The organism is Bacillus sp. XB1, assembly GCF_053557995.1.
In genome coordinates, this window is record NZ_JBNRIL010000005.1 from 173,015 (window position 1) to 215,068 (window position 42,054).

A 42,054-nucleotide genomic window follows, 5' to 3' on the forward strand; every position below is an offset into this window, starting at 1 on the left:
GTTCTTGTTTTACGCGAGTTGTAGTGTAATCGAAATCGAATAAGTTAGAGGATTGCAGCGTTTGCTGAATGGTATCAAGAGATGTGTACATATCGGTTTTTTCTTTATTAATGTGAGGAGAATCAGGGTACATTTCATCAAATAACAATTGGGGTGGAACTTGAAGACATTCTGCAAATTTTTGTAGATGTTTTTGTTTTGGCGGTTGTTTACCATTGATAATTCTTGAGACTGTTGCAGGATCAATATTTGTAAGTATTCCTAGTTGGCGCATAGATAAGGCGCGTTCTTTTAAAAGTTTTTTTATTAATTTGCCAAGCCGATCATTCGGGTTTTCATTAGCCATAGTGTAGGCACTCCTTTTTTAGTATTGAAAAAATATTGAGCATTTATTACAAGTATATGAAACAGACAGGCACAGTTGCTCAACATTTTCATAATATGCATTGAAAAGTGAGAAAAAGGGGTGACTATTTATGAGTACGGCAGGCTTATTTTCAATTTTTTTAATCGGGATCGCTTCTAATTTAGATAATGCAGGTGTTGGAATTGCATATGGCATTCGTAAAATTCGTATTTCGTGGTTTAACAATTTTATCATCGCATTCTTTGGATTTTTATTTACTTTACTAGCTGGATTTTTTGGAAACTGGATTGCGTTATTTATTTCAGAGTTTACAGCAAATCTGATTGGAGCAATCGTTTTAGGGGTAATCGGTGTGTTTATTTTGTGCCAGCCTTTCTTGGGTCAAAAAAATACTGCAGGTTCTAAAGATGATAATGTACTTATGGGCATTTTACGTGATCCGGAAAAAGCAGATTTTGATGGTTCTAAAACAATTAGTTTCTCAGAAGCAATTGTTTTAGGAGTTGCGTTGTCTATTAATAATATTGCAGGTGGATTTGATGCAGGGGTAACAAATTTAAATCTTTGGCTTACAGCGACTATTTCTGGGGTGTTTAGTTTTATTTGTATTAGTGGTTTTGCGTATGTAGGAAAACGATTTTTGGCAGAATACTTAGGGAAATGGGCGACAGTTATCGCAGGACTATTATTAATTCTTATTGGGATCGATCAGTTGTTGTAAGGAGAGTAGAAAACAAGGTTCGAGTATTTCCTTGGAAATACAGCAAGAGATTGCATATATCGACGTACTTTTCTCCATACTAATACGGATTTCTTTTAAGAAAGGGGGATTTGTATGGGACGCGGGAAAGCATTTGATCATAAGAAAAAAGGGCATGATCATCAACCACCTAAAGGTGCGTTCATTCATAAAGATGTAAATGAACATACTTTGGAAGAGGAAGAGCTACCAGTAAATATTGAGGCGTATAAAAATAGTTTAAAAAAACATTAAAAGCACCTACATAGGTGCTTTTTTACCGTATATCTTCAATTAATTGTTCGGATTCTTCATGCATACTGTACTCACTTAATACTTGAATGCAAAGCCACTTTAATTCCTCAATCGTATGCTCAAGTTCTTCAGGAAGCACATGATAAATGTCTTCAAGTCCCATCCCGAAATGAATAAGTTCAAGTACTTGATCATCGATGTTCCGATCCATTAATAATTCAAGTACTTCTAAATTGAATATGTATCGGTGAGCTTCGTCGAGTGAAACAACTTTTAACTTCAAGCTTTCTACAATACTCAATATAAAAAGAAGGATTGTTTTTTCAAGAACAGGTTGTTTTCCCATTTGAAATATTAGTTTCATCTTTCACACCTCCACATATAGCGCTAGGTTGTACTATATTATTCAGGAGGGGGGAACAAATATGCATGATATAGAGAAACTTTCAGCACTGTTTTTGTAAGAGGATTGATAACTGACAAAAGTGAGGTTTTGGCGAAATAAAAAATCCTGCTAGTATAGCAGGATAACTCGCGATTAAAAAATGCTCCAACCTTCTTGAGCAGAAAGAAGTTCAAGAATTTTAAAACCGGCAATACTATTTCCGTTTGCATCTAAAGCTGGTCCGAAAATACCGATTCCCATGTCTCCTTTTACGCAGCCAAAAATACCACCGGCTACACCACTTTTTGCAGGAATACCAACACGAATTGCAAATTCACCAGATTCGTTATACATACCACATGTGACCATAAATGTTTTGCAAATTTTTGTAATATGCTTAGGGATAATTTGTTTTTTCTTATATGGATCATATCCATCCATTGCAAAAATTAAGCCGATACGTGCTAAATCGATGCAGTTTACTTCAACTGCGCATTGACGAGTATATAAATCCATAAGTTCTTCAATATCACAATCGATAATTCCGTTTTGTTTCATATAATAACAAAGTGAACGGTTTAGGTAAGCTGTCTCTAGTTCTGAATCGGCAACTTTAGAGGAATAATTAATAGTAGGATTATCTGTTATTTCACGTACAAAATGAAGAATACGTTCCATTTTTTCCTCGTTATCTTTTCCTGCTAGCATGCTTGTAATAGCTAAAGCCCCTGCATTTATCATTGGATTAAGGGGTTTGGATGGACTTGTCGTTTCTAACTTAATAATAGAATTAAATGGGTCACCCGTTGGTTCCATTCCAACTTTAGAAAATACATATTCTTCACCACGGTCTAAAAGGGCAAGGGCAAGTGTAATTACTTTGGAAATACTTTGAAGAGTAAATAGTGTTTGTGAGTTGCCTGCATGGATATATTCTGTTTCTTTATGGAAAATGGCAATCCCTAAATCGTCTGGATTTGCATTTCCTAGTTCGGGGATATAAGTAGCAAGTTTTCCTTTTTTCGTATATGGTTTTACTTGTTCTAACAACTGTTGTAAGTTGTTTGTTTCAATGCACTGCATAGTACCAACGCTCCTATTTTGAATTAACTAAGTTTACTTTTCCCGATATGCTCGGAAATAAATAATAACATGAAAAAGTGGAATGATAAAACGAAAGTTCAATGTGCTATAATAGGTCTTTCGTTTCGGGTATTCTGTATTTTAAAAAGGAGAATTTTCCTTTTATATAACAGTTTGGAAATAGGAGATTTATCCATAAAAAGTTCAGAAATAAAAACTACACATCTATACAACTATATGTTATTATGGTTATGTAATAGAAAGCGTTTTCTAAAGCGTACTTATAATGATAACGATTTCATAAATTTGATTAGGGGGAATTAAAATGTTGCAGTTTTTACAACGTATTGGTAAAGCTTTAATGCTTCCGATCGCAGTACTACCAGCAGCAGGATTATTGCTTCGTTTAGGGCAACCAGATGTATTTGATATTCCTGTTATGGCACAGGCCGGCGCAGCAGTTTTTGATAACTTAGCACTTATTTTTGCAATTGGTATTGCAATCGGTCTTTCAGTGGATGGTAGTGGTGCAGCAGGTCTTGCAGGTGCAATTGGTTATCTTGTTATGAAAAATAGTATTGATGCACTTAGCAAAGGGTATTCAACTGCTGAATTACAAGGTAAATTAAGTAAAGTCCAAGATTTAATAGGTAATAGCGCAAATGTAGATCCATCTAAGCTTGCGGATACAATGACACAAGTATCTAAGGCTGCTGAATTATCGACTAAAGTAGATATGAAAGTCTTAGGTGGTATTATTGTTGGTGTTATAGCAGGACTTCTTTATAATAAATTCCATAAGATTAAACTTCCAGAATGGTTAGGTTTCTTTGCTGGAAAACGTTTCGTTCCAATTGTTACATCAGTCGTGATGCTGATATTAGGAATTCTATTTGCACAAATTTGGCCAACAATTCAAAATGGTATTGATGCATTAGCTCATGGAATTGTTAATTTAGGTGCAATTGGTTCAGGATTATTTGGTTTATTAAACCGTTTATTAATCCCAATTGGTTTACACCACGTAATGAACACATACTTCTGGTTTGTATTTGGGGACTTTACAAATGCAGCAGGTAATGTTGTTAATGGTGATATTGCTCGTTTCCTTGCAGGTGACAAAACAGCAGGTATGTTTATGACTGGTTTCTTCCCAGTTATGATGTTCGGTTTACCAGCAGCATGTTTCGCAATGATTGCAGCTGCTAAACCAGAAAAGCGTAAAGCAGTTACTGGTATGTTAGCTGGTCTAGCATTAACTTCATTCTTAACTGGTATTACAGAGCCTATTGAATTCTCATTCATGTTCTTATCACCAGTATTATATGGTATTCATGCTGTATTAACAGGTCTTTCTTTATTCATTACAACATCGCTTGGCATTCATGATGGTTTCTCATTTAGTGCCGGTGCAATCGATTACGCTTTAAACTTCGGTATTGCAACAAAACCAGTCTTACTAGCAGGTATTGGTTTAATTTACGCAGCAATTTATTTCATAGTATTCTACTTCTTAATTAAGAAGTTCGATTTAAAAACTCCTGGTCGTGAAGATGACGATGAGTTAGTTGAAGATGGTGATGCACCAGTTGCAGGTTCAATTGGTGAAACTTACGTAGCAGCTTTAGGCGGAAAAGAAAACTTAACAGTTATTGATAACTGTGCAACACGTCTACGCTTACAAGTAAAAGATGCTGGTCAAGTAAATGAAGCAGCATTAAAACGTGCTGGTGCAAAAGGTGTTATGAAATTAAGTAATACAAGTGTACAAGTTATCGTAGGTACAAATGTTGAATCTGTTGCCGATGATATGAAAAAACACGTATAAATAATGAGATAAGAGGATGTCCAAAAAGATTGATAACATCAATTTTTTAGAGGATATCCTCTTTTTTTGTTAATAATTTAACGGGAATCTTACTTTTGTAAATTTTCTTTTTCTTTTTTGTACATATAGGTTGGTAATATGTGCAGTGCGTGATAAAGTAGGGATGATATAGAATGGATTATCCATAATCTACTAAAATAAATCTTTAATAGAGGAATTAAATTATTGGTGAGTAAGGGGAAAAAAGCAATTATGGATCAGGAAAAAAATAATGCGAATGGGAAAGTACGTCGGCCGATTGTATACATAAAAAGAACAATCATTCTCGTCTTACTATTATCACTTGTATATTTCATGTATACAAAAATTGTTGCGCATAATAAGAAAGAAGAAACTTTAAAAGCGGCAGCAGAAATGAAGAAACAAGAAGAGCTAAAAAAGAAAGTAGAAGAAAAAAAGAAGCAAGAAGAACAAAAACAAAAAGAGCAGGAAGAACAAGTGAAACAAGCGCAAGTTGCGGAACAGCCTGCTGAAGGACCACCTCAAGAAATTAATGAAAACGCTCAATTGGACCAGTATTTAAAAAACGCAGGCTTTAGTGGGACGGCTGTTATTGTGAAGAATGGAAAAGTTCTTTTGAATAAAGGATACGGTATGGCAAATAAAGAGCAGCAAGTACCGAATAATTCAGAGACGACTTTTTATATTGGTTCTATTTCAAAGGCGTTTGTAGCAACTGCTATTATGCAGTTGAAAGATCAAAATAAATTACAAGTAGAAGATACTGTTGCAAAGTATATTCCAAATTTTCCTCAAGGTAATAGTATTCAGCTAAAACATCTATTAACACATACATCAGGGATTCCCGAATATGAGCAGGGAAAAGAAGATATTTCTCATGAAGAACTGATAAAGCGGATAGGAAATCAAAAGCGTATTGGTGGTCCAGGAGAGAAATGGAAGTATTCTGACTCGAACTACTCTATACTTGCATACATTGCCGAGAAGGTAAGTGGACAGTCGCTCGAAGAATATATTAAGCAACATATTTTTGCTATTGCGGGTATGAAACATTCTGGTTTTGGCACAGCGTTAGAACAAACAAGATTCCCATCAACGGGTTATAAAATAGTAAATAATAATATGACAACACCTAATATTCCGAGCATGTCACAACTATATGGTTGTGGTGATATATACACAAGTGCGCATGATTTATATTTATTTAACGAAGCACTATTCTCTGGTAAATTAATTTCAAAAGAGAGTTACGATCAAATGTTTACGGGTGGAAAAAAGGATTACGGGTTTGGATGGTACGTAGACCCAGGAAGCTATTCGAATCACGGTGTAATGCCAGGATGGAATTGCTTAAACGGATTTAGTAAAAATGGTAGTGTATATGTTGTTTTATTATCTAACATTCAAAATAACATTAAATCATTTGGTAAAGTGAATAACGATATTTATTCGATATTGCGGAATATTGAAGTGTAAGAAACTATCCTTTTGGATAGTTTTTTTTATGCCTTGAACCAAATATTTCTTTTAGAAAATGTATGTCTTACCTATCACAAAAATATCTATTTTGTATACATTAAGATGTATGGATGTGAAATTTTATAATCTAAAAATAATAGGAGGAGAAGTGTATGTGTCTGTTCAGAAAATATTGGAATAAATTATCGAGATTGTTTAATAGGCAATTAGATTATTTTTTAGATAATAAGTTATTACCTGCTGTGGAAAGACTTTTATTTTCACAAAACTTCGCGAGATTTATCCAAAGAAACTCTAAGCAAGCTACTGAAGAAGTTATTGAATCAAGTAGATTTCAATCTATTATTTGTAACATTTTAAAAGAATGTACTACATCACCTTTTAAAGAAATTGCAGAGCAGTATTTAGGTAAAAACGTAGAAATTACTGTGACAGTGGGACAGTTAACAGGCGTTATTGTAGCAGTTGGTGATGACTTCTTAACATTGCAAGAAGGAATAGGAACAGAAGTTTTATTACCATTTACAAGTATTATATCAATTAAAGAAGCGTAAGAAAGGAGCGTTATATATGTTATTTACTGATGAATTACGTAACCATGTTGGGGAACTAGTGCAAGTTGTGACAGCTGTAGAAATCATTGCAGGCGTTCTTTTATCTGTGACGGATGGGGCAGTAATTGTTCGTACTTCTCCTTCTTATGGACCACCAGAAGATGTAGTTGTGCGTATTCCTATTATTGCTTATGTTCGCTTGGAAGGGTAAGAGTGATACAAGTATGAGAGTGTCAGTTGTTATTCCAGTGCATAATGAAGCAAGTACTTTATCAAAAGTTTTAGTAGAAGTAAGAAAGCTCGAACCATATGAAATTATCATAGTAGATAATGGATCGACAGATGGTACGAAAGAAATAGCGCTACAGCATAATTGCCGTGTAATTTATTATAGATATTCCCTTGGTAATGATGTGGGACGGGCAATTGGTGCTAGAGAAGCAAAAGGTGAAATTGTTTTATTTTTAGATGGTGATATCGTCATGAAAAGTGAAGAATTATACAATTTTATTAAAGGAATACAGCAAGGACATGAGATTGTTTTAAATAATTTAACATGGTCCGTTTATTTGAAGATGAGACCGCATTATACGACGGTTGGAAAATATATGTTAAATCGTTATTTGAACAAGAAGGAGTTTGTTGTAGGATCTTTAATTGCAATACCACATGCGATAAGTCGTAAAGTGATTGAAAAACTGGGGTGGTGGAATTTAGCAGATCCAGCATTATTTCAAGCGATGGCGATGTCTAGAGGAGTAGATATTTCTGATATGGCTTCAGTTGATGTCATTTACACAAATAAAGTTCGTCCTGTCCATACGGGCACATCACCTGGCTCGCCTTATCCGAAAGCGACTAGTCGTATTATGGGTGATCATTTGCGTGCTTTACAATACGTAATCGAAACATACGGTAATCGCGGTGGTTTTTCAGAGGACAATAGAGATAGAGCGTTTGTAGGAAAGTATAAACCAGTTTTATTACAAAAGAAAAAAGCGAAATATAGTGCCATTATCCCGGTATCAGAAGAAAAAATAACTATAAGGTCTGTTATACAAGAAGTGAAAGAAGCAGGTGTAGATGAAATTATAGTTGTCGCGAATGGAGCAGATGTTGAGACTGTTAAACAGGCAAAGCTAGAGAATGTTATTGTAGTTGAATTTACGAAGGCGCTTGGACATAATGTAGCACGAGCAATAGGGGCCATGCATGCTACGGCAGATATTTGTTTATTCGTTGATGGTGATTTTGTTATTCCAGCAAAAAAACTCACTCCATTTTTACATGCTGTTGAAGATGGAAATGACGTGGTGTTAAATGATTTACAATGCTTATTAGATATGTTTCATCCAGCAGATCCAATTAGTATGGGAAAATACTTTTTGAATTTGGTAGCGAAAAGACCAGATTTATGGAATAACTCACTAACTGCTGTACCACATGCCATTCATAAGAAGGTAATAGAGAAAATAGGATATGACTCCCTTATCATTCCGCCATTAGCACAAGTGAAAGCTATTTTAGAAGGATTCTCTATTACAACAGTAGAGTTAGTAGATGTTATAAAAACAAATCAAGTACGTCCAGAGCAACACGAATTTGTAAATGGGCGTATTTCAGCGTTTGATCGTATTTTCGGTGATCAACTTGAGGCGGTTACGTATTTATTACAACGTACGGACGAACGTGGTGGCTTTACTGATGGAGATAGAGATAGAGATATCATTCAACAATTGAGAAGGGAAGAAGAGAATACAAATGAATAGTAGTAAAGTAGCTATTATTGGGTTAGGGTATGTTGGCCTTCCTTTAGCGGTACATTTTGCAGAAAGAGGGCATACAGTACTTGGATTAGATAAAGATATTAGAAAAATAGACTCAATTATAAAAGGAGAAAGTTATATTCCAGATGTTTCTTCTAAAGAGTTACAAAGTTTATTGACGAAAAAAAAATTAACAGTAAACACACCGGATCAAGGCATTGCTGATTTTCAAAGTAGTGATTATGTTATTGTCACTGTCCCGACTCCAATTAATGAACAAAGAGAACCAGACTTAAGTGCCCTCATTTCAGCTTCGCATTATATACAACAAAACCTTCAAAAAGGACAAACCTTCATTTTTGAAAGTTCCACATATCCAGGCACACTTGAAGAAGTCATCCTACCTATTATTTCTCAAAATAGTAACAAGGTAGGGGAAGATTTCTATATCGGATATTCGCCTGAGAGAATTGATCCAGCAAATAGTCAATATTCAGTTCAAGCTATTCCAAAAGTTATTAGTGGACAAACAGAAAAGTGTAGACAAAAGGTACAGGATTTATATAGTACCATTTTTGACGAAGTTGTACCTGTTAGCTCTCCGAAAGTAGCAGAGATGTGTAAGCTATTTGAAAATATTCAGCGCTTAGTTAACATTTCTTTAGTAAATGAACTAAACACACTATGTGAAAGTTTAGGCATTGATTTTTATGAGGCCATTGAAGCGGCATCTACAAAACCATTTGGGTTTACTCCATATTGGCCAGGGCCAGGGATAGGGGGACACTGTATTCCAGTAGACCCTTTATATTTTCAATGGAGAATAAAAAAGAATGGGGCAATTAGTCAATTAATTGAGGCAGCACATATAATTAATGAAGAAATGCCAGAGAAAATGGTCCGGAAAGTAAAAAGTGTGGTGCAATCACCTGCAACGGTGTTAATTGTAGGGATTGCGTATAAAAAAGATGTAAATGATTTGAGAGAATCACCAGCGTTACCGATTATTCAATTATTAAGAAATCAAGGATACGAGATAGAATATCATGATCCTTATATTTCTTTCGCGGAAATTGGAGATAAGGTGTATCAATCTGTTTCTTTAGATAAAGAAAAAGTTAAAAATGCGGATTGTATTTTAATTTTAACGGATCATTCTAATATTGATTGGAAGCTTTTTAAAGGAATGGACCGAGTAATAGATACACGCGGGATTGTAAAGAAGGTGAGTAAATGAGTAAGAAATGTTTAATTACAGGTGGGGCTGGATTTATCGGGTCGCATTTAGCTGAAGAGTTGATGAGAAGAGGTTATGAGGTCACTGTTGTGGATAACTTTTATAAAGGTAAAAATAAGTACCATGAAGAGTTAATGAAAAAAATCCGTGTTATTCCAATAAGTGTTTTAGATAAAAATTCTATTTATGAATTAGTAGATCAGCATGATGTCGTGTTTCATTTAGCAGCAATTTTAGGTGTGAAAACAACAATGGAAAAAAGTATAGAGCTCATAGAAACGAATTTTGATGGGACGAGAAATATTTTACAAGCAGCGTTAAAAGGAAAGAAGAAAGTAGTTTTTGCTTCTACTTCAGAAGTATATGGTAAGGCCAAGCCGCCTTTCTCTGAAGAGGGAGATCGATTATACGGGGCAACTTCTAAAATTCGTTGGAGTTATGCAGTTTGTAAAACGTTGGAAGAGACATTATGTTTAGGATACGCATTAGAAGGTTTACCGGTAACGATTGTTCGATATTTTAATATTTATGGTCCAAGAGCGAAAGATGGTCCGTATGCAGGGGTAATCCCGCGATTTATTAGTGCGGCTTTGCAAGGAGAAGACATTCTCGTATATGGAGATGGAAAGCAGACACGTTGCTTTACGTATGTAAGTGATGCGGTAGAGGCAACGATTCGGGCAATGGATGAGAAGGTAAATGGTGAGATTATTAATATAGGTTCTGAGAATGAAAAGAGCATAAAAGAAGTAGCAGAAGTAATTAAAAAATTAACGAATTCTTCTTCGAAGATTGTACAAGTGCCTTTTGAAGAAGTATATCCTTATGGTTTTGAAGAAATTCCAAATAGAAGACCAGACGTAACAAAATTAAAAGAGCTTGTTCAATTTCAGGCGAAAGTAACGTGGGAAAACGGATTGAAGGAAACAATTAAGTGGTTTCGTGAACAAAACAATGGCTAAGTCATTATCTGTTATTATTCCTGCATGTAATGAGGTCGATACGATTTCAGACGTTATTCAATCGGTAAGACCATTAAATCCAGTAGAAATTATTGTAGTAGCAAACGGTTGTAATGATGGAACAGAAGATGTTGCAGATCGTTTAGGGTGTAAAGTAATCAAACATACAGAGCTACTAGGGAACGATGTTGGACGTGCAGTCGGCGCAAAACATGCGATAGGTGATGTATTACTATTTATAGATGGTGATTTTGCTATTCAAACTTCAAAATTAAAATTATTCCTTAATCCGATTTTATACGATCAGGCGGATGTAGTTTTAAATAATTTGGATGCATTATTTTTAAAAAGGCAAAAACCTACTTCTATTACAGTATGGCGCCAAATATTAAATGCAATGTTAGAGCGTGAAGAATTAAAAATTAATTCTTTATTAGATGTACCTCATGCGCTGACGAAAGAAGTCGTTCAAAGCATCGGATATGAATGTTTTGTTAATCCTATTGTGGCTCATTTACGCCTACTTCAAAGTAAATGGAGAATTAGTCGTCATTGCGCCATTGACGTTATTACGCCAAATAAATTTCGTCCATTCCAACATGCTGCATATGGAACAAATCTTTCCCAATCTGAAAAAAGAATGATAGGTGATCATATAGAAGCAGTAGCGGCACGGATATTAAGCAGTGATGAGCGCGGAGGATATTATGATGGAAATAGGAAAAGGGATAGTGTGTATCATACTTTAAGTTTTGAAGAGTTTTATCAAGGATGGGGCGTCACATCTAATTTGTATAAAGGAAAGCAACTATCTGTTGTTATTCCCGTACAAGATGAAGAGAAAACAATCGGAAACGTTATAGAAGAGCTTCGCAAAATTGAACCCTTCGAAATTATCGTTGTCGTAAATGGTTCGTCAGATAAAACGAAAAAAATTGCAAAAGACAAAGGGGCAACGACAATTGTATATAAAGAAGCACTCGGAAATGATGTGGGGCGCTCACTTGGAACGTATTTTGCAAAAGGAGAAATTGTGTTATTTATAGACGGCGATTTTGTTATTCCAGCGAGTGAGCTATATCCTTTTGCAAAAGCTATAGCAGATGGAAAGGACGTCGCATTAAATGATTTAAATCATTATTTAGATTTAAGAGTACCGCTTCATCTTGTAACTGCATTTAAGTATGCACTAAATTTAGCTTGTGATAGAAAGGATTTAGGGGTAGGCTCACTTATTGCGGTACCTAATGCATTTAGCCAAAAGTGTTTGAAAGCAATTGGGTATAAATCTTTATTGTCACCTTGTGTAGCACAAGTGAAGGCTCTTCTGTCTGGATTTGAAATTGCATGTGTATATCGTGTTGAGGTTGATAAGATGAACCGTATTCGTCCCAGTGAACATTTCGCAAAAATAGGTCACCCTCCAGCTGTACTTCGAATTATAGGTGATCATATAGAGGGGCTAGAGCAAATAATTTCATTAACAGACAATCGTGGCGGATTCTATGATGGCAATAGAAAAAGAGATGTTTTATAGAAGTAACAAAAAAAGTGTACAACATGTGTACACTTTTTTGTTCTGTTATAAAAACTATAACAGATTAGGAGATAAGAGTATTACAGCTCTACAATGGGTATTGTTCTTATATTACAAAATAGGACTCGTATATAAGGATACCAAAAAAATACAATTAAGGAAAGGGTTAATTTTAAAGACTTTTAAATGAAGTTAACACTATATATATAGTAGTTTGCTCAATATTTCACAAACATGTCACAACTATTTCGTTCACTTTCGTAAAAAAGTAGTATTCTAAGTGTGTAAGCTGTTATATAAAAAATCTTAGTCCTGTACTAATCAAAAATGGAGGAGATTAGGATGACTCAAGTATTAGAAAATGTTAAAAACGCATGGGAAAACTTTAAAGGTGAAAAATGGAAAGCAGAGATTGATGTTCGCGATTTCATTTTAAATAATGTAAACGTTTTCGAAGGAGACGAATCTTTCTTAGCAGAAGCAACTGAAGCAACGAAACAACTTTGGGATCAAGTAATGGATTTAACAACGAAAGAACGTGAAAACGGTGGCGTTCTTGATATGGATACAAAAATTGTTTCTTCTATTACATCACATGCCCCTGGATACTTAAATAAAGATATTGAAAAAGTAGTCGGTTTCCAAACTGATAAACCATTTAAACGTTCTTTACAACCATATGGTGGTATTCGTATGGCAGAACAAGCTTGTGAATCTTATGGATACGAAATGGATAAAGAACTTAGTCGTATTTTTAGAGATTGGAGAAAAACTCATAACCAAGGTGTATTTGATGCATACACACCAGAAATGAGAAATGCACGTAAATCAGGTGTTATTACGGGTCTTCCAGATGCATACGGACGTGGACGTATTATCGGTGACTATCGCCGAGTAGCGTTATATGGTATTGATCATTTAATTGAAGCGAAAAAAGCTGATTTGAATTTAACTGGCGGTGTAATGAGCGAAGATACAATGCGTTTACGCGAAGAGTTATCTGAGCAAATGCGTGCACTTCAAGAGTTAAAAGAAATGGCCGCTTCTCATGGCTTCGATATTTCTAAGCCAGCAACAAACACGCAAGAAGCATTCCAATGGTTATACTTCGCATACCTTGCAGCGATTAAAGAGCAAAACGGGGCTGCAATGAGTCTTGGACGTACTTCTACATTTTTAGATATTTACATTGAAAGAGATTTAGCAAATGGTACTTTAACAGAAGAAGAAGTACAAGAAATTGTAGATCACTTCATTATGAAATTACGTCTTGTGAAATTCGCAAGAACACCTGATTATAATGAATTATTCTCTGGTGACCCAACTTGGGTAACTGAATCTATCGGTGGTATGGCATTAGATGGTCGTCCATTAGTAACAAAGAACTCATTCCGTTTCTTGCATACATTAGATAATTTAGGACCAGCTCCAGAACCAAACTTAACTGTTCTTTGGTCTAAACAATTACCAGAGAACTTTAAAAACTACTGTGCGAAAATGTCTATTAAAACATCAGCAATTCAATATGAAAATGATGACATTATGCGCCCTGAATACGGCGATGATTACGGTATTGCATGTTGCGTATCTGCAATGAGAATCGGTAAACAAATGCAGTTCTTCGGAGCTCGTGCAAACTTAGCGAAAGCATTATTATATGCGATTAACGGTGGTAAAGATGAAAAATCTAAAGCACAAGTTGGTCCTGAGTACGCACCAATTACTTCTGAAGTATTAAATTATGAAGAAGTTATGCATAAGTTTGATATGACAATGGAATGGTTGGCGGGTCTATATTTAAACACATTAAATGTTATCCATTACATGCATGATAAATATAGCTATGAACGTATTGAAATGGCACTTCATGATACAAACGTTCTTCGTACAATGGCAACAGGTATTGCTGGTCTATCTGTAGTAGCAGATTCATTAAGTGCAATTAAATACGCAAAAGTAAAACCAATTCGTGATGAAAATGGTATTGCAGTTGACTTCGAGATTGAAGGAGATTTCCCTAAATACGGTAACAATGATGATCGTGTAGATGAGATTGCTGTAAATCTTGTAAAAACATTTATGAATAAACTTCGTAAACATAAAACATACAGAAATTCTGTTCATACAATGTCAATCTTAACAATCACATCTAACGTTGTATACGGTAAGAAAACTGGTAATACTCCAGATGGCCGCCGTACTGGAGAACCATTTGCACCAGGTGCGAACCCAATGCATGGACGTGATACAAAAGGTGCATTAGCTTCATTATTATCTGTGGCTAAATTACCATATGAAGATGCACAAGATGGTATTTCTAATACATTCTCTATTATTCCGAAAGCACTTGGTAAAGAAGATGATGTACAAGTACGTAACTTAGTATCAATGCTTGATGGCTATGCAGTAAAAGAAGGCCACCACTTAAATATTAACGTATTTAACCGTGAAACATTAATGGATGCAATGGAACATCCTGAGAAATATCCACAATTAACAATTCGCGTATCTGGTTACGCTGTAAACTTTATTAAATTAACTCGTGAACAACAAATTGATGTAATTAACCGTACAATGCATGAAAGCATGTAAATGAAAAAAAGTGTCCCTTCGCTCTTAATATATAGCGAAGGGAGGCTGTTTCAATAAAGGAGGAAGTAACATGGTAAAAGGAAGAATACATTCTGTAGAGTCTTGTGGTACTGTTGATGGCCCAGGGATTCGTTATGTCATATTTACACAAGGGTGTTTATTACGTTGTCAATATTGTCATAATGCTGATACGTGGGAAATCGGTAAAGGTAAAGAAATAACAGTTGAAGAAGTGATGCAGGATGTGACATGTTACCTTCCATTTATTGAAGCTTCCGGAGGCGGTATAACAGTTAGCGGTGGAGAGCCATTATTACAGCTAGACTTTTTAATTGAGTTGTTTAAAAAGTGTAAAGAGGCTGGTATCCATACAACAATCGACTCTTCTGGTGGTTGTTATTCTGAGGAACCAGAATTCCAAAATAAGCTAGATATTTTAATGGATTATACAGATTTAGTTTTATTGGATCTGAAACATATCGATTCCAAAAAGCATCGTAAATTAACAGGGAAACCAAATGAACATATTTTACAATTTGCTCGTTATTTATCGGATAAGAATAAACCGATTTGGGTACGACACGTATTAGTTCCTGGTGTTACGGATAATGAAGAGGATCTACAAAAACTATCTAGCTTTATTCAAAGTCTGTCTAATGTTCAAAAAGTTGAAGTGTTACCATATCATAAGCTTGGTGTATATAAATGGGAGGCGCTTGGACACAAGTATCCACTCGCAAATGTAGAACCACCTACTGAGAAAAATGTAGAACATGCTAAATATATTTTACAAGCGGTCTAATCCAAATATTGGATTAGGCTTTTTGCTTTCTTTACAATAAAATCTAGAGTATATATTGATAAAAGAGTATACTGAAAATAGAATATCCATAATTTTGTACGGAATAAATGGAGAAATTTACATAATTGTAAAGGGAAATCAAAATAGTAAAAAGAATTAAGAAGTAAAAGAGTGAGTATCATGGAATAGAGAACATTTGTAAGTTATTGCGAAAGCTCTTATAGGAAAGTATAATGTAAAGATATGAGCACAGATAGGATTAAGGGGTCAATCTTATATGCTTTGCATATCCACGACAGGTACATAGCTGAAAGGGAATTATTAGAATCTGTTTATGTAATTTTTAAGGAAAATGTTTTTCCTATTGTCGTATATGCAATATGGAGAAACAAAAAGCTAGGAGTGGATTTGTTTGATAAAAAACCCCAAGGTTTTAATATTAACTGCACATTACGGTAATGGTCATGTGCAAGTAGCAAAAACATTAGAACAAACATTTCGCCAAAAAGGAATTGAAGATGTTATTGTATGCGACTTGTTTGGAGAATCACATCCATTTATAACTGACATTACAAAATATCTATATTTAAAAAGTTATACAATAGGAAAAGAATTATATCGTTTGTTTTATTACGGGGTAGAAAAAATTTATGATAAGAAAATAGCATCTTGGTATGCGAACTTTGGAAGAAAACGTTTGAAAACACTGTTACAGGTGGAGAAACCAGATATTGTAATTAATACATTTCCAATTATCGCTGTACCAGAATTGAAGAAACAAACAGGTATTTCAATTCCTGTCTATAACGTATTAACGGATTTTTGCGTGCACAAAATATGGATTCATCGAGAAGTAGATCGTTATTTTGTTGCAACGGATCATGTGAAAGAATTGATGGTTGATATCGGTGTACCTGCGGAACAAATTGTTGAAACAGGAATTCCAATTCGGAGTAGTTTTGAGTTAAAGGTAAATCCAGAAATCATATATAATAAATATCAGTTATGTAAGAATAAAAAGATTTTACTAATTGTAGCAGGTGCTCATGGGGTATTAGGAAATGTAAAAGAACTATGCCAATCATTTATGTCAGTGCCTAATTTACAAGTAGTTGTCGTTTGTGGGAAAAATGAAGCTTTAAAACAGGATTTATTAAGTTTACAGAAGCAAAATTCCGATGCATTAAAAGTGTTTGGGTATGTTGAAAATATTGATGAATTATTCCGTGTTACTTCTTGTATGATTACGAAGCCAGGCGGAATAACATTAAGTGAAGCAGCAGCGTTGCAAGTACCTGTCATTTTATATAAGCCTGTTCCAGGACAAGAAAATGAAAATGCGATGTACTTTGAAAGAAAGGGAGCAGCAGTTGTCATTCGCGATGATAGTGAGGTTTTTGCAAAAACAGAGGCATTATTACAAGATGATGTGAAGCTTCTTCAAATGAAAGAAGCAATGAAAAGCATCTATCTTCCAGAGCCAGCTGGCCATATTGTAGATGCAATTTTGGCGGAAAATCATGCAGAACCGCGTCATATACCTATTAAATCACCTGCTCTTGCACAATCTTTTACTTAATATGAAACCCTCTTTGTATATGTAAAGAGGGTTCTTTATTAATTTTAAAGAAAATTTAGCAAGTTATCCACAAAAGGATTGCGCTTTCATTAAACAGTAAAGTCGGAATATTAACAACTATATCCACATTGTCCACAATTTTTAGAAAAATATCCACAATTAAAACAGCTGATATATGCTTTAATATAGAAAAATATTAAATGTTTTTGAAAATCACTAACAATTTCATCGGTTTTGTGGATAAAGTTGTCCACAGCAAAAAAGTCCCTTATGTATAAGGGGCTTTTTTGCTTACTTCTATCAGTCGAGAAAATTATGTAATGAAAATGAATAATTAGGGGGGAAACTTCTAATTATTCATTTTCACTTTAAATGCTTTTCGAGCGATATCCTGCTGCACGATCTGCTTTTTGAAATTCGCGTTGATAGAGAACTTCTTGTGTACTAGATAATGTGTTTTTTGTTTTATCACGTTTCTTTTTATCCATTACAAATCACCTCGTGTCTTAAAGTTACTATTTATCGTTTCCAAAGACATGAGGGGATATACGCATATGGAAAATGTTAACGATTGATTATCATTTCAGAAAATTTAGATTAAGCTTCTTTTAATTGATGAGCATCTTGGAAGGTTGTATCTCGCATTGTAGCAAGTGTGTATTGATCTTTTGGAATTTCATATAAGTTATACACTTCTTCGTTTGCGTTAATTTCATCATATACGGCTTTTCTTGTTTCGTTTGCTAGATTCACATATTGCAGTTTTTCTGCAGCTTTAATAGAACGAATATTTATTTTACGAATACGCATGAAAATTGTTTCAATATCTAATTCATAGAAAAGTTCACTAAAAAATGAATCTTTTGCCAATTTGTTATAGCCTTTTCCATGATATGGTTTGCCAAGCCATGTCCCGAGAAATCCAGCTTTTTCTTGCACATCAAATAAAGTAATTGTTCCGATAGGGTTACCCCATTCATCTAAAATTGTGCGTGAAATTAATTCACCACGCTCTTCAGCTTCAATCGTTTGTTTCGTTAAGAATAAATATTCTTCATAAGAATAAGCCTTTTGACGCACAAAAGGGAAGACAGCTGGATCCACCATTAACTCGTATAGAACGTGGCTGTCGTGTAAGTCGCGTTTTTTCAACATACTAACTCCTCCTCACACGAGGGTAGCATGACGAAAAAACACCCCACCCTCGAAATTTTTATATCAATCTTTAAAAAATTTCGGGGTGGGAATCGAACCCACTAGAACCAGTTTCTAACGCTGGTGGCGCACCATTTGCCTTCCCCATTCATCAATTTGAAAATGATAATCACGACACAAATTGATTATGGTTTCATTCAGTTTATAATCGTATAATACTTTATCTAGTCAAAAAAATAAACTAGTTTTTTTTATTTTTTTTGTAAATTATTTTTCCATCAATCATAGTTAGTACAGGCTTGGCTAAATAATGGAAAGGATGATGAGTCCATAGCACGAGATCGGCGTCTTTTCCAACCTCGATGCTTCCAATTCTATCCTCTAAACGCAAATTTCGTGCTGGGAATATGGTGATTCCTTCTAGTGCTGTTTTCTCGTCTAACCCTTCTCTTACTGCAACAGCAGCGCAAACATTTAAATATTGAATGGGTGTATAAGGATGATCTGTTGTGATAGAAACTTCCACACCATTTTTTGATAATATATGGTAAGTATCCCATGTTTTATTTTTTAGTTCGATTTTAGAACGGCGTGTCAGAGTGGGACCAACTGAAACCTTCAAATTGTGTTTTGAAAGTTCTTCAACAATAAAGTGTCCTTCTGTGCAATGTTCAATGCGTAAATCGAGATTGAATTCTGTTGCAAAGCGTAGAGCAGAACTAATATCATCTGCTCGGTGAGCGTGGATACGTACGGGTATTTCACGACGTAATGCTTTTAGAATAGGAAGCATTCGAAAATCAGCTTCGTGCCCGTAATGTTGTGCTTCATAGAATGATTCCCGAAGTAACCCCATAATCCCCATACGTGTAATGGATTCTTTTGTTCCATTACTATGGACTTTTTTAGGATTTTCTCCAAAGGCAATCTTTAAACCAGCAGGTTCTTGAATAATCATATGATCAATACAAGTTCCAGCTGTTTTTATTACACAAGTAGTACCCCCGATAATATTTTGACTGCCAGGCATAACGTGAACGGTTGTAATTCCGTTTTGTACAGCGTCTTGAAAGGCAATATCGAAAGGATGGATTCCATCTAAAGAACGAATATGTGGTGTTGAAACTTCAGATGTTTCATTGGCATCATTTCCAGCCCAACCAGTACCTTCATCATAGAGACCAAGGTGAGTATGGACATCAATAAAGCCAGGTAAGAGATGGAGTGCTCGTGCATCTATAACGGTCATATCTTGAGTAGGTGGAATAAAAGGTTTGACCTCGGTAATTCGCTCTCCTGTAACGAGTACATCTCCTTGAAACTTTTGAGATGTAATAGGGTATACAATGGCTTGTTTGAGCAATATTTTCATAGGTACCTCATTTCTGTTACTTTATAATGCTAATGGAAGTTAAGGGAAAGTAACTGAAAGGTTATTTGTGTGGTAATGCTTCGGATCCTAGAAAATGAAAGTTTTGAAAGAGCCCATGTAAAATTGTGTTTTAGAAGTACTACATTGTATGCGAAAGTATATTTTGTAATGCATGGTCTATTTCTGGAAATGTGTATTGGTATCCATGTTCAATTGCTTTAATGGGTAATACACGTTGCCCTTCTAGTACAAGTATGCTCATTTCACCTAATAAAGTTTGAATGATAAAAGAAGGTACAGGCAACCAATGAGGCTTTTTCATTATAGTTGCAATGGTTTCTCCAAATTCCTTCATTCTTATAGGTGTTGGTGCTGTCATATTAAGAGGACCATCAATTTCTTTTTTGTGTATGATGAAATCCATCATACGAACGACATCGTCTATATGAATCCATGATAACCATTGCTTCCCAGAACCAATGGTGCCGCCGATATAGAATTGATAGGGAAGTAGCATTTTTGGAAGAGCTCCTTCATTTGCACCTAATACAACTCCAAATCTTGCGTAGATTGTTCGTATTCCGAGAGAACGTGCTTTAGATGCTTCTTGTTCCCATGAATATACTGTATTTGCTAAAAAGTCATTTCCAGGAGTCTCATGCTGTTCTGTAAAAGACTCTATTTCAGACGTTCCATAGTATCCAATAGCACTTGCGTTAATAAATGTGTGTGGCTTTGTATGGAGTCCCTGCAATTGTTTAATGAGTCCTTTTGTTGTTTGAATTCTACTGTTTAAAATGGCTTTCTTTTGTTGCTTTGTCCATCTACTATTAATAGACTCTCCCGCTAGATTAATAACTACATCAATAGAAGAGAGGGGGAAGGTTTGTAAATCTGGTGTCCATTGAACATACTGAAGGTTAGGGTCGGAAGTTTCAGTAGTTTTTTTTCGTGTGAGAATGTAAACAGTATATCCTTTTTGAATAAAAAAAGTAGAAAGGGATTTACCGATAAAGCCTGTACCACCAGAAATTGCGATTTTCACAAGTATTTCCTCCTCATTATATATATTCTTGAAAAGAAAAAATGTTCCTCGACTATGTTAAAATAATAGAGAGGTGAGAGTATGGCTGTCATTACAAAAATAGAAGTACAAAAACGATCGAAAGAACGATTTAATATTTATATTGATAAAGGTCAAGGCGAAGAGTACGGATTTAGTGTGGATCAAGTAATCTTAATAAAACATGGATTACAAAAAGGCTTAGAAATTGATGAAATCGAGTTAGGAAATATTTTGTACAATGAAGAAGTGCAAAAAGCATATTTACAAGCAATCTCCTATTTATCCTATCAAATGAGAACAAAACAAGAAATAGAAGATTTTTTACGAAAAAAAGAAGTGGGACAGGCCATCATCTCTGAAGTCGTTTCGAAATTATTACATGACCGATATATTAATGATAAAGAGTATGCTGTTTTATATACGCGAACGCAAAGTAATGTGAATCGAAAAGGTCCAACTGTTATTAAAAGAGAGTTATTAAATAAAGGTGTTCAGGATTTAATTATTACACATAGTTTACAAGAATATCCGAAGGAAAAGCAAATTGAGAATGCCTTGTTTCTCATAGAGAAGAAGAAAAAATCTTATCAAAAACATTCTTTTTTACAAATGAAACTAAAGTTAGATGAGATGCTTGTTCGAAAAGGATATTCTAGAGAAGTAATTCAAATTTGTTTGGAAGAATTGAAAGACGAAAAAGATGACGAAAAGCAACAAGAAGCGTTACACTATCATGGGAATAAATATTATGAGAAATATAAGAAGCATGATGGATGGACATTTGAAAACAAGATGAAACAAGCGTTATATCGAAAAGGATTCTCTATTGATGAAATCGAGATATTTTTGCAAATGAAACGCGAAGAGGAATGAGGAGAATAAGATGAATATGCCAAAACGCTACAGTGAAATGACACCGCATGAGCTAAGAGAAGAAATTGGCGCTTTGAAGGAGCAAGCAGTAAAAGCGGAGCAGCTTGGGATTGTCAATGAATTTGATGTATTAATGAGAAAAATGGCAATGGCTCGTGCTTATATGACGGATATAAACAAATTCCGTATTGGTGAAACATATGAATTAGTAGAAGAACCTGGTGTATTATTTAAAATTACGTATTTCAATGGGGTATTTGCTTGGGGATATAAGCAAAATGATAATGAAGAGATTGGCATACCAATTTCCTTATTGCAAGAAAAATAAAAACCAGAGAGCATATATCTCTCTGGTTTTCATCTTTGGTAGGCGTTAAAGGAGATAGGAGATTCTAAAATTGGCGTTTTTTACATTCATTTGCCAATATAATGAGAGACTGGGTTTGTTGCGTCTGTCCGTTAACTTGCGCTTTCGCATGTTTTGGACGAGTCCACGTATGGTTAAATAATTCAGAACGACTATCTAAGCGATCACGGTAGCTCATCTTTATCACCTCGTGTAGGAAGTTAATTTAATTTGTACTACTCTTCCTGCTGATTTGCAGCACGCATACGTTCTTGTGGGTGCGTGTTAATTGTGCCGTTAGGTCGTTTCGAAGCGAAGCGTGATTTCGCTTTCGGTTGACCGTCGATTTTGCTGTTGTTTTTTGACTCAGACCAAAATTCGGCTTGTTTACCCATTACGAACACCCTCCTCATTATCGGTTGATACCTCTTTAAGAAGTATCAATTATAGAATGTGCAAAATTGAAGAAACTATCCTTTAGAAATGAAGGGATAAATAGGTAAAAGGAGATTATAATATGAATGATATTTATGAAACATTAACGAAAGAATTATTAGACAAGAATGACAAGCTTTCTTACGCACAAGCTCGTGCGTGGGTTGAGTTACTATGGGAAGATTTTCAAACAACTTATGCAAAATCAGGTCGTTATCAAGGCGATGAAATGACGGAACAAGTGGTACGATCATGGATTAATAATCATGGTGTACGCCTTCATGAAATGCGTACAAATAATCCGAAGTATAGTCATTTAATTAATCAAGAAGATCATTTGAAACATTAAAAAAAGCGACTTAAGTCGCTTTTTTTAATGTGGAAGTAATTCCAGTTTTTTTCGAAGCTTTTCTTCACTAAAGATCCATCCTGTATAGGAACTAATAATATTTAAATTGTGGTCGAGCTGAACGATTGCAACAAATGGATAATAATCTTTACTTCGATATCGTAAATCAATGAATCGTACTTCATAATAATGGTCATGATCAAAAATATCCCAGCGATATACAGGAGAGAAAGATAGAAAGGCCGAGATGTTTTCATCTTGTTTAGCTGCTCGCATAATATTATTGTCTGGGAACGGTACCCGATCGAACTTATCATATATCATGATGTTACCACGGTGCCATCTCGCAACGTAGTAATAATCAGCCGTAACGATTGCTAAATGGTAATGGTAAAATCGGTAAGAAGGAGAAATGATAATCTTTTCGACATTTTTGAAACGTTTGTGTACAACGCTTCTTATATTTCTGTGCATCATAATCCGTCCGATATAGTAAACAATCATTAATATATATGCCGCTAAAGCTGTATATCCCTTATGAGAACCGACGAGCATGCAAGCAATTGCAAGTATATGGATAAAGAAAATTACGGTATCGAATGTATTAATCACGCCGAGTGCGACCCATTTTTTTGTGAAAGGCCGTAATGCTTGTGTACCATAGGCATTGAAAATATCTACAAAGACGTGAAGGAAGACAGCAATAAATGACCAAAGCAGTAGATGAAGATATGGAGCGTCTGAAAAGAAGGCGAAAGAGATGCCACTTATAAGGAATGACCAAAGAATTACCGCAGGAATAGAATGAGTAATCCCACGATGATTTCTTATATATTTAGCGTTATTACGCAATTTTAAAACTGTGTCAATGTCAGGAATGTTGGAACCAGCAATTGTAGCAAGCATAACAGCTTGGGGGCCAATATCACTTTGTGCTATGGCTGGATCTAATGTTGCTAAGCTACCTAAAGTGATACCCATAACAAGGTGAGTGGCTGTGTCCATGGAAATCCACCTCCGTTTTTTATTAATGTAACTCTTTTTATTCGATACCTCAAGTCCTTTGCCTTCTATTTCCTGTATCATCTTACTTAAATTTTTTCCTAAAATCTTTATAATAGTACTTATATGCAAAAAAATGAGGGGGATCAAGTTTGACACTTGAAATACTAAACAATTTTAATATAGAGCAGTTTCAAAATGATTTAATTGGTTGGTTTGAAGAAGAACAGCGCGACTTACCATGGAGAAAGAATAAAGATCCATACCGCGTTTGGGTTTCTGAAATTATGTTACAGCAAACAAGAGTAGAAGCTGTAAAACCATATTACGCAAATTTTATGGGGAAGTTTCCTACACTTGAAGCGTTAGCGAACGCAGATGATGAAGAAGTATTAAAAGCATGGGAAGGTTTAGGATATTATTCTAGAGCACGTAATTTACATGCGGCAGTAAAAGAGGTAAAAGAAGTATACGGCGGAGTTGTACCAAGTGATGTAAAGAAAATTGAAAAGTTAAAAGGAGTCGGACCATATACAAAAGGTGCTATTTTAAGTATCGCATATGGTATACCAGAGCCGGCAGTTGATGGAAATGTTATGCGTGTATTATCTCGTATTTTATCAGTATGGGATGATATTGCAAAACCAAAGACTCGAAAAGTTTTTGAAGAGATTGTGCGTGAAATTATTTCGATTGAAAATCCATCTTATTTTAATCAAGGTTTGATGGAATTAGGTGCACTAATTTGTATTCCGAAAAATCCAGCATGCTTACTTTGTCCTGTACGTGAACATTGCAGAGGGTATGCTGAAGGTGTTCAAAAAGAATTACCAGTAAAAAGTAAAGCGAAAGCTCCTAAAATGGTACCTATTGTTGCAGGTGTACTTCAAACTGAAGACGGTCGTTACGTTATTAATAAACGTCCAAGTACAGGTTTGTTAGCTAACATGTGGGAGTTTCCGAATGTGGAACTTGGAGAAAGTATTCGAAATCAGAAGGAACAGCTTATAGATTATATGAAAGAAAAATTTGAGCTCGAGGTTTTTATTGATGAATACGCAATGAATGTACAACATACGTTTACACATCGTACTTGGGATATATTTGTATTTTACGGAAAAGTAACAGGTAATATTGTTGATACAGATACATTAAAATTTGTATCAAAAGAGTTATTTGAGCAATTACCTTTCTCAAAATCACACCGTACTATTTATGAAAATTGTGTGGAGAAAATTACAATGCAATAAATAAAAAAGTGTTCCCAATCTAGGGAACACTTTTTTAATCGTAAGAAATTTTTGTCCCATGAGTCCAACTAGCTTCACCTTCTTGTAAGCCGCCTCTTGATTCGATTTCTACTACAATTTCTTTGTAAATACTTTGCCCTTCTACATTTAAATAAGGCAGAACCTGTTGTAGTGAGTGATGAAAATAAGCTAATTCATCTTCTTTCCATTCATTTTTTGAAATCATCGTTAGTTCAGTCATATCGCGTCCTATATACATATTTCCACCTCCATTTCTTATAGTTTGAATAAGTAACAAAAGATATATGCGGAAATTATTCAAAAGAAAATTACGGATAGCTTCTAAGTGAATTGGTTACATTATTGATTGTGGAGGTGAGAAAGATGAGTAAAAAACAACAAGGTTATAACAAGGCAACTTCTGGTGCTAGCATTCAAAGTACAAATGCTAGTTATGGTACAGAGTTTTCAACTGAAACAGATGTACAAGCAGTAAAACAAGCAAACGCACAATCAGAAGCAAAGAAAGCACAAGCTTCTGGTGCACAAAGTGCAAACGCTAGTTATGGTACAGAATTTGCAACTGAAACAGACGTGCATGCTGTGAAAAAACAAAATGCTAAGTCAGCTGCAAAACAATCACAATCTTCTAGCTCAAATCAGTAATGAAAGAAAAACACTTCTCTAATTCAGGAGAAGTGTTTTCTTTTTGCGTCGATCGTTGTAATGAAAAGAAAGCGAACGACATAACTTCTAATAAGTCAACAAATGTAGTCAAAGGAGAAGGAAGTTAACAATTAGAATTATGTAATTAGGAATAATAACTGATGAATAAGTCCAAAAGGGGGTAAGTAATGAACGATTTTGATAAGTTGGTAGGGGAGCAATTAGAAACGATGGATGAGTTGTTAAAGTTACAAGCACATCTAGAGAAGTATCAACAAATTGAAATGAATGAAAAAGATAAGTGCGATAAAAAAGAACTGCATTTTATCCGCCAGGAAATATATAGAACAGAAGTAGCGTTGAAGATGTTACATGAGAAATTTGAAGAACAAACGAATAGTGTAATTCAATCTTTTGCAACTGAAAAAATGATTTCAAATTTAGGGTAAGATATATTGTTATCTTCAGGTGAAAAGTCCTTCTTTGTATGGAAATAGAGAAGGGCTTTTTCTATTACATGTCCTCGCTTATAAATAATGCAGTACAATCCTTATCTCTTAAGAAGAGTTGGGGCATAGTATTCAACGATAAACCTCCTGCATATTCAGTTTGAAAAATAGAGTCTTATCCCTTTAGTTTTAAAATTTCGACAAAAAAGTTATAATAGAAAAAAAGTGAATGCCGTTCAAAGGGCATTTGCAGTTGAAAGAAGGGAGCATATATGGGATTTCCCAAAGAAGGAGAAAAAGTACAAATACATAGTTATAAACATAATGGCTCCATTCATAGAATGTGGGAAGAAACAACAATTTTAAAAGGGACACAGAGTCTTGTAATCGGAGCGAATGATCGTACAGTAGTTACAGAATCGGATGGCCGAACATGGATTACTCGTGAACCAGCAATTTGTTATTTTCATGCCAACTATTGGTTTAATGTGATTGGGATGCTTAGGGAAGATGGCGTATATTATTATTGTAATTTAAGCTCACCTTTTGCGTATGATCCTGAAGCATTAAAGTATATTGATTATGATTTAGATATTAAAGTATATCCAGATATGACATATACGCTTCTAGATGAAGATGAGTATGAAAAACATAGTCAAATTATGCAGTATCCACCTGTTATTGATACAATTTTAAAACGAAATGTAGCACATTTAACACAGTGGATTCATCAAAGAAAAGGTCCATTTGCACCAGACTTCGTAGATATGTGGTATGAACGATATTTAATGTACAGAAATTAAAACAAACCTGCAGGGGGCTTCCCGGCAGGTTTGTCCTATTAGAGGGGGGATTATGTGCAAGGCATAAAAAGATATTTACAATTTGTTAAACCATATCGATGGCTTATTGCTATTACAATTATTATTGGACTAGTTAAGTTCGGTATCCCACTTATTATGCCGTGGTTATTAAAGTATATTATCGATGATGTAATTCAAGGCGCGGGCTCACTTCAAGATAAAACATCTCAATTAATAACAGCGATTGGAATTGCTTTTTTTATTTTTGCGGTATTAAGACCACCGATTGAATATTATCGTCAATATTTCGCCCAACGTATCGCAAATACAATACTGTATGATTTGCGGAAGCATATTTTCGGTCACTTACAAAAGTTAAGTTTACGTTATTACTCCAATACAAAAACAGGGGAGATTATTTCGCGTGTCATCCATGATGTAGAACAAACGAAGGATTTTGTAATTACTGGTTTGATGAACGTCTGGTTAGATACTGCAACAATTGCTATTGCTATCATTGTTATGTTTTCTATGAATATAAAATTAACATTTGTTGCGTTATTGATTTTACCTATTTATGTAATTGCAGTGAAATATTTTTTCGGACGTCTTCGGAAATTGACGAAAGAGCGTTCACAAGCGTTAGCGACGATGCAAGGGTATTTGCATGAACGTATTCAAGGAATGCAAGTGACACGTAGCTTTGCGTTAGAAGAGTATGAGGGGAAGCAGTTTGAAAAAAGAAATAATGAATTTTTAACGAAAGCATTAACCCATACAAGTTGGACGGCAAGAACATTTTCGGCAGTAAATACGTTAACCGATTTAGGTCCGTTACTTGTGATTGGTTTTGCAGCATATGAAGTAATTCAAGGGCAGTTAACGCTAGGAACGATGGTAGCTTTTGTTGGATATATGGATAGTTTATATAGTCCGCTTCGCCGCCTTGTTAATTCATCTACAACATTAACACAATCTTTTGCATCGATGGACCGTGTGTTTGAACTGTTAGATGAAAAATACGATATTGTTAATGTACCAAATGCGGTACAAACGAAAAAATTAAATGGAGAAATTGTATTTGACAATGTTTCTTTTCGTTATAATGCAGATGAAAAAGAGATATTACACAACTTGTCATTAACTATGCAGCCTGGAGAGAAAGTAGCGCTTGTAGGAGCGAGTGGGGGAGGAAAGTCATCTCTTGCTAGTTTGATCCCGCGTTTCTATGATGTTTCTGAAGGCGCGGTTTATGTAGATGGCATAGATGTAAGAAAGTACAATATGAGAAATTTGCGTAGTCATATTGGAATTGTACTGCAGGATAATTTATTGTTTAGCGATACAATTGGAGCTAATATTTTATATGGAAATCCGAAAGCTACAGAGAAAGAAGTGATTGCAGCTGCCAAAGCTGCGCAAATTCATGATTTTATTATAGACTTACCAGATGGTTATAATACTGTCGTTGGAGAACGTGGTGTGAAGCTATCAGGCGGGCAAAGACAACGCGTGGCAATTGCACGAGTGTTTCTAAAGAATCCGTCGGTACTTATATTAGATGAAGCAACTTCAGCATTAGATTTAGAAAATGAAAGGTATATTCAAGAGGCGCTTCAGACGTTAGCTGCTGACCGGACAACGATTATAATCGCACATCGATTAGCGACGATTACACATGTTGATACGATTATTTATATTGAAGACGGTGAGATTAAAGAGACTGGTTCTCATGAAGAGTTAATGCGAAAAAGAGGATTTTATTACAATTTATATCAACTTCAACATATAACAGAAACAGCTCCTTTAGCGTAAAAGGAGCTGTTTTTTTATTCGTCTTCTTTTTTATCATCGATTTGGAGTTCTTTTTCTGGTTTATGATATGTGTAGAAGCTATCTACAAGCAAATCTAAATGCTCTACTTCTTCACTATAGTTAATGATGGAAGAAATAAGAGGGAAGAGATGTAACCATGTTTTATATGCTTCTTCATCGTCTTTATTTTGATATTCCATAAAGATATCAATTAATTCTTGTTTACCTGTTTCAACTTCATCAAGCATTTCAACTGATTGTTGTTTTTTTGCTTTACCAATAAATTTTAATAAAACTTGTTCATGATAATGCGTTAATGAGTCAAGTTCGTTTTGGATAGATTCCTGAAATTCTTCTGGCATATAGCGCAGTTCATTTTCAGTACGGTGTAATGATTTTAACGTACTTAAAGCACGGCTTGTTGTCGCTAACATTTGTCTGAATAAAACGAGCTTACGAATTTTTGCGAACTTTACTTTTTTCGTATAGCTTCTTTCTTCTTTATACAGCAAATAGTAATGATTTAGTTTGATCATTTTTTCTTTCATACGATCAATATCAGTTTTTAGCGTTGTAAAATCAGAAGCCTGCCTGCTATTCATTCGAATCCATTTTACAATTTCTTCTGTATTATCAACGATACGATGATAAAGTTTTGTTTCATATTTTGGCGGCATAAATACTAAATTTACAAGTGAAGCCGCAATAATACCAATCATAATCGTCGCAAATCGAAGTAAGGCAAAACTAAAGAAATCTTCGCCTTGATACTCCATAATGGCGATAACTGTTACTAAAGCAATTGATATTGTGTTTTCTAATCGTAATTGTAATGTAAGAGCAATTACTAATATACATGTTAATCCAATAATAAAAGGATTATGTCCAAAAGCAGTAGCAAATGCGATAGCAAATATCGCACCAATTACATTTGCTTGAATTTGTTCAAGTGCTGTTAAATAAGAACGGTATACAGACGGTTGAACAGCAAAGATAGCTGAAATTCCCGCAAATACCGGACTCGGTAATTGAAGTAAAATACAAGCAAATAAAGCTAACGTGATGGCAATACCCGTTTTTAAAATGCGAGCACCAAGTTTCATACCCTTAATAAGATCCTTTCTCTTGTCATAATGAATGTACAACATGATACTATACATTCATTACAATATGTTAGCAAGTGATATTTTAGTGACGTTAAAAGAAATTAGTGTTCATTTTATCCCGCTAATTGTGAGTAGTAAGATTCCTGCCTCAAAAATTAGAAGCTAGATGCCGGTAAACGCTCGATTGGTGTAGGCTAATTAAAGTTTCACTTTATAATTTTTCCTAATTCCTTTTAAACATCAGTTTTTAGTAAAAAAACCTGCTGAATTTCAGAAGGTCTCAAATTGTTACTATAGATTACTATGAGAAGCGTACTTCGTCAATTTTTTCTTAATAATGAAAATTACTCATTTTACTCTGTTGAGATAGATGGGTCTGCCTGTTCTTTTTTCGGGATAATCTCAAAAAACTGGTTCTGTATATCATCTAATAATGCTGTTAATAAAGCAACTTCCTCATATTGCTCATGTTCGTTTAGTACACGAATATAGTCTAGCAATAATTCAGTTACATCTTTCAAACCATTTTTACTAATTGGTTGTAATGTAACATTTGCCCCTTTTGCAATTCTTCTTTTTAAGGCCTGTTCTGTTAGGCCTAAGTTTGAATCATGACGCAAATAAACAACACCGCCAGTCATGCCAGCGCAAATCCATGGACCAGGGTCACCTAAAACAAGCGCTCGCCCATTTGTCATATATTCAAAAGCAAAACCTTTAATATTGGAGTATGCCCCTATATTTCCTTGCTCTTTTTCACGGAGTGGTTTTGTTATTCTACCTCCAATTATCATGTCTGCCCCAGAAAGGCGAATGCCAGCGCGAGCATCAGCGTTCCCTTGCACGTATAGTGCCCCTTTTTGTGCACCGTATCCAAATCCTTTTCCGACAGAACCGTTATAATATACTCCGTCTTTTCCTTTTGATTTCGTTATATAAATCCCACCACCAAAGGAAGTTTTACCAATGCCATCTTGTGCGCCGCCATTTACGTGTATAAATAAATTTTCACTATTGTAAGCGCCTAACCCATTTCCGGGAATAGAACCATTCGTATATTTTAATGTAAGTGGTTCAAGTTGAGTAGCTTCATATAGTTTACTGCGAACGCGATAACATGATTCTAGACCACCCATAACGCGTTGCTCTACACCAACGCCTACTAATTCTTTTGATTCAGCGGAATGAACTGTCTTAAATTGTTTTTCTGGTACGCCATCTGTTGTTGTAACAGATGGATGTTCTATTATTTGTAATAAATTACGTAAGTTTAATAAATTTTCGCCTCGAACTTGCTCTAATAAATCAGAACGCCCAACAATTGCTTGTAAATTTGTATACCCAAGCTGTCCTGTTAATCGTTTTAGTTCTACACCGAAAGAGGTGAATAAATTTAGCAGGCCAGTAACTGCGCTTTCTAATTCGCGTGGGACGAAGCGGCGTAACCCATGTTCTTTTGCTTGTGCTTCAGACTCAATTTGTGTCGCAATTCCGACATGGCAAGTATCTAGATGACACCCACGGCAAGTAGTACAACCGATTGCAATCATTGATAGTGTGCCAAATCCAATACGGTTTGCTCCGAGGAGCATGATTTTCAAGGCGTCATTTACACTTCGAATACCACCATCTGCCCAAATCTCTACTTTATGTCTCATGCTCGCTTCTAATAAAGCGTTGTGAGCGGCTTTAACACCAATTTCTACAGGAAGACCTACATGTTGCAAGGCGTGAATACGTGCAGCACCTGTTCCGCCATCGAATCCGCTAATATTAATAAAATCAGCACCAGCTTTGGCGATACCGACAGCAATTGTTCCGATATTGGGAACGACAGGGACTTTCACGGCTACTTTGGCAAGTTGATTAGCTGTTTTAATTTCTGTAATCATTTGAGCTAAATCTTCAATTGAATAAATATCATGGTTATTAGAAGGTGAAATTAAATCTGAGCCAATTGTCGCATTACGTGCTTCAGCGATTTTGGCTGTTACTTTTGAACCAGGTAAATGCCCACCTTCCCCAGGCTTTGCGCCTTGACCGATTTTGATTTCAATTAAGTTCGATGAGTTTAGTAGTTCGGCATTTACTCCAAATCGCCCAGATGCCACTTGTTGTCCACGTGTATGTGGATATTTTCCAATCATATCTTTAATTTCGCCGCCTTCACCGTTCAAGCTAATCATATTTAGCTGATCGGCCGCTTCTGCATATGCGCGAAAGGCAATTTCGTTTTGAGAACCAAATGACATAGAACTAATAATAAATGGAAAATCATGGTTTTTAATGCCGATAGATACTTCTTCAGTTGGAACGACATGTTTTGTTTGTTTCGTTTGAACAAGGTGTCTGATTGCGATGGGATTATTCTCTTCTAGTTCACTTAACTTGTCACGGTAATCATCATAAGAATTTCCTTTTGCAACATCGCCGATTGCTTTCCAAATTCGCGGGAATATATGAAATGATTTTCGCATTCTAATTTTAGGATTGTTATAATCATCCGCTCGCATTTTTGCATCTTCAACAAGTGATTCAAGTGAAAAAGCTAAATCATTTGAACCGAAGAAATTTGTAATCTGTAATATATTTGCGATTTCTTCATGTAACCCAATAGATGAATAGAGACGTCCGTAACCACGTAACTCATGAATTCCAATTGTTGAAATGACTTTTTCTAATCCTTTATTAAGTGCATTATACAGATTCGTAATTGGTGTTTTTGTTCCGTCATTTACAGTCGCGAATAATAAATATGGATTAATACCATCTGCTCCTAATCCATATAGCGTGACAATGTCATGTAAGGAGCGAAGGGCACCAGAACGTATAACGAGAGAACAATTGCGGCGTAATTTATTTTCACTTAATGCTTGATGTACTTTAGCAGTAACTAAATGTGGATCAATCCACAATCGCTCATTTAGATGGGCTTTTGCGTCATCTAATACTAGTAGGGAAGCACCATTGTTAACAGCAGCTATCGCTTCAGAACTAATGCGGCTCAATGCACATTGTAGAGTTTCTGACGAGCTGAATGTAGCAGAGATTGTGGCGATAGAGTTATGAGTTTTAAATAGCTCTATGAGTTGTTCGTACGTAATTGTGTGTAATTCCTCTGCAATAGGTTGTGCCACGCTGCCTTCTAAAATAATTGGTGAAAGCATTTCAACTACAAATGGCCGTTTTGCGCCGCTTAATAAACTTGGACGCTCTCCAAGTACAGTACGTGTAGAGAAGTGTTCAATTTCACGGTCACGGTCAATTGCAGGGTTTGTAACAACAGCTACACTTTCTTTAATGAAGTCAGCGATATTTCGTCTATCAGTATCAAGTGCGGCAAGTGGTGAGTCATGCCCAAGTGAGCGTATTGGCTCAACGCCTTTTGTTGCCATCTGTTCAAGGAGTTGAATATGTTCTCGGTCCCATCCGAAAGCGACGTATTGTTTCGTTTCAACTTGAACAGAATCACATAGCCCTTGGATTTTTTTCGTTTCAGGGATAGATAAATTTAAATGGTAATTGGTAGTATCAATTCGCTTTTTAAAACGGTTATATACTTGGATTTGATATTTGTCATATTCATAAAGAACAAGTTCATCTTGTTCATTCCATTTTAATCCGACTTTTTCTCCAGGAGCGAGTGGTTTTGGTTCTGCTACATATTTAGTTGGTGATACAACTCCAGGTTCAGAAGAGAAAATATAAGAGCTCTCTGTCTCTACTTTCCATACTGGGCGTAATCCAAGGGAATCAACGCTGAAAACAGCTTCATCTTTAAAACGGGAAATGATGCCAGCTGGTCCTTGGGCAAAATGTCCCCACGCTTCACGTATATACGTATATAAATCTTGTAAAGGTGTTTCATAAAGTTTAATTTCATTAATAATTGGTGGGAATAGAATTTCCATTGCTTCAAATAAGCTGTAGTTGTATTGAACAAGTAGGGTTTCTAAGGTGCGGTTTAAATCTTGAGAGTCACTGCCTCCTGCAGTAAGTGGTACATCAATCATTTCAGCTTGATCGCGTAATTTCGCAATTGTGTTAATTTCACCATTATGTCCGAGAATGCTAAATGGTTGTACACGAAAAAAATTAGATAATGTATTAGTAGAGTAGCGGTTATGTCCTAATGTCATAGTTGAAGCGATAAGCGGATGTTGTAAATCATTATAGTAGGCAACAAGCGTATCACCAGCACCTAGAACTTTATATACAACATGATTACGACTTAATGAAGCAACATGAATTGCTTCGTTTTCCTCTATTTTTATTGTGACAGAAAATAATGTTTGCTCAATATTTGTAATTTCGTTTTCTGCGATAAGGGCAACTTGCCAAAATAAAGGTTCTTCTTGTTTACCAAGTGGACCGAGTGCATCTGAGTTTGTTACATCATCACTTTCGAAAATGATAGTAAAGTTTTTGTTGTTTAATTGCGTACGAATATAATCTTTTAAGGCAGTAATGTCTTCTTTTTTATTTAGAAAAAAATGTCCAACGATAAAGTGGGGATGATCCACAATCGTTGGATTATATCCGCTACTTTTTAGTTTTTCATTCCAAAGCGTTTTTGGTATATCAATGTGAATGCCGATGCCATCGCCCTCACCATTAATGAAACCAGCTCTATGATTCATTTTGACGAGTGATTGTATGCAAAGGTCAATGTTTTCTTTTGTAGCAATTTTTCGTTTCTCCATAACGGAAACGATTCCACACGCATCATGTTCTGCATTTCTATAATCTCGAAATAAAGACGGTGTCCATGTATTTTTTTTATTGAGCATCCGTCAATCCCCCCTCTTGTAAAAGTTAGAATAATCTTACTATTTAAGGTGCGAATCACCTTGTACACAGAGATAGTAATGCTGTAAAAGAATATAAAACAGATAATTATGAATAATTATACTATTAATACGGAATTTATGAAATAGAAAAAAGGAAAAAAGAAAGGTGAGCTTTCTTTTTTCCTTTTAATGACTGGATTATTTATTGTCTGCTAGGGCAGCAAATGCTCTGCCGACAGCTTCGATTGTATATTCAATATCTTCTTTTGTATGTTCTGTAGTTAAGAACCATGCCTCGTATTTAGAAGGTGCTAAGTTAACTCCTTCTTGAAGCATAAGCTTGAAGAATTTACCGAACATTTCACCGTCTGTATCTTGTGCGGCATCGTAATCTTCAATTGTATTTGTTGTGAAGTATACAGTTAAAGCACCTTTTAGACGGTTTAATGTAATATCGATATTATGTTTCGCTGCTTGCTCTAAAATTCCTTTTTCAAGCATTGCACCAAGTTCATCTAATCTCTCATAAAGCCCTTCTTGTTGAAGCACTTCTAGACAAGCGATACCTGATGCCATAGAAGCAGGGTTTCCTGCCATTGTACCAGCTTGGTATGCAGGTCCAAGCGGAGCAACTTGTTCCATAATTTCTTTCTTACCACCGTAAGCACCGATTGGTAAGCCGCCGCCAATAACTTTACCAAGCGCTGTTAAGTCAGGTGTCACACCAAGTAAGTCTTGAGCACCACCGTACATAAAGCGGAAAGCAGTAATAACTTCATCATAAATTACTAGTGCGCCAGCTTCGTGAACAAGTTCATTCACTTTTTCAAGGAATCCTGGTTTAGGCTCTACAATACCGAAGTTTCCAACGATCGGTTCTACAAGGATAGCTGCTACTTCATGACCCCATTTATCTAAAGCCTCTTTTAAAGTTTCTACATTATTAAATGGAACGGTAATAACTTCTTGTGCAATACTTTGTGGTACGCCAGCTGAGTCAGGAGTTCCTAAAGTAGAAGGACCAGATCCAGCTGCCACAAGTACTAAATCAGAATGACCGTGGTAACAACCAGCGAATTTCATAATTTTTGTGCGACCTGTATAAGCACGAGCAACACGAATTGTTGTCATCACTGCTTCTGTACCAGAGTTTACGAAACGGACTTTATCTAATGCAGGCATTGCTTCTTTTAACATTTTTGCGAATTTTACCTCTAGCGCTGTTGGTGTTCCATAAAGTACCCCATTTTCAGCAGCTGTTGTAATTGCTTTTGTTATATGCGGATGAGCATGTCCAGTAATAATAGGACCGTATGCTGCTAAATAATCGATATATTTATTTCCGTCTACATCCCAGAAATAAGCGCCTTTCCCACGTTCCATAGCAACAGGAGCGCCGCCGCCAACTGCTTTAAAAGAACGAGAAGGACTATTAACACCGCCAACGATATGCTCTAAAGCTTCTTTATGTAATGCTTCTGACTTTGTGAATTTCACTACAATTCATCTCCTTACAAAAATCTATGTATTATTCTAACATGTTTTTTGAAAAGACGTATTGTTTGTGATAGCGAAGGCAGTTGGGTAAACTATTCGTTGTGACATTTAGGAGGGGGGTCCGATTATGAAATCGGTAATTGAGGTACAAGGGTTACGTAAAGAGTTTACAGCCTATTCAAGTCGTCCGGGCTTAAAGGGTGCATTTCGCGATTTATTAAATCGTAATTATAAAATAGTACCAGCAGTAAATGATGTATCTTTTACTGTAAAGCAAGGTGAAATGGTTGGTTATATCGGTGAGAACGGTGCTGGTAAATCAACAACAATTAAAATGCTTACGGGGATTTTAACTCCGACATCAGGGCAAATCACAGTAAATGGAATGAACCCACATAAACAAAGAGAAGAATTTGTAAGAACAATTGGTGTTGTTTTTGGACAGCGTTCGCAACTTTGGTGGGATATTGCAGTACAAGAATCGTTTCGTTTATTAAAGAAAGTGTACGGTGTATCAGACGCTCAGTATAAGGAGCATATGGAGCACGTAATTGAAACGTTAGATATAGGGCCTTTATTAGATAAACCAGTTCGAAAATTATCTCTTGGTCAAAGGATGCGTTGTGAATTAGCGGCAGCCTTAATTCATAATCCACCGTTATTATTTTTAGATGAGCCAACAATTGGGTTAGATGTACTTGTGAAATTGAAAATACGTGAATTTTTAAAAGAAATGAATGAACGTTATAAAACAACAATTTTATTAACAACACACGATATTACTGATATTGAAGCTTTATGTGAGCGCGTTATCATGCTGGATGAAGGGAATATTATGTATGACGGTTCTTTAAGTAATCTTCGTACGCAGTGGGGAGCAGAGAAGGAAATTCACTTTCAGTTTGTTGCACCAGTTTCCTATCAGGCTTTATCAATGGTTATGCCAGATAATCATGTCGTTTGGTCGAAAGCGAAAGAGGAAAATGCATGGGTTGCAAAAATTCCGAATGAAGAAGTTATTATTTCAATGCTTATTTCTAAAGTAGTACAAGCATTTCAAATTAAAGATTTAAAAATTAACGAAGTGTCTACAGAGGAAATTATTCGTAACATTTATGAAGAAGGTATTACGCATGGGTAAGTATATTGAAATGATTCGAATTCGCTTTTTAATGATGCTTGCGTATCGTACAAATTACTATAGCGGGATTTTAATTTATACGATTAATATCGGTGCTTACTATTTTTTATGGCAAGCAATTTATAGCGGAAAAGAGAATATTGAAAGTTTATCTATTTCGCAAATGACCACGTATATCGCAATCGCGTGGATGGCACGTGCCTTCTATTTTAATAATATAGATAGGGAAATTGCGATGGAGATTCAAGAAGGACGTGTGGCTGTAGAATTAATTCGTCCGTATAACTATTTGGGAATGAAAGTTATGCAAGGTCTTGGCGAGGGAATATTCCGTTTTGCCTTCTTTTCCATTCCAGGCATGGTTATCGTTACGTTATTATTTTCGTTGCAAATTACAACGAATTTTCAAACTTGGTTATATTTCTTCTTATCTTTAATATTTAGCTTTATTATTAATACACAAATTAATTTAATGACGGGAATGCTTACGTTTTTCCTATTTAATAATAGTGGAATTATGTATGCAAAACGCGTTGTTATTGATTTATTTTCAGGTCTATTATTACCAATTAGTTTTTATCCGTTATGGGCCCAAAAAGCAATGATGTTTTTACCGTTTCAGGCTATTAGTTATATTCCAAGTATGATTTTTTCTGAAGGTATACAGGGGAGTAAGTTGTATGAGGCTTTAGTATTTCAAGTGATTTGGGCGATTGTACTTATTATTCCAATTGTACTCATGTGGAGAACGGCGAGAAAACGTCTAATTGTACAAGGGGGATGATGAGATGCTATATATAAACTTATTTTTACAATATGCAAGTCAATATATAAAAACGAAATTGGAGTATCGAGGCGATTTTATCGTTGGTTTACTTTCTGATTTATCGCTTCAAGCAGTTAATTTAATATTTATTCTCGTTGTATTTGGGCATACACAAGCATTGAAGGGATGGAGTCGAGAAGAGGTAATCTTTATTTATGGTTTCTTTTTAGTACCATTTGCCATCTTTTCAGCTTTCTTTAATATATGGGATTTTAATGATCGATACATTATTAAAGGGGAGATGGATCGTGTATTAACGCGACCGATCCATAGCCTATTTCAAATTATATTAGAAAGAATGGAACTTGAATCTTTAATTGGAGCTATTACAGGGATTGTTGTAATGGGATATGCAGCTGTGGAGTTACAATTATCTTTTTACTGGTATGATTTCTTCTTATTTATATTGATGGTAGGAGGAGGAGCACTTGTATATGGAGGGATATTTGTTACGTTGGCGAGCCTTGGTTTTTGGTCGGATGCGAAAAGTTCAATTATGCCTCTTATGTATAACATAGGTAATTACGGGCGCTATCCTGTTAATATTTATAATCGTGTAATTCGTTTCATTTTAACGTTCGTTTTACCGTTTGCGTTTGTTGGAGTATATCCAGCAGCATACTTTTTAAGAAAAACAGAATGGAATAGTTATGCATTTGCGACGCCAATTGTTGGTATTATCTGTTTTACGATTGCAATCACCCTCTGGAACCAAGGGGTAAAAAGGTATCGTGGCGCGGGTAATTAATTATAGAAGCTTGTTCGTTTCTAAGGGATAAATCAGTTCTCCACCTCATACATATAAAATGAGGTGGAGGACATGTTATGGGGATTTATTCTATTAATTGCAGCAATCGCTATTTTGAAAAGTGTCCAATTATTATGGAGTTCCTATTCGGATTCAACGCGTTTTTTTTCGCTCTATAATTTGGCCACATTATTTTTAATCTATACAACAGTACTAATCGCATTTGGATTAAGTTACGTTGTATTAGAGGAAATGGGTTTCGCAGTTTTGAAAGAGGACGGAGAAAGTTTGAACGCTCATTCTTTTCAACTCGTCGAAGTTTGTTTATATTTTAGCGCAGTTACTTTATTGTCTGTTGGATATGGTGACATATCTCCGATTGGAATTGGGCGATGGATTGCAATCGCAGAAGCGCTAATTGGATATACACTCCCTTTTGCTTTTGTGATGAGGTCTGTAATAGACAATGAAAAATAAGGAAGCATTTGTTATAGTAAAGGAAAAGAGTAGGAGTGATAACTATGATTACAGTAGGAGAAATGGCACCAGAATTCACATTAGAGGGAAGTAATGGAGAAGAAGTTCGCCTAGCTGATTTCCGCGGTAAAAATGTAGTTCTCTATTTTTATCCGAAAGATATGACGCCAGGATGTACAACTGAAGCATGTGATTTTCGTGATGCGTATGGAGTATTTCAAGAGAAGGATACGGTTATTCTTGGAGTAAGTCCTGATTCAGCGAATAGACATTTGAAATTCATTGAGAAACATGAATTGCCATTTACACTTTTAGTAGATGAAGATCATAAAGTAGCAGAGTTATACGATGTTTGGAAGTTAAAAAAGAACTTTGGGAAAGAGTATATGGGAATCGAGCGTTCTACATTCCTTATTAATAAAGACGGTGAACTTGTAAAAGAGTGGCGTAAAGTGAAAGTGAAAGGACATATTGAGGATGTTCTTTCTTATATAAAATAAATCTACATTGGGGATAAAATATGTAGAAACAAGGCAAGTGTCTATACATATTTTACTGCCTTACATAAAGTGGAAGTGTAGGGCATACCTCCTCAGATGATAGTATTCCAAGTGCGATTATGTCGCACTTTTTTCTATGGAATATATGAAGAAAAAAGGGAAAGATACATAAAAACAAGTCCTGAATATAAAAATAAACTACATACTTATAGTAGAAATATTGACGATTTATAAGAAAAGGAGTACACTCTTTATAAGAATTATAAAATAATAATCCGTATAGAATCGGGGTGCATGACGGTGGTCAAAGAAGAATTAAAAGAAGCGCTAGAAATGCTGAAAAATACGGGTGTACGCATTACTCCACAGCGTCATGCTATTTTAGAGTACCTTGTGGAATCAATGACGCACCCAACAGCGGATGATATTTATAAAGCATTAGAAGGTAAGTTTCCAAATATGAGTGTTGCAACTGTCTATAATAACTTACGTGTGTTTAAAGAGGTTGGACTTGTAAAGGAATTAACTTATGGAGACGCTTCAAGTAGATTTGATTATGTTACAAGTCAACATTATCATGTGATTTGCGAAAAATGTGGTAAGATTGTTGATTTTCCTTATGGAGGCTTGGAAAAGCTGGAAGAGGAAGCTGCGAAAACGACAGGCTTCGTTATCAATAGTCATCGCTTAGAAATTTATGGCGTTTGTCCAGAGTGTCATAAGGCGTAATATATAATAAAGAAAGAGGCTGACGGCTATACGTCAGCCTCTTTCTTTATTATATAAGGATTAGCGTGAGGTTAATCGGGATTTACAGTGCTAAGTTAGTAAGGAGGGTTAGATAAAAGTTTGTCGAATTTACTTTGTATTGGTGGAAATGAATTCTGGGAGGGGACATTTTGAAGAAATATGAGATTAAAAATAACATTCCAACATTGGAAGAATATAAATATTTATGTGATTCTGTGGGATGGACTAACTATATGAACTTTGAGGTGGCGGAAATATCACTTCAAAATTCGATTTACTGTATAACAGTCAAGGATAATAATCAAATCATCGGCATGGGGAGAATTGTTGGTGATGGGGCTATCTATTTCTATATTCAAGATATAGTGGTTCATCCAGAGTATCAAAAGAATGGTATTGGAAAGAAAATAATGAATACTTTAGTAGAATACTTAAATCAGAATGCTCCAGATAAAGCATTCATTGGTTTGTTTGCGTCGCAAGGTAAAACATCATTCTACGAAAAATATGATTTTAAAGATTATTCGCCTAATATGACAGGGATGTTTACTGTTATTTCGAAAAAATAGGTGTAATAAATTTAATAAAACAATTAAAAAGTTGATTTTTTAATAAATCAACTTTTTAATGAGTTGAAACGTTTGTAGTGTTGCAAATTCGTATTTCCCTTGATACTTATGATTTATAACTCTTCTTATTATACTTTTCATCAAATTCTTTTCCTTCTAGATCTCGATCTAGTGTTAAAGGTTGATTGCAGTGCATACATGCATCGACACGGCCGAGCATTTTTGTTGGCTTATCACAGCTTGGGCAAATAATTTGGATAGTCTTAGTAGATAACATACCAATCCAAAAGTAAACGACAGTGCTAGCGATAACACTTAAAAAGCCAACCATCATAAACGTTGTCATAATAATAATGTTTTCGCGGAAAAAGACACCTAAGTATGCAATGAAGAGGCCGATAAATACTAAACTTAATGCAAAGGTCCGGATTTTATTGATTTTGTTTGAATACTTAATGCTCATTCTCACCACGCTCCTATACTAATAATATAACATAAAATTTAGAATTTTCACTCTCACGTAAATTGATAAAGGGATAAGGTATGAAATGAATAGGAGGGGAGCCATGAAGAATGAATGGACGCTATAATGATTTTTACAGCGGTTTTTAAGTTTTTAACGGGATGTGAAATTTTTTTATAAAAAGTATTGACCATGTATATACTGCATGATATATTAATAACCGTCGCTGATGCGGAAACGCAGAAAACGACAAAAAAGAAATTGAAAAACTTAGTTGACATTGAAAAATGAAGATGTTAACATAAGGAAGTCGCGAATGAGCGACTAAGTAGTTCTTTGAAAACTGAACGAAACAAACAACGTGAAACGTCAATTTTTATTTTAGATGCTAGACAAACTAACTTTATTGGAGAGTTTGAT

44 protein-coding genes and 1 pseudogene (1 of these 45 running past the window's edge) are annotated in these 42,054 nt (G+C 35.3%); 30 read left to right on the forward strand and 15 right to left on the reverse strand.

From position 1 onward, the window contains the following. Positions 1–346 carry the 5' portion of a DUF1232 domain-containing protein gene (locus ACK1U5_RS24940; protein WP_001262772.1) on the reverse strand. Its footprint begins 308 nt before the window's first position, so only the first 346 of its 654 coding nucleotides appear in the window; it begins with the start codon at positions 344–346; its stop codon lies off the left edge, out of view. Positions 347–476: 130 nt separating this feature from the next. On the opposite strand from ACK1U5_RS24940, the gene ytaF reads away from it, so the two are divergent. Both ytaF and ACK1U5_RS24950 read left to right on the forward strand, forming a co-directional pair. After that, positions 477–1,088 carry a sporulation membrane protein YtaF gene (gene ytaF, locus ACK1U5_RS24945; protein WP_030022841.1) on the forward strand — a complete coding sequence of 204 codons (612 nt, stop codon included), beginning with the start codon at positions 477–479 and terminating at the stop codon, positions 1,086–1,088. Between the two features lie 114 nt (positions 1,089–1,202). Continuing rightward, positions 1,203–1,361 (forward strand): hypothetical protein, encoded by a 159-nt coding sequence (locus ACK1U5_RS24950; protein WP_000532409.1) that lies wholly within the window; start codon positions 1,203–1,205, stop codon positions 1,359–1,361. 22 nt (positions 1,362–1,383) lie between these two features. On the opposite strand, the gene ACK1U5_RS24955 is transcribed toward ACK1U5_RS24950, so the two are convergent. Beyond that, complete coding sequence (locus ACK1U5_RS24955) at positions 1,384–1,725, reverse strand: DUF3969 family protein (protein WP_000766604.1); 342 nt, start codon at positions 1,723–1,725, stop codon at positions 1,384–1,386. Between the two features lie 174 nt (positions 1,726–1,899). Continuing rightward, the gene (gene glsA / locus ACK1U5_RS24960; RefSeq protein ID WP_001149850.1) at positions 1,900–2,829 is read right to left on the reverse strand and encodes a glutaminase A; all 930 of its coding nucleotides are present in this window, start codon (positions 2,827–2,829) and stop codon (positions 1,900–1,902) included. A gap of 69 nt (positions 2,830–2,898) precedes the next feature. Here glsA and ACK1U5_RS24965 point away from each other — a divergent pair. The 13 genes and pseudogenes from ACK1U5_RS24965 to ACK1U5_RS25025 all read left to right on the forward strand — a co-directional run bounded on the left by ACK1U5_RS24965 (position 2,899) and on the right by ACK1U5_RS25025 (position 17,186). Beyond that, a pseudogene (locus ACK1U5_RS24965) lies at positions 2,899–3,013 on the forward strand (transcriptional regulator). A 141-nt stretch (positions 3,014–3,154) separates the two neighbouring features. Continuing rightward, the gene (gene nagE / locus ACK1U5_RS24970) at positions 3,155–4,657 is read left to right on the forward strand and encodes an N-acetylglucosamine-specific PTS transporter subunit IIBC (protein ID WP_000938902.1); all 1,503 of its coding nucleotides are present in this window, start codon (positions 3,155–3,157) and stop codon (positions 4,655–4,657) included. A 252-nt stretch (positions 4,658–4,909) separates the two neighbouring features. Further along, positions 4,910–6,154 carry a serine hydrolase domain-containing protein gene (locus tag ACK1U5_RS24975; protein WP_069605183.1) on the forward strand — a complete coding sequence of 415 codons (1,245 nt, stop codon included), beginning with the start codon at positions 4,910–4,912 and terminating at the stop codon, positions 6,152–6,154. A gap of 155 nt (positions 6,155–6,309) precedes the next feature. Next, a complete protein-coding gene (locus ACK1U5_RS24980) occupies positions 6,310–6,711 on the forward strand; it encodes a hypothetical protein (protein ID WP_000335548.1) in 402 nt (133 codons plus the stop codon). A 16-nt stretch (positions 6,712–6,727) separates the two neighbouring features. Then, complete coding sequence (locus tag ACK1U5_RS24985) at positions 6,728–6,922, forward strand: hypothetical protein (RefSeq protein WP_000899469.1); 195 nt, start codon at positions 6,728–6,730, stop codon at positions 6,920–6,922. Between the two features lie 13 nt (positions 6,923–6,935). Then, complete coding sequence (locus ACK1U5_RS24990) at positions 6,936–8,480, forward strand: glycosyltransferase family 2 protein (protein ID WP_061140033.1); 1,545 nt, start codon at positions 6,936–6,938, stop codon at positions 8,478–8,480. Beyond that, positions 8,473–9,714, forward strand: a complete 1,242-nt coding sequence (locus ACK1U5_RS24995) for a nucleotide sugar dehydrogenase (protein ID WP_001088934.1) — start codon at positions 8,473–8,475, stop codon at positions 9,712–9,714. The genes ACK1U5_RS24990 and ACK1U5_RS24995 overlap by 8 nt, the downstream gene beginning before the upstream one ends. Next, on the forward strand, positions 9,711–10,676 hold the full coding sequence (locus tag ACK1U5_RS25000; RefSeq protein WP_000037015.1) for an NAD-dependent epimerase/dehydratase family protein: 966 nt from the start codon (positions 9,711–9,713) through the stop codon (positions 10,674–10,676). The genes ACK1U5_RS24995 and ACK1U5_RS25000 overlap by 4 nt, the downstream gene beginning before the upstream one ends. Further along, on the forward strand, positions 10,669–12,213 hold the full coding sequence (locus tag ACK1U5_RS25005) for a glycosyltransferase family 2 protein (RefSeq protein WP_033685777.1): 1,545 nt from the start codon (positions 10,669–10,671) through the stop codon (positions 12,211–12,213). Before ACK1U5_RS25000 ends, ACK1U5_RS25005 begins: the two co-directional genes overlap by 8 nt. Continuing rightward, complete coding sequence (locus tag ACK1U5_RS25010; protein WP_002094217.1) at positions 12,182–12,403, forward strand: hypothetical protein; 222 nt, start codon at positions 12,182–12,184, stop codon at positions 12,401–12,403. Before ACK1U5_RS25005 ends, ACK1U5_RS25010 begins: the two co-directional genes overlap by 32 nt. Before the next feature lie 152 nt (positions 12,404–12,555). Then, positions 12,556–14,805 carry a formate C-acetyltransferase gene (gene pflB, locus ACK1U5_RS25015; protein ID WP_000195464.1) on the forward strand — a complete coding sequence of 750 codons (2,250 nt, stop codon included), beginning with the start codon at positions 12,556–12,558 and terminating at the stop codon, positions 14,803–14,805. A gap of 70 nt (positions 14,806–14,875) precedes the next feature. Continuing rightward, a complete protein-coding gene (gene pflA, locus ACK1U5_RS25020; protein WP_000238467.1) occupies positions 14,876–15,607 on the forward strand; it encodes a pyruvate formate-lyase-activating protein in 732 nt (243 codons plus the stop codon). A gap of 412 nt (positions 15,608–16,019) precedes the next feature. After that, the gene (locus ACK1U5_RS25025; RefSeq protein WP_000594688.1) at positions 16,020–17,186 is read left to right on the forward strand and encodes a diglucosyl diacylglycerol synthase; all 1,167 of its coding nucleotides are present in this window, start codon (positions 16,020–16,022) and stop codon (positions 17,184–17,186) included. Between the two features lie 368 nt (positions 17,187–17,554). Here ACK1U5_RS25025 and ACK1U5_RS25030 read toward each other — a convergent pair whose 3' ends face one another. The 4 genes from ACK1U5_RS25030 to ACK1U5_RS25045 form a co-directional block, all read right to left on the reverse strand. Next, complete coding sequence (locus ACK1U5_RS25030) at positions 17,555–17,674, reverse strand: YfhE family protein (protein WP_000358486.1); 120 nt, start codon at positions 17,672–17,674, stop codon at positions 17,555–17,557. Between the two features lie 109 nt (positions 17,675–17,783). Then, positions 17,784–18,341, reverse strand: coding sequence for a GNAT family N-acetyltransferase (locus ACK1U5_RS25035; protein ID WP_000914737.1), 558 nt, complete (start codon positions 18,339–18,341; stop codon positions 17,784–17,786). A 241-nt stretch (positions 18,342–18,582) separates the two neighbouring features. Continuing rightward, positions 18,583–19,713: an amidohydrolase gene (locus tag ACK1U5_RS25040; protein WP_000698314.1), complete on the reverse strand. Its 1,131-nt coding sequence runs from the start codon at positions 19,711–19,713 to the stop codon at positions 18,583–18,585. Positions 19,714–19,852: 139 nt separating this feature from the next. Next, on the reverse strand, positions 19,853–20,758 hold the full coding sequence (locus ACK1U5_RS25045; RefSeq protein WP_000684380.1) for a TIGR01777 family oxidoreductase: 906 nt from the start codon (positions 20,756–20,758) through the stop codon (positions 19,853–19,855). An 81-nt stretch (positions 20,759–20,839) separates the two neighbouring features. Between ACK1U5_RS25045 and recX the strand changes: the two genes are divergently transcribed. Further along, positions 20,840–21,652, forward strand: coding sequence for a recombination regulator RecX (gene recX / locus ACK1U5_RS25050; RefSeq protein ID WP_000268502.1), 813 nt, complete (start codon positions 20,840–20,842; stop codon positions 21,650–21,652). Between the two features lie 10 nt (positions 21,653–21,662). After that, complete coding sequence (locus ACK1U5_RS25055) at positions 21,663–21,980, forward strand: YfhH family protein (protein WP_001057024.1); 318 nt, start codon at positions 21,663–21,665, stop codon at positions 21,978–21,980. 64 nt (positions 21,981–22,044) lie between these two features. Here the strand turns inward: ACK1U5_RS25055 and ACK1U5_RS25060 are convergent, their stop codons facing one another. Both ACK1U5_RS25060 and ACK1U5_RS25065 read right to left on the reverse strand, forming a co-directional pair. Then, a complete protein-coding gene (locus ACK1U5_RS25060) occupies positions 22,045–22,197 on the reverse strand; it encodes a YpzG family protein (protein ID WP_000122093.1) in 153 nt (50 codons plus the stop codon). Between the two features lie 37 nt (positions 22,198–22,234). Further along, positions 22,235–22,393 carry a small, acid-soluble spore protein K gene (locus ACK1U5_RS25065; RefSeq protein WP_000517891.1) on the reverse strand — a complete coding sequence of 53 codons (159 nt, stop codon included), beginning with the start codon at positions 22,391–22,393 and terminating at the stop codon, positions 22,235–22,237. A gap of 122 nt (positions 22,394–22,515) precedes the next feature. Here ACK1U5_RS25065 and ACK1U5_RS25070 point away from each other — a divergent pair, with 122 nt between their 5' ends. After that, complete coding sequence (locus tag ACK1U5_RS25070) at positions 22,516–22,782, forward strand: YfhJ family protein (RefSeq protein ID WP_000998166.1); 267 nt, start codon at positions 22,516–22,518, stop codon at positions 22,780–22,782. A 24-nt stretch (positions 22,783–22,806) separates the two neighbouring features. Here ACK1U5_RS25070 and ACK1U5_RS25075 read toward each other — a convergent pair whose 3' ends face one another. Beyond that, positions 22,807–23,787 carry a metal-dependent hydrolase gene (locus ACK1U5_RS25075; RefSeq protein ID WP_000379106.1) on the reverse strand — a complete coding sequence of 327 codons (981 nt, stop codon included), beginning with the start codon at positions 23,785–23,787 and terminating at the stop codon, positions 22,807–22,809. 149 nt (positions 23,788–23,936) lie between these two features. On the opposite strand from ACK1U5_RS25075, the gene mutY reads away from it, so the two are divergent. Next, the gene (gene mutY, locus ACK1U5_RS25080; RefSeq protein WP_069605074.1) at positions 23,937–25,034 is read left to right on the forward strand and encodes an A/G-specific adenine glycosylase; all 1,098 of its coding nucleotides are present in this window, start codon (positions 23,937–23,939) and stop codon (positions 25,032–25,034) included. 34 nt (positions 25,035–25,068) lie between these two features. Here the strand turns inward: mutY and ACK1U5_RS25085 are convergent, their stop codons facing one another. Next, on the reverse strand, positions 25,069–25,293 hold the full coding sequence (locus tag ACK1U5_RS25085) for a hypothetical protein (RefSeq protein WP_000275436.1): 225 nt from the start codon (positions 25,291–25,293) through the stop codon (positions 25,069–25,071). Positions 25,294–25,418: 125 nt separating this feature from the next. Here ACK1U5_RS25085 and ACK1U5_RS25090 point away from each other — a divergent pair, with 125 nt between their 5' ends. The 4 genes from ACK1U5_RS25090 to ACK1U5_RS25105 all read left to right on the forward strand — a co-directional run bounded on the left by ACK1U5_RS25090 (position 25,419) and on the right by ACK1U5_RS25105 (position 28,767). Then, positions 25,419–25,700 (forward strand): gamma-type small acid-soluble spore protein, encoded by a 282-nt coding sequence (locus tag ACK1U5_RS25090; RefSeq protein WP_000039044.1) that lies wholly within the window; start codon positions 25,419–25,421, stop codon positions 25,698–25,700. A 188-nt stretch (positions 25,701–25,888) separates the two neighbouring features. Beyond that, entirely contained in the window at positions 25,889–26,149 is a 261-nt protein-coding gene (locus ACK1U5_RS25095; RefSeq protein WP_061140035.1) for a YgaB family protein, read from the forward strand. Between the two features lie 272 nt (positions 26,150–26,421). Next, the gene (gene ntdP, locus ACK1U5_RS25100) at positions 26,422–26,952 is read left to right on the forward strand and encodes a nucleoside tri-diphosphate phosphatase (RefSeq protein ID WP_000506624.1); all 531 of its coding nucleotides are present in this window, start codon (positions 26,422–26,424) and stop codon (positions 26,950–26,952) included. A 54-nt stretch (positions 26,953–27,006) separates the two neighbouring features. Next, positions 27,007–28,767, forward strand: a complete 1,761-nt coding sequence (locus ACK1U5_RS25105) for an ABC transporter ATP-binding protein (RefSeq protein ID WP_001161595.1) — start codon at positions 27,007–27,009, stop codon at positions 28,765–28,767. A gap of 14 nt (positions 28,768–28,781) precedes the next feature. Here the strand turns inward: ACK1U5_RS25105 and ACK1U5_RS25110 are convergent, their stop codons facing one another. The 3 genes from ACK1U5_RS25110 to hemL form a co-directional block, all read right to left on the reverse strand. After that, positions 28,782–29,870: an aromatic acid exporter family protein gene (locus ACK1U5_RS25110; RefSeq protein WP_000765787.1), complete on the reverse strand. Its 1,089-nt coding sequence runs from the start codon at positions 29,868–29,870 to the stop codon at positions 28,782–28,784. 356 nt (positions 29,871–30,226) lie between these two features. Continuing rightward, positions 30,227–34,663 carry a glutamate synthase-related protein gene (locus ACK1U5_RS25115; protein WP_069605073.1) on the reverse strand — a complete coding sequence of 1,479 codons (4,437 nt, stop codon included), beginning with the start codon at positions 34,661–34,663 and terminating at the stop codon, positions 30,227–30,229. Positions 34,664–34,861: 198 nt separating this feature from the next. After that, entirely contained in the window at positions 34,862–36,160 is a 1,299-nt protein-coding gene (gene hemL, locus ACK1U5_RS25120) for a glutamate-1-semialdehyde-2,1-aminomutase (RefSeq protein WP_061140037.1), read from the reverse strand. A 127-nt stretch (positions 36,161–36,287) separates the two neighbouring features. Here hemL and ACK1U5_RS25125 point away from each other — a divergent pair, with 127 nt between their 5' ends. The 7 genes from ACK1U5_RS25125 (at position 36,288) to ACK1U5_RS25155 (ending at position 41,171) form a co-directional block, all read left to right on the forward strand. Next, positions 36,288–37,301: an ABC transporter ATP-binding protein gene (locus ACK1U5_RS25125; RefSeq protein ID WP_000843658.1), complete on the forward strand. Its 1,014-nt coding sequence runs from the start codon at positions 36,288–36,290 to the stop codon at positions 37,299–37,301. After that, on the forward strand, positions 37,294–38,085 hold the full coding sequence (locus ACK1U5_RS25130) for an ABC transporter permease (protein WP_000521519.1): 792 nt from the start codon (positions 37,294–37,296) through the stop codon (positions 38,083–38,085). Before ACK1U5_RS25125 ends, ACK1U5_RS25130 begins: the two co-directional genes overlap by 8 nt. A gap of 4 nt (positions 38,086–38,089) precedes the next feature. Then, the gene (locus ACK1U5_RS25135) at positions 38,090–38,875 is read left to right on the forward strand and encodes an ABC transporter permease (protein WP_000965772.1); all 786 of its coding nucleotides are present in this window, start codon (positions 38,090–38,092) and stop codon (positions 38,873–38,875) included. 72 nt (positions 38,876–38,947) lie between these two features. Continuing rightward, positions 38,948–39,352: a potassium channel family protein gene (locus ACK1U5_RS25140; protein WP_000964343.1), complete on the forward strand. Its 405-nt coding sequence runs from the start codon at positions 38,948–38,950 to the stop codon at positions 39,350–39,352. Between the two features lie 44 nt (positions 39,353–39,396). After that, positions 39,397–39,852 carry a thioredoxin-dependent thiol peroxidase gene (gene bcp, locus ACK1U5_RS25145; RefSeq protein ID WP_000633710.1) on the forward strand — a complete coding sequence of 152 codons (456 nt, stop codon included), beginning with the start codon at positions 39,397–39,399 and terminating at the stop codon, positions 39,850–39,852. Between the two features lie 300 nt (positions 39,853–40,152). Then, positions 40,153–40,581, forward strand: a complete 429-nt coding sequence (perR, locus tag ACK1U5_RS25150; RefSeq protein WP_000237829.1) for a peroxide-responsive transcriptional repressor PerR — start codon at positions 40,153–40,155, stop codon at positions 40,579–40,581. Between the two features lie 170 nt (positions 40,582–40,751). Then, positions 40,752–41,171 carry a GNAT family N-acetyltransferase gene (locus ACK1U5_RS25155; RefSeq protein WP_000759738.1) on the forward strand — a complete coding sequence of 140 codons (420 nt, stop codon included), beginning with the start codon at positions 40,752–40,754 and terminating at the stop codon, positions 41,169–41,171. A 106-nt stretch (positions 41,172–41,277) separates the two neighbouring features. Here the strand turns inward: ACK1U5_RS25155 and ACK1U5_RS25160 are convergent, their stop codons facing one another. After that, positions 41,278–41,634, reverse strand: a complete 357-nt coding sequence (locus ACK1U5_RS25160; protein WP_000025066.1) for a YgzB family protein — start codon at positions 41,632–41,634, stop codon at positions 41,278–41,280. Positions 41,635–42,054 lie beyond the last annotated feature (420 nt).

Bases quoted from the DNA above. Each gene is read 5' to 3' on its own strand.
- ytaF (WP_030022841.1), top strand. From the start codon at position 477: ATGAGTACGGCAGGCTTATTTTCAATTTTTTTAATCGGGATCGCTTCT.
- ACK1U5_RS24950 (WP_000532409.1), top strand. From the start codon at position 1,203: ATGGGACGCGGGAAAGCATTTGATCATAAGAAAAAAGGGCATGATCAT.
- ACK1U5_RS24955 (WP_000766604.1), bottom strand. From the start codon at position 1,725: ATGAAACTAATATTTCAAATGGGAAAACAACCTGTTCTTGAAAAAACA.
- glsA (WP_001149850.1), bottom strand. From the start codon at position 2,829: ATGCAGTGCATTGAAACAAACAACTTACAACAGTTGTTAGAACAAGTA.
- nagE (WP_000938902.1), top strand. From the start codon at position 3,155: ATGTTGCAGTTTTTACAACGTATTGGTAAAGCTTTAATGCTTCCGATC.
- ACK1U5_RS24975 (WP_069605183.1), top strand. From the start codon at position 4,910: ATGGATCAGGAAAAAAATAATGCGAATGGGAAAGTACGTCGGCCGATT.
- ACK1U5_RS24980 (WP_000335548.1), top strand. From the start codon at position 6,310: ATGTGTCTGTTCAGAAAATATTGGAATAAATTATCGAGATTGTTTAAT.
- ACK1U5_RS24985 (WP_000899469.1), top strand. From the start codon at position 6,728: ATGTTATTTACTGATGAATTACGTAACCATGTTGGGGAACTAGTGCAA.
- ACK1U5_RS24990 (WP_061140033.1), top strand. From the start codon at position 6,936: ATGAGAGTGTCAGTTGTTATTCCAGTGCATAATGAAGCAAGTACTTTA.
- ACK1U5_RS24995 (WP_001088934.1), top strand. From the start codon at position 8,473: ATGAATAGTAGTAAAGTAGCTATTATTGGGTTAGGGTATGTTGGCCTT.
- ACK1U5_RS25000 (WP_000037015.1), top strand. From the start codon at position 9,711: ATGAGTAAGAAATGTTTAATTACAGGTGGGGCTGGATTTATCGGGTCG.
- ACK1U5_RS25005 (WP_033685777.1), top strand. From the start codon at position 10,669: ATGGCTAAGTCATTATCTGTTATTATTCCTGCATGTAATGAGGTCGAT.
- ACK1U5_RS25010 (WP_002094217.1), top strand. From the start codon at position 12,182: ATGATGGCAATAGAAAAAGAGATGTTTTATAGAAGTAACAAAAAAAGT.
- pflB (WP_000195464.1), top strand. From the start codon at position 12,556: ATGACTCAAGTATTAGAAAATGTTAAAAACGCATGGGAAAACTTTAAA.
- pflA (WP_000238467.1), top strand. From the start codon at position 14,876: ATGGTAAAAGGAAGAATACATTCTGTAGAGTCTTGTGGTACTGTTGAT.
- ACK1U5_RS25030 (WP_000358486.1), bottom strand. From the start codon at position 17,674: ATGGATAAAAAGAAACGTGATAAAACAAAAAACACATTATCTAGTACA.
- ACK1U5_RS25035 (WP_000914737.1), bottom strand. From the start codon at position 18,341: ATGTTGAAAAAACGCGACTTACACGACAGCCACGTTCTATACGAGTTA.
- ACK1U5_RS25040 (WP_000698314.1), bottom strand. From the start codon at position 19,713: ATGAAAATATTGCTCAAACAAGCCATTGTATACCCTATTACATCTCAA.
- recX (WP_000268502.1), top strand. From the start codon at position 20,840: ATGGCTGTCATTACAAAAATAGAAGTACAAAAACGATCGAAAGAACGA.
- ACK1U5_RS25055 (WP_001057024.1), top strand. From the start codon at position 21,663: ATGAATATGCCAAAACGCTACAGTGAAATGACACCGCATGAGCTAAGA.
- ACK1U5_RS25060 (WP_000122093.1), bottom strand. From the start codon at position 22,197: ATGAGCTACCGTGATCGCTTAGATAGTCGTTCTGAATTATTTAACCAT.
- ACK1U5_RS25065 (WP_000517891.1), bottom strand. From the start codon at position 22,393: ATGGGTAAACAAGCCGAATTTTGGTCTGAGTCAAAAAACAACAGCAAA.
- ACK1U5_RS25070 (WP_000998166.1), top strand. From the start codon at position 22,516: ATGAATGATATTTATGAAACATTAACGAAAGAATTATTAGACAAGAAT.
- ACK1U5_RS25075 (WP_000379106.1), bottom strand. From the start codon at position 23,787: ATGGACACAGCCACTCACCTTGTTATGGGTATCACTTTAGGTAGCTTA.
- ACK1U5_RS25085 (WP_000275436.1), bottom strand. From the start codon at position 25,293: ATGTATATAGGACGCGATATGACTGAACTAACGATGATTTCAAAAAAT.
- ACK1U5_RS25090 (WP_000039044.1), top strand. From the start codon at position 25,419: ATGAGTAAAAAACAACAAGGTTATAACAAGGCAACTTCTGGTGCTAGC.
- ACK1U5_RS25095 (WP_061140035.1), top strand. From the start codon at position 25,889: ATGAACGATTTTGATAAGTTGGTAGGGGAGCAATTAGAAACGATGGAT.
- ntdP (WP_000506624.1), top strand. From the start codon at position 26,422: ATGGGATTTCCCAAAGAAGGAGAAAAAGTACAAATACATAGTTATAAA.
- ACK1U5_RS25110 (WP_000765787.1), bottom strand. From the start codon at position 29,870: ATGAAACTTGGTGCTCGCATTTTAAAAACGGGTATTGCCATCACGTTA.
- ACK1U5_RS25115 (WP_069605073.1), bottom strand. From the start codon at position 34,663: ATGCTCAATAAAAAAAATACATGGACACCGTCTTTATTTCGAGATTAT.
- ACK1U5_RS25125 (WP_000843658.1), top strand. From the start codon at position 36,288: ATGAAATCGGTAATTGAGGTACAAGGGTTACGTAAAGAGTTTACAGCC.
- ACK1U5_RS25130 (WP_000521519.1), top strand. From the start codon at position 37,294: ATGGGTAAGTATATTGAAATGATTCGAATTCGCTTTTTAATGATGCTT.
- ACK1U5_RS25135 (WP_000965772.1), top strand. From the start codon at position 38,090: ATGCTATATATAAACTTATTTTTACAATATGCAAGTCAATATATAAAA.
- ACK1U5_RS25140 (WP_000964343.1), top strand. From the start codon at position 38,948: ATGTTATGGGGATTTATTCTATTAATTGCAGCAATCGCTATTTTGAAA.
- bcp (WP_000633710.1), top strand. From the start codon at position 39,397: ATGATTACAGTAGGAGAAATGGCACCAGAATTCACATTAGAGGGAAGT.
- ACK1U5_RS25160 (WP_000025066.1), bottom strand. From the start codon at position 41,634: ATGAGCATTAAGTATTCAAACAAAATCAATAAAATCCGGACCTTTGCA.